The sequence below is a fragment of the Bacteroides sp. 1_1_30 genome, from assembly GCF_020982715.1.
In the GTDB taxonomy this organism is placed as follows: domain Bacteria; phylum Bacteroidota; class Bacteroidia; order Bacteroidales; family Bacteroidaceae; genus Bacteroides; species Bacteroides xylanisolvens.
Genome location: NZ_JAJKHN010000032.1, coordinates 1 through 57671, shown reverse-complemented (window position 1 = coordinate 57671; position 57671 = coordinate 1). Strand labels below are relative to the sequence as shown.

Annotated in this window: 44 protein-coding genes, 1 pseudogene and 1 riboswitch (1 of these 46 running past the window's edge); of the genes and pseudogenes, 15 read left to right on the top strand and 30 right to left on the bottom strand. The window is 42.9% G+C overall.

Translation table 11 applies throughout. The annotated features are described in order from the left end of the window. The 7 genes from LPH68_RS11520 to LPH68_RS11490 form a co-directional block, all read right to left on the bottom strand. A protein-coding gene (locus LPH68_RS11520; RefSeq protein ID WP_008025671.1) for a RagB/SusD family nutrient uptake outer membrane protein crosses the window boundary here: on the bottom strand, positions 1–1107 show its 5' portion. Its footprint begins 348 nt before the window's first position; 1107 of the gene's 1455 nt are visible here — the first part of the coding sequence; the start codon lies at positions 1105–1107; its stop codon lies off the left edge, out of view. Positions 1108–1126: 19 nt separating this feature from the next. Beyond that, positions 1127–4411 carry a TonB-dependent receptor gene (locus LPH68_RS11515; RefSeq protein ID WP_008025673.1) on the bottom strand — a complete coding sequence of 1095 codons (3285 nt, stop codon included), beginning with the start codon at positions 4409–4411 and terminating at the stop codon, positions 1127–1129. Between the two features lie 25 nt (positions 4412–4436). Continuing rightward, positions 4437–5669 carry an MFS transporter gene (locus tag LPH68_RS11510; RefSeq protein ID WP_134993080.1) on the bottom strand — a complete coding sequence of 411 codons (1233 nt, stop codon included), beginning with the start codon at positions 5667–5669 and terminating at the stop codon, positions 4437–4439. A 6-nt stretch (positions 5670–5675) separates the two neighbouring features. Continuing rightward, entirely contained in the window at positions 5676–7316 is a 1641-nt protein-coding gene (locus tag LPH68_RS11505) for a sialidase family protein (protein ID WP_151922903.1), read from the bottom strand. 116 nt (positions 7317–7432) lie between these two features. Then, the gene (locus LPH68_RS11500; RefSeq protein WP_008644728.1) at positions 7433–8344 is read right to left on the bottom strand and encodes a dihydrodipicolinate synthase family protein; all 912 of its coding nucleotides are present in this window, start codon (positions 8342–8344) and stop codon (positions 7433–7435) included. A gap of 36 nt (positions 8345–8380) precedes the next feature. Beyond that, positions 8381–9397, bottom strand: coding sequence for a hypothetical protein (locus LPH68_RS11495; RefSeq protein WP_151922902.1), 1017 nt, complete (start codon positions 9395–9397; stop codon positions 8381–8383). A 47-nt stretch (positions 9398–9444) separates the two neighbouring features. Beyond that, complete coding sequence (locus LPH68_RS11490; RefSeq protein ID WP_004314826.1) at positions 9445–10197, bottom strand: FadR/GntR family transcriptional regulator; 753 nt, start codon at positions 10195–10197, stop codon at positions 9445–9447. Between the two features lie 414 nt (positions 10198–10611). On the opposite strand from LPH68_RS11490, the gene LPH68_RS11485 reads away from it, so the two are divergent. The 3 genes from LPH68_RS11485 to LPH68_RS11475 all read left to right on the top strand — a co-directional run bounded on the left by LPH68_RS11485 (position 10612) and on the right by LPH68_RS11475 (position 13793). Further along, positions 10612–11238, top strand: coding sequence for a hypothetical protein (locus tag LPH68_RS11485; RefSeq protein ID WP_004314827.1), 627 nt, complete (start codon positions 10612–10614; stop codon positions 11236–11238). A 300-nt stretch (positions 11239–11538) separates the two neighbouring features. Next, a complete protein-coding gene (locus tag LPH68_RS11480; protein WP_008025686.1) occupies positions 11539–12564 on the top strand; it encodes an AI-2E family transporter in 1026 nt (341 codons plus the stop codon). Between the two features lie 56 nt (positions 12565–12620). Next, complete coding sequence (locus tag LPH68_RS11475) at positions 12621–13793, top strand: glycosyltransferase (protein ID WP_004314830.1); 1173 nt, start codon at positions 12621–12623, stop codon at positions 13791–13793. 2 nt (positions 13794–13795) lie between these two features. Here the strand turns inward: LPH68_RS11475 and rimI are convergent, their stop codons facing one another. From rimI to LPH68_RS11455, 4 genes are all read right to left on the bottom strand, one after another. Then, positions 13796–14254, bottom strand: a complete 459-nt coding sequence (rimI, locus tag LPH68_RS11470) for a ribosomal protein S18-alanine N-acetyltransferase (RefSeq protein WP_004314831.1) — start codon at positions 14252–14254, stop codon at positions 13796–13798. After that, positions 14254–15720 carry a RimK family protein gene (locus LPH68_RS11465; protein WP_004314832.1) on the bottom strand — a complete coding sequence of 489 codons (1467 nt, stop codon included), beginning with the start codon at positions 15718–15720 and terminating at the stop codon, positions 14254–14256. Before LPH68_RS11465 ends, rimI begins: the two co-directional genes overlap by 1 nt. A 130-nt stretch (positions 15721–15850) precedes the next feature. Beyond that, entirely contained in the window at positions 15851–17095 is a 1245-nt protein-coding gene (locus tag LPH68_RS11460; RefSeq protein WP_165861930.1) for an ABC transporter permease, read from the bottom strand. Positions 17096–17218: 123 nt separating this feature from the next. After that, a complete protein-coding gene (locus tag LPH68_RS11455; protein ID WP_007757808.1) occupies positions 17219–18418 on the bottom strand; it encodes a pyridoxal phosphate-dependent aminotransferase in 1200 nt (399 codons plus the stop codon). Between the two features lie 181 nt (positions 18419–18599). On the opposite strand from LPH68_RS11455, the gene LPH68_RS11450 reads away from it, so the two are divergent. Beyond that, the gene (locus tag LPH68_RS11450) at positions 18600–19835 is read left to right on the top strand and encodes a fucose isomerase (RefSeq protein ID WP_151922900.1); all 1236 of its coding nucleotides are present in this window, start codon (positions 18600–18602) and stop codon (positions 19833–19835) included. 99 nt (positions 19836–19934) lie between these two features. Here the strand turns inward: LPH68_RS11450 and LPH68_RS11445 are convergent, their stop codons facing one another. The 4 genes from LPH68_RS11445 to LPH68_RS11430 all read right to left on the bottom strand — a co-directional run bounded on the left by LPH68_RS11445 (position 19935) and on the right by LPH68_RS11430 (position 24795). Continuing rightward, complete coding sequence (locus LPH68_RS11445) at positions 19935–20774, bottom strand: histidinol-phosphatase (RefSeq protein ID WP_151922899.1); 840 nt, start codon at positions 20772–20774, stop codon at positions 19935–19937. A 79-nt stretch (positions 20775–20853) separates the two neighbouring features. After that, positions 20854–22722: an ABC-F family ATP-binding cassette domain-containing protein gene (locus tag LPH68_RS11440; protein ID WP_004314837.1), complete on the bottom strand. Its 1869-nt coding sequence runs from the start codon at positions 22720–22722 to the stop codon at positions 20854–20856. 20 nt (positions 22723–22742) lie between these two features. Then, positions 22743–23549, bottom strand: a complete 807-nt coding sequence (locus tag LPH68_RS11435) for a DUF3805 domain-containing protein (RefSeq protein WP_151922898.1) — start codon at positions 23547–23549, stop codon at positions 22743–22745. A gap of 52 nt (positions 23550–23601) precedes the next feature. Then, on the bottom strand, positions 23602–24795 hold the full coding sequence (locus tag LPH68_RS11430) for a hypothetical protein (protein ID WP_151922897.1): 1194 nt from the start codon (positions 24793–24795) through the stop codon (positions 23602–23604). A 241-nt stretch (positions 24796–25036) separates the two neighbouring features. Between LPH68_RS11430 and LPH68_RS11425 the strand changes: the two genes are divergently transcribed. Both LPH68_RS11425 and LPH68_RS11420 read left to right on the top strand, forming a co-directional pair. Further along, complete coding sequence (locus LPH68_RS11425; RefSeq protein ID WP_196043367.1) at positions 25037–25726, top strand: response regulator transcription factor; 690 nt, start codon at positions 25037–25039, stop codon at positions 25724–25726. A 27-nt stretch (positions 25727–25753) separates the two neighbouring features. After that, entirely contained in the window at positions 25754–27535 is a 1782-nt protein-coding gene (locus tag LPH68_RS11420; RefSeq protein WP_151922895.1) for a cell wall metabolism sensor histidine kinase WalK, read from the top strand. Positions 27536–27601: 66 nt separating this feature from the next. Here the strand turns inward: LPH68_RS11420 and LPH68_RS11415 are convergent. The 9 genes and pseudogenes from LPH68_RS11415 to LPH68_RS11375 all read right to left on the bottom strand — a co-directional run bounded on the left by LPH68_RS11415 (position 27602) and on the right by LPH68_RS11375 (position 37640). Then, positions 27602–27909 (bottom strand): annotated as a pseudogene (locus tag LPH68_RS11415) (nucleotidyltransferase family protein). 265 nt (positions 27910–28174) lie between these two features. Further along, positions 28175–28645: an HU family DNA-binding protein gene (locus LPH68_RS11410; RefSeq protein WP_008025706.1), complete on the bottom strand. Its 471-nt coding sequence runs from the start codon at positions 28643–28645 to the stop codon at positions 28175–28177. Between the two features lie 215 nt (positions 28646–28860). Continuing rightward, complete coding sequence (locus tag LPH68_RS11405) at positions 28861–29778, bottom strand: hypothetical protein (RefSeq protein ID WP_151922894.1); 918 nt, start codon at positions 29776–29778, stop codon at positions 28861–28863. Positions 29779–30015: 237 nt separating this feature from the next. Beyond that, on the bottom strand, positions 30016–30357 hold the full coding sequence (locus LPH68_RS11400) for a hypothetical protein (RefSeq protein ID WP_230296937.1): 342 nt from the start codon (positions 30355–30357) through the stop codon (positions 30016–30018). Between the two features lie 3 nt (positions 30358–30360). Beyond that, positions 30361–31743 carry a DUF6562 domain-containing protein gene (locus LPH68_RS11395; RefSeq protein ID WP_230296936.1) on the bottom strand — a complete coding sequence of 461 codons (1383 nt, stop codon included), beginning with the start codon at positions 31741–31743 and terminating at the stop codon, positions 30361–30363. A gap of 56 nt (positions 31744–31799) precedes the next feature. Beyond that, positions 31800–32846 (bottom strand): DUF6562 domain-containing protein, encoded by a 1047-nt coding sequence (locus tag LPH68_RS11390; protein WP_004314847.1) that lies wholly within the window; start codon positions 32844–32846, stop codon positions 31800–31802. Between the two features lie 6 nt (positions 32847–32852). Further along, positions 32853–34082, bottom strand: a complete 1230-nt coding sequence (locus LPH68_RS11385; protein WP_008016239.1) for a DUF3575 domain-containing protein — start codon at positions 34080–34082, stop codon at positions 32853–32855. 567 nt (positions 34083–34649) lie between these two features. Further along, a complete protein-coding gene (locus LPH68_RS11380; RefSeq protein ID WP_004314849.1) occupies positions 34650–35474 on the bottom strand; it encodes an Rpn family recombination-promoting nuclease/putative transposase in 825 nt (274 codons plus the stop codon). Positions 35475–35576: 102 nt separating this feature from the next. Further along, positions 35577–37640, bottom strand: a complete 2064-nt coding sequence (locus LPH68_RS11375; protein ID WP_008025711.1) for a tetratricopeptide repeat protein — start codon at positions 37638–37640, stop codon at positions 35577–35579. Positions 37641–37715: 75 nt separating this feature from the next. Here LPH68_RS11375 and LPH68_RS11370 point away from each other — a divergent pair, with 75 nt between their 5' ends. The 7 genes from LPH68_RS11370 (at position 37716) to LPH68_RS11340 (ending at position 46490) form a co-directional block, all read left to right on the top strand. Beyond that, entirely contained in the window at positions 37716–38660 is a 945-nt protein-coding gene (locus LPH68_RS11370; protein ID WP_230296935.1) for a DUF5106 domain-containing protein, read from the top strand. A 267-nt stretch (positions 38661–38927) separates the two neighbouring features. Beyond that, positions 38928–39128: riboswitch (cobalamin riboswitch) on the top strand. Positions 39129–39310: 182 nt separating this feature from the next. Then, on the top strand, positions 39311–41353 hold the full coding sequence (locus tag LPH68_RS11365) for a TonB-dependent siderophore receptor (RefSeq protein ID WP_004316214.1): 2043 nt from the start codon (positions 39311–39313) through the stop codon (positions 41351–41353). 23 nt (positions 41354–41376) lie between these two features. Then, positions 41377–43353 (top strand): YncE family protein, encoded by a 1977-nt coding sequence (locus LPH68_RS11360; RefSeq protein WP_008016879.1) that lies wholly within the window; start codon positions 41377–41379, stop codon positions 43351–43353. 36 nt (positions 43354–43389) lie between these two features. Further along, positions 43390–44175 carry a DUF4465 domain-containing protein gene (locus tag LPH68_RS11355; protein WP_004316212.1) on the top strand — a complete coding sequence of 262 codons (786 nt, stop codon included), beginning with the start codon at positions 43390–43392 and terminating at the stop codon, positions 44173–44175. Between the two features lie 236 nt (positions 44176–44411). Further along, positions 44412–45785 (top strand): tryptophanase, encoded by a 1374-nt coding sequence (locus tag LPH68_RS11350; RefSeq protein WP_004316211.1) that lies wholly within the window; start codon positions 44412–44414, stop codon positions 45783–45785. Between the two features lie 169 nt (positions 45786–45954). Next, positions 45955–46257, top strand: coding sequence for a GNAT family N-acetyltransferase (locus tag LPH68_RS11345; protein ID WP_004316210.1), 303 nt, complete (start codon positions 45955–45957; stop codon positions 46255–46257). Between the two features lie 8 nt (positions 46258–46265). Further along, on the top strand, positions 46266–46490 hold the full coding sequence (locus tag LPH68_RS11340) for a (4Fe-4S)-binding protein (protein ID WP_004316209.1): 225 nt from the start codon (positions 46266–46268) through the stop codon (positions 46488–46490). 178 nt (positions 46491–46668) lie between these two features. Here the strand turns inward: LPH68_RS11340 and LPH68_RS11335 are convergent, their stop codons facing one another. From LPH68_RS11335 to mutY, 4 genes are all read right to left on the bottom strand, one after another. Continuing rightward, a complete protein-coding gene (locus tag LPH68_RS11335; protein WP_004316208.1) occupies positions 46669–47301 on the bottom strand; it encodes a 4'-phosphopantetheinyl transferase superfamily protein in 633 nt (210 codons plus the stop codon). Between the two features lie 43 nt (positions 47302–47344). Continuing rightward, complete coding sequence (locus LPH68_RS11330; RefSeq protein ID WP_004316207.1) at positions 47345–48697, bottom strand: gliding motility-associated protein GldE; 1353 nt, start codon at positions 48695–48697, stop codon at positions 47345–47347. 77 nt (positions 48698–48774) lie between these two features. Continuing rightward, positions 48775–49254 carry a single-stranded DNA-binding protein gene (locus LPH68_RS11325; RefSeq protein ID WP_008025720.1) on the bottom strand — a complete coding sequence of 160 codons (480 nt, stop codon included), beginning with the start codon at positions 49252–49254 and terminating at the stop codon, positions 48775–48777. Between the two features lie 181 nt (positions 49255–49435). Beyond that, on the bottom strand, positions 49436–50476 hold the full coding sequence (mutY, locus tag LPH68_RS11320; RefSeq protein WP_004316205.1) for an A/G-specific adenine glycosylase: 1041 nt from the start codon (positions 50474–50476) through the stop codon (positions 49436–49438). A gap of 211 nt (positions 50477–50687) precedes the next feature. Here mutY and LPH68_RS11315 point away from each other — a divergent pair, with 211 nt between their 5' ends. Both LPH68_RS11315 and LPH68_RS11310 read left to right on the top strand, forming a co-directional pair. Further along, on the top strand, positions 50688–50963 hold the full coding sequence (locus LPH68_RS11315) for an HU family DNA-binding protein (protein ID WP_004300646.1): 276 nt from the start codon (positions 50688–50690) through the stop codon (positions 50961–50963). 283 nt (positions 50964–51246) lie between these two features. Continuing rightward, positions 51247–52821 carry an Rne/Rng family ribonuclease gene (locus LPH68_RS11310; protein ID WP_004316204.1) on the top strand — a complete coding sequence of 525 codons (1575 nt, stop codon included), beginning with the start codon at positions 51247–51249 and terminating at the stop codon, positions 52819–52821. Positions 52822–52866: 45 nt separating this feature from the next. On the opposite strand, the gene LPH68_RS11305 is transcribed toward LPH68_RS11310, so the two are convergent. Both LPH68_RS11305 and LPH68_RS11300 read right to left on the bottom strand, forming a co-directional pair. After that, positions 52867–54423, bottom strand: a complete 1557-nt coding sequence (locus LPH68_RS11305) for an ATP-binding protein (RefSeq protein WP_004316203.1) — start codon at positions 54421–54423, stop codon at positions 52867–52869. A 567-nt stretch (positions 54424–54990) separates the two neighbouring features. Next, a complete protein-coding gene (locus tag LPH68_RS11300; protein ID WP_151920813.1) occupies positions 54991–57642 on the bottom strand; it encodes a collagen-like protein in 2652 nt (883 codons plus the stop codon). Between the last annotated feature and the right edge of the window lie 29 nt (positions 57643–57671).

Below are 57671 nucleotides of genomic sequence, written 5' to 3'. Positions count from 1 at the left end.
AAATAAATACATCTCTGCAAGCCGATATATAACTATATCTGAGTCATAGGTACGATCTCCTTCTGTTTTTGTTCCCTTCATCTTATTATCAAAAGTCCCTATTTCATTTCCGTCCGCATCCTTTGCAGTGATATAAGAGTCTTTGGTTCTGATATCTGCCGGATTAGCATTAAAAAGACCTATCAAAAACGGACTTGGTGCATAAGTGCTGCGAGCTCCTCCTTTAGCATAAGGAATTTCATCCTTATTGACCGCCTTTTCTACAAAAACATCTCTTGGCTTCAGACTCTGACTATACTGAGCTTCCTTTTCATAAATTTCGAAATGGATAGTCCATATCACTTCTTTCCCATATTTAGTTCCATAAATATCTGCAAAGTTATCTTCCAGTGAAAGTCCTTTACTTGCCAAATCCGCATAAGTTATGACATCTTTCAAATCTTGTTCCGATCCATTCATCACTTTTGCTTTCCATAGCAAAATATCGGCTTTCAATGCATAGCATGCCGGCTTCGATGCCCTTCCTTTTCCATTTGCATAACTTTCTTCCGGAAAAAGATCAATTGCCGTATTTACATCACTTAGAGCACGTGCCAAAACTTCCTCCGCGGGTTCTCTTGCTAACTTAGGCTTATTTGAACTTTCTGTCGGTTCCAGTTCCAAAGGGGCATCCCCCCATATCCGGGCAATACAGAAATACATATACCCTCTGATACAATACGCCTCTGCCAATAATCTGTTTTTATCAGCCTCTACACCAAAATCTATTCCGGGAGTATACTTCAGTAACATATTACAATGTTGTATTACAGAGTAATAGCTCGACCAGCTATAACCATTTTGCGATGTGAGGTTTTGCGCCCATAAATTAGAAGGGCCACCTTCCAGCCCTGTTGTAAAGGCATCTCCTCTGTCTTCAAAATGAAGAGTAGAATTCGATGTATCGCGCAATTTGGTATAAATACCGATCATATAACTTTCTACATCGCCTTTTGTATTCCAGTATCCATCTCCGGTAATGCTTGAAACAGTATCTACATCCAGTAAGTTACACGAATGTAACAAGAATAAAGAAATGCCTAATAGTATTGATTTAAATTGTTTCATAATTATGAGTCTTATTTAATTAGAAATTAATTTTTACTCCCATGTTATATTGTCTGGGTCTCGGATAAATACCATAGTCAACACCAGTATATATTTCAGGGAACATGCCATCATATTTTTTTATATAACCAATATTATACGCTCCTGCAAAAACTTCCACAGCACTGAGTCTCATCTTTCTAATCCAAGATAATGGCAACATATAACTTAAAGACACTTCCCTGAATGCCAGGTAATCTCCCTTGCTAAAATACAAGCTATTATTAGTACTACCACTTGCAGAGCTTCCGATCTGATTATCCCATCTCATATGATTTCTATATTGATAATCATAGTCACTCTGAACAGTATATTTAGGATATTTGCTTCCATCATTCGCACTCTGCCAAGAATTGGTCATTGCCTCTTTGATGGCATTATTATTATTACGTGAGCTACCCATTATCTGTCCTTTGAAGCCATTGTCTATTACATGCCCCATAGCCCAGTCCATAACGATTCGCACGGTTAGTCCTTTGTATTTCAATGTATTAATAATTCCTCCGACTTTATCGGGACGAACATATCCCATGAAAATCATGTCTTTAGAGTCCAATTGTCCATCATTATTTACATCTTCAAATATTGCATCTCCCGCATGTTTCTTTCTTCCTTGTGCGTTCGGGTCATTAGGTGCCTTGGCCGCTTCTTCTTCAGTCTGATATGTTCCCAAGTAATGAAAAGCCCATCTTCCGCCAAATCTCTCACCTTCGGCAATACCACCCACTTTTTTTGTCCCTCCAGTTGCAGGATCATAAACAAAGTTTCCTCCTACACGATGCTTTTCTTCTCCATTATCCGGTAAGTCTACTACCACTCCTTTGTTATAAGCAAATGTCAACCCTAAATCCCATGAGAAATCTTTAGTTTGAATAGGAGTAGCATTCAACTCAATCTCTACTCCGGAGTTTCTAACAGATCCATAGTTACTCTTAATGGAACTAAATCCGGTAGAACTCCATAAAGGTTCATCATACAATCTGTCAAATGTCAGTTTGTTGTAATAGTCAATTAACAGTCCTAATCTATTATTGAAAAAGCCCAAATCAACCCCGATGTCATAGGATTCTGTTGTTTCCCAGCGCAACTGCGAATTTTTCAATGTTGTATTTAATATGCCGACAGAGCCCTGATAGTTGGTATCTGTAATCTTATATTCTCCTCTCGAATTAGCCACACTCAAATTGTTGTTACCTGTGCGCCCCCAACTAGCACGCCATTTCCAACGACTAACGATAGCTTCCAATGGTTTATAGAAGTTTTCCCGATGCATATTCCACCCAGCAGATACTCCCGGGAAAAATCCCCATTTATTATCTTCCGCAAATCGCGAAGAACCATCGGCACGCATACTGATGGAGAAAAGATATTTGCCATTATAATCATAATTTACACGTCCGAAATAACTCAAAGTGGCTTCCATTGTTTTAGTCGAACTTGCCCGCTGAGTACTATCTGCCGTTGCATTTAATGTCGGAATTAAATCTATGGAAGAACCACTGCCACTTGCAGAAAGCCTATAACTATAATCATGAGTATAGCTGGCACCTGCTACGACTCCAATATTATGATCTTTCACTTTCTTATCATACGAAAGCACTAAATCTCCCTGCAAATGCCTGTCAAAATTATGTTTGGCAGAAGCCGGACGAATTGTATTTCCGGTTGTTTCATTATCTGCCTGAAAATAATTTTCTATACCTTCCGTACCGAAATAATAGGCTGTAGGCTTTAATATCAAGCCAGGCAGAATATTCCAAATTGCACCTAATTGGAAAGTTGTCCTATATACATTGGTATCATCATAGTTAGTCTTATAATAAATTTCATGCAATCTGCTTCTGAAAGAAGAAATTCCTTCACCCGGAGCCGGAGTTCCATCTTCATAATACAAGCGGTAAGTTGGTGGAGTCAATATGCTTCGTGATATAGTATTAACTGTATTTCCACCTCCTACAGCATCTCTCACCTGCAAACTAGCTTTAGTAGACAGACTCCATGCTTCACTCAATTTATAGTTTCCATTAAACAAAACGCTGTAATTCTTATAATTCGTACCTCGAAGAATACCATCCTGATTCAAATATCTTAATCCTACATAATAGTTAATAGCTTCCGTCCCTCCACTAATGCTCAAATCTATTTCATGCTTCTGCCCAGTTGTAAAGGTGGCTTTCTGAAAGTCATTATCCTGAAAAATAAGTTGTTTACCTGTAACAGGATCTGCCATTGTCTGCCATCCTTCGTTTTCCAACAAGTTACTGACATAACCTTGACCATACTTTTGAAGATAAACATCCAAAAACTCAAGCGTATTCTTTGAGTTTCTAGGATTTCCGGTTGACATACCAAATGAACCGCTCAAAAATTTAGCCTGATCTTCTTTTCCATTATAAGTTAAGTCTGCCTGATTAAATTTGGCAATATTCGAACGAGATAATGTTATATAATCCCGTGCATTCAATAATGGGATTCGCTGAGGTTGTTGTTCCACTCCGTATGTGTATCGCAGACTCACAACAGGTTTCCCTTTCTGACCGGATTTAGTCTTGACAAGAATAATACCATTGGCTGCTCTGGAACCATAGATAGCAGTAGAAGCAGCATCTTTCAAGACCTCTATAGATTCTATATCTGCCGGATTCATATCTGATATATTTCTAAAACCTTGTGATATTATACCATCAATAATTATTAAAGGCGTATCACTTTCCGGCGAAGTTGAACTTCCTCCACGAATAAATAATTGAGGATCAGCTCCAGGCTGCCCACTAGAAATCTGTAAAGACAGACCAGGCACTTTTCCTTGTAACTGTAATAATGGATTCTGTCCGGGTGCCTTCTGGAATTCTTCCTTATTTATCTTAGAAATAGAATTGGTTATTAATGCCCTTGATTGTTTTCCATAGCCTATAGCTACAACTTCATCAAGCAATACAGAACTCTCTTTCAAAACAATAACAATATTTCTACGCCCTTTGACTGCAATTTCTTTTGTTTCCATTCCTACAAAAGAAACAATAAGAGTAGCGTCAGGAGAAACCATTATTGAGAATTCACCGGACGCATTGGTAATGGTACCTTTATCTATTCCTTTTACAGAAATTGAAACTCCGGGCAATTCTACCCCAGTTTGATCCTGTACTATACCAGAGACTTTAATTTCTTTAGAACTGATATCATCTGCTTGAATATTTAGGGAAATAAATAAAAAAGCAAATAACACCGATAATATTTTATTCGTATGCTTTATTGAGTTTTTCATAAAATATAAAATTAAAATTTGAAAATTAATCTTTCATATCAATTGTTTTAGGTCGCAGACAAGTGACCAGAATAACCAGCATAGCCAGTACCAATATAGCAAGCAGTGCAAAATCACGTCCCAGGTGTCCGGCATCCATTGATTCGCCTAAAAGGCTCGTAATAGCAGCTCCGGCAAATACACCACACATATTCATAATACCATAAGCGGTTGCCCTGTAACGTGCAGATACAAACTGACAAAGAATAGGCATATTATTTGCATCAAACATACCAAAACCTATTCCGAATAACACCGCTCCCATGACCAATGCAAAAATAGAATGACCATATCCGATAAACAGCAGGGAAGGTATGATAAGCCCCAAACCCAACGCACCAGTATAAACTCTTCCACGTACATTTTTTAATACCCATTGATCCGAGATGTATCCACCTGCCAATACTCCGAAGAGTGAAGATAAGGCTATAGAAATGGTAGACATAGGACCTGCTACTGAAATATCAATAGACAAGCTATCAGAAAAAAGAGTTGGTAACCAATTCTTTGCCGCCCATCCCGGAGTACCCGGCACACAGAAATAAAATAAGATAACCCAGAAGAAGACATTAGAGAATAACATTCCCAAGCTCTTCAATACCGGAATCTTTTTCATCTTCTGATTCTCCGAGACATTTCCTCTCTCTTTATCACGTAGGAAAAATGCCAGAATAATACCATAACCTACACCTATAATGCCAAACCAATGAAACGTGGTATGCCAGGAATAGATTGCTGCAAAAGTAGCTCCGAACCCACCGATAGCCTGTCCTACATATAATCCCGTCATATGTATTCCCACAGCCAGCGAACGAGTTTTATCTTTGTGAAAATCGGCAATCAGAGACAAAGCAGCAGGTAAATACAGTGCTTCACTAACTCCCATAATCCCACGCAACCAATAGAGTTGATTGAAAGTGGTGGCATAGCCCATCAGATAAGTAACTCCCGACCATACACACAGACTACCTACAATCAACCATTTACGGTTCACACGGTCACCGATGATACCCGACAAAGGACTCATCAGTCCGTATACCCACAGGAAGACAGCCATCAAACGACCAAAATTGGCAGCCGATTCCAATTCCCGGACATCCTCCATCATCGGAATTCGCATAGTGGAAAGCATTTGCCTGTCCATATAATTCAGCAAAGCAACACCCCACAATAGTCCGACTACTACCCAGGGATATATATTTGAAGTTTTATTATTCATGCCTGTTTACTTTAAAATCTCCGTTAAATCGATTTTTATAAAAGCTAAATCCGACTGACTGCTCTCATATAATATGCCTATTGAATTTTCATCTATGGACGTAATGCAGGAATATCCGGCACTGCGATATTGGTCGAAAAGAATCCAATGTTCCTTCGGCCAGGTCATTCCATCATCAAAACTCACTTTCAAAGTCAGTTTATCCCTTTTCCCATAATCATTCGGATTTACAAAGAGAAGCATGCTTTTCTTTTTTCCTTCTTCTATATATTCATGTCGGTGCAGGCTTGCCATACAGGTAGGTTCCACCAGTGCCTTTCTTGAAGTAGGATGTTCCTTCCAACTCGCTCCCAAATCGGTAGTCGTACAAATTCTCCGACCGTTCACCTCTTTATGTCCTCTGTTCCGGTTGTCGCGCATGTTCAACATCAGGGCACCATCATTCAATTGTACGACACTACATTCCGTTACATCCTGATATGCAGAGTTGCTGGTCACCCACGTCTTTCCGTGATCTTTACTATACGTAATATTTGAGAAAGGAAGTCCCTTTTCATCACGTCCTTGTGTGGGAAATACCAACGTACCATCCTTCAACGTAATCCCTTGTCCCGGTGCCGGTGCAAACAGCCACCATTCAGGATGCTTCGTCTTTGCGGTTATATTATCCGGAAAACTCCAGCTAAGACCGTCATCCGTACTTTTCGCTATCATAAACTGGCAGGTTTCTTTTAGTCCTGTTCCGGGTTGGGAGCCTTTTCCTTTCCACTGGTGTGTCCAGACCGTGCTACTTTCATTCAATCCTTCTATCCACTTGCCATCTTTATCCAGCAGGCCATGCATCCACAATCCGGCTACATAAATGTCACCTGTATTTTTATCGACTAGAATACAAGCATCGCTCACTCCATTGTATTTCTGCGGCAAGCCGCCCCATTCTCCCATATCTAATACAGTCTGAACAGGTTGCCAGGTCAATCCCTGATCTGTACTCCGATGAAGAGCAATGTCTATATTTCCTTGCAAATCACGAGAGTAGTCATAACGGGCATCAAAAATGGCTAACAAAGTTCCTTGATTGCTAGTAGCCAATCCCGGAATACGTGACGAAACACACCCATCCTGTCCTTTCTGCCGTACCGCTACTCCTACCCGCAAAGGTTTACTTCCTTTTTCCGAGATTTTCAGATTGCCTTTAGTCGTTTTAATCCGGTTACAGTTAAGCTGAATACAATGATCCAATGAAACCGTATCTTTCAACGTCACGGCTACCCAAAAAGACAAAGAATCCTGATTTACCTGTACTTTATCAGTAAATGATATTTTACGTGCAGCGGGAAGCGCTTTATATAGCAAACGGGATGTATCTATCAGTCCATTTTCTTGTGTACCATATATAGCAACAGAAACAACATCTGCCACATCTGTACTCCCTAATAAATCTAAATCTATTTGCTGAATGGCGTAAGGTTGATTGTCTGCCCTGATTAGAGTAACCTTTAATACAGGACTTGCCGATTTCTTCACCAACACAGGAATTACCGGTCGTTCCAGCACCCATTTTATTTCTTTACCCAAAGACGTGGCTGGCAATACCAATAATAAAATCATTGAAAATATGATTAATATTTCCCTTCTTACTTTCATAGTATTTTTATTTTAGGTAATTTTGAACGCATTTAACTAGATTTGAGGGGAATGACAGAAAGTAAAATAGCTAAACCCCAGCAATATACTTTTACTGTCATCTCCTCTTTTTATATCTAAAAATCGAAGAAATTTATTGCATCTAAATCACCTTTTAATTTGTCATACTCCTCAACTGAAAAAGGTTTTATCGGTAAACGACAACTGCCACAATCAATACCTATTAATTTCATGATAGCTTTACCTCCACGTACGCCTCCACCATATTTAATGATAACTTCCACTGTACGTATAGATTTCATTTGCCAGACACGTGCTGTTTCCACATCATTTTGCTTCATTGATTCAAAAATGGCATGGTAAACATTGGGAATATAATTATATGTACTTCCTACGCCTGCCACAGCTCCCATTGATAAACCTGCAATCAGAATCTCGTCAAAGCCATGCAGAACTTCAAACTTATGCTGCTCCAAATCGATGCAAGCCCCCATCTCCATCAGGTTATTATGAGTAAATTTAGTACCTACCAAGTTTGGTATTTTCTTCTTACCCTCTACCAAAAATCTATCTACCGGCAAATTAACCCCTGTGATCGACGGCATATTATAGTAATAGAAAGGCAGTCCACTGGCAGACCTGCAAACCGGAGCAAAAAAATCGATCAACTCATCTACCGTTCCCGGCTTGAAAAAAGACGGAGCTATTGAAGCAATGGCATCGGCTCCTGCTTTTTCCGCATGACATGCCAGTTCCATAGCACTCCGCTGACAGTTTGAACCTACATGGGCAATCACTTTGAACCGCTTACCAGCCGAAGCAACCCATTTTTCAAGAATTAATTTACGTTCATCAATCGTCAGCGAAGAGAATTCACCGGTCGTACCGCACACAAACACCCCTTTAATAGGAGTTGATGCGATCCAATCAGCATATTTTTCAATAACAGATAAATTTACATCCCCATTTTCATCCATTGGGGTGAAGGTGGCCGCAACCATCCCTTCCAGTCTTTCATAATTGTTCATAATGCATTTAATTAGATTTGATATTTCATTTTATTTCTAGAAACTTCCCTTCAGAATAAATGGCGTCCGTATTCCCGGCTGTACCTCACCACTTACGATGAATACCTGATTTCCGACAGAAACAACATTCGTAGTAACCGGAATGCGATAAGGACATTCGAGCGAATCTACCAGAGAATTCGTACTTGTACTGACTAATCGTAACTTACGGCTGAATCCCGGATGCTCGGAAGATGTAGGAAGAATCTCTTCCACTCCCCCAAATAGCAGAATCTTATCCTCCCCGTATGGTATACCAGTCCCCGCCATTACAGGAAAAGAACCGATCATTTTACTCCATTTTCCAACGCCTGGCTCAAATACGTACCCCTCCGTATGTTCTACCATCGCCTCATCCGGAGCATAACTTCTTCCGCTGAAAAGATAAAATCGTTCCCCTTGAGCCACACCTACTGCATAGGAAAGAGAAGGACCATTCCAATCCGGCATTTCTTGCCATCCTCTTTCTTTATGCATCAAATCAAGCATGTAAAAATGATGAGTCGACTGTTCATTTACCATAGTCTCTTGCCCCCCAGCAATATAAATACAGTTATCACCCATTGCTCCCGTTGCATTCGCCAACGGAACCGGCAAAGATGGATAACTGACAGAGTCTATCACAAATGAATCTTCTTCTTTCTTTATCAGGAAAACGTTATCACTACACTGCGTACGATCACACCCTCCAATACACAACAATCCTTCCGGCAGACTTATTGAAACTCCATAAGCAAGCGGGCGATCGAGAAAATCATCATAAACAGTCCATTTTCCCGTTTGTAAATCATAGCTATATAAAGTAGACCACCAAGTTTTCGTTCCTCCTTCCCAAGGATACTTGTCAGGAAAGTTAGCTCCGCCCAGCACAAGCAACTTTCCTTCCACTATCCCGGAATATGCACCTGCTAATCCGACGTTCTCCGGCATGCCGGCGCATCCTGGAAGCAGCAATGAGTTTTCCCATTGCACCTCTATCCTCTTTTCCTTTTTTCTCAAACAAGATGTATTCATAAACAATATTATTAAGGATAAACATAAAATGATGAAATGTAGTCTTTTCATATCCCTTCTACCTTTTCACTACTTTCTTTTTCTGCCATCAACTCCTGACTCCGATTGACCTTGAAAATCTTATAAACCTCAAAATGTCTTTCGATGGCATCCCGGTATCCTTTTTCATCCCCTTTTTTTATAAAATCCAGCAAATCAGCATGAGTAGCTATTTTACCACTTTTACTCATTTCTATATTTATAGGTTTCAAATAATCTTTGAATTTTTCTTTCACATAGACAAGTATAGGGTGAATGATTTCCTGAAATTCGGATATTATTTTATTTCCAGTGATTTTATATAGTTTCGTATGAAAAGCCGATTCACTGATTAATGCGTATTCATTATTCTCAAAAACAATTCCCATTTTCACTATCTCGCTTAATTCTTCGATGTCTTTAGGAGTTATCTTACGGAAAATATCGCTTGATATTCCTATTTCAAGTGCAATTCTGAAATCTAACAGATCTAAAATAGTTTCTTCACTCAAAACACGAGGATCTATCACTCTTTTCATCCCTCCTAAAATAGAAGGTTCGGTCAGAACCATTCCTTTGCGAGGACGTGCATGAATCAGCCCCATCATTTTCAAACGACTCAATGCTTCTCTGACAACACTCCTTGCAACTCCTAATTCTGCAGCCAGATTATTCTCATTGGGAATTGAATCTCCACGCCTTAAGTCATTCTTTTTAAAGTAAGTAAGCAGACTGTCTTCCACCTGATCGATTAATGTTGTTTGATTAATTTCTATCTTCATATTATTAGAATTTTATGATTTGTATTATTTGTCTGATAAATAATACAAATGCAATATTAAGGGATTTTTTTTAGAATACAATAATATTAGTATAGAAAAACACTCACTTATGCTGAAAAACATAATTTTCGGCACAGGACAAGAAACGTTCACTTGTTCAACACATTAGAAGATTATTCCCAAACATTGCATCAATTACTTGTCCGCCTCACATAAAACAAATACCTTTACTGCATAATTTTCATTATCCCCTTACAACAAAACAATTATTTTCTTATAGGAAAACAAATAGTTTTTTATAACAGGACAATAGACACCCTATAACAGGACGAGCAAAATTATACTAAGCAGTTTCATAAAAGCTACAGTAAAAAACAATAAAGAATACAGAGAATATATTTAATTATCAGAATAATGGCATATTACGACTTTAAGAAGAAACCGGCTCTCACTACAAAAGAGGGAGAAAAGGATGTGTTGTACCCCAGCATTGTATTTAACGGCACTATCAACACCAAACAACTATTGAAACAACTCGTTGCCCGCACCGGATACAAGCCGGGAGTGGTAGAAGGTACACTGATGGAACTTGTAGACCTCGTGGGAGAATACATAGGACAAGGCTACCGGGTAGAAGTAGGTGAGTTCGGTTATTTTTCCGGAAAGATAAAATCCCGACTAGTGAAAGATAAAAAAGACCTGCGTTCACCTTCCATTCAATTCAACGGAGTGAATTTCCTTGCTTCCAAAACATTCAAGAAGAAAGCAACGGGTAAACTGGAACGGGCTCAAAAACTATTTTTCCAAGCTTCAAGCCAACTGGATGACGAAGAACTGAAAAGAAGACTACTTGAACACGTCAACCGATATGGATTCATCACACGCACCACATATACCGAACTGACCGGACGACTGAAAAATAAAGCATTAGAGGATTTAAAGCGGTTTGCCAAAGAAGGCATAATCTGTAAAGTGGGACGTGGGAATCAAATGCTTTTTGTGAAAAACCAAGAGGATAGTCAAACAGAGCAGAATATATAACATAAAAAAAGGCTATCTATCCCAGACAGCCAATCTTTGTTAACCTTAAATCTAATACTATGAAAAACACACTACAAAGATACGAGCTTTTCGGTTATCTCCAAATTTTCAGGTCAAAGCAGTGTATCTTATAACATGGTTTAATAGAAACAACCAATCCGTTAACATTTAACATAAATCAATTGGATATTAACGAATATCCGCTCAATGAAACCAAACTGTTTTCATTTCGTTATCTCACCATAAAACAAACCTTTCCTATACCTTAATTGTTCATTATATAAACGAATTTCACATGATATGAGCACCAAAGAACAATACTGGAAATATTCCCTCATCGTCATCATCCTATTTATGGGGATCATCATCTTCCGACAAATCACTCCATTCCTGGGAGGATTATTGGGAGCACTCACTATTTATATTCTTGTACGCGGACAGATGAGATATCTGGTAGAAAAACGAAAGCTAAAACGTAGCCTAAGTGCTTTACTGATTACCGCAGAAACTATTTTTGTCTTCCTTATTCCTTTGGGACTGACCGTCTGGATGGTAGTAAATAAACTACAAGATATCAATCTGGACCCACAAACGTATATCGCACCGATCCAACAAGTAGCCGAATTTATCAAAGAGAAAACAGGATATGATGTATTAGGAAAAGATACATTGACATTCATTGTCTCCATACTTCCCCGTATCGGACAAATCATAATGGAGAGTATCAGCAGTCTCGCCATCAACCTGTTCGTCATGATCTTTGTACTTTATTTCATGTTGATCGGAGGGAAAAAAATGGAAGCATACGTCAACGATATTCTGCCATTTAACGAGACCAATACTCAAGAAGTGATCCACGAAATCAATATGATTGTTCGTTCCAATGCCATCGGTATTCCCTTGCTGGCTATCATTCAGGGAGGAGTAGCCATGATCGGTTATCTCCTTTTCGGAGCACCCAACATATTGATGCTGGGATTTCTGACCTGCTTTGCAACCATTATTCCGATGGTAGGCACCGCACTGGTATGGTTTCCCGTAGCCGCTTACCTTGCCATAAGCGGAGACTGGTTTAATGCCATCGGAATTGCTGCTTATGGAGCCATCGTCGTATCACAGTCAGATAACCTGATCCGGTTTATTCTCCAAAAGAAAATGGCAGATACACATCCGCTTATCACCATTTTCGGAGTAGTCATCGGTCTGCCGTTATTTGGGTTCATGGGAGTGATCTTCGGCCCGTTATTGCTTTCGCTATTCTTTCTTTTTGTAGATATGTTTAAAAAAGAATATCTGGACTTACGAAATAACCTCCCGTCGAGATGACGGAACTACCGAAAAATTGTGTACTTTTGCCGTTGTAAAAACGACACTAAAATTTGATGGAAACATTTACATTCAATACTGTCGAACTGATTCTTTTATCAGCGGCAGGTATTCTTTTTATCATTCAGCTCATCTATTATTTTGGCCTGTACAATCGGATACATGCCCATAATAAGGCTGTACGCAAAGAAGAGGTACATTTTTCACGAGAACTGCCTCCACTTTCCGTAATTCTCTGCGCACGCAATGAGGCTGAAAACCTGCGTAAAATCCTGCCAGCCATTCTGGAACAGGATTATCCGCAATTCGAGGTGATTGTCATCAACGATGCTTCCACAGATGAAACCGAGGATATACTGGGAATGATGGAAGAAAAATATCCTCATCTTTACCATAGTTTTACCCCTGAAAGCGCACGCTATATCAGTCATAAAAAACTGGCCCTGACATTAGGCATTAAAGCCAGTAAACATGATTGGCTGGTATTTACAGAAACAAACTGTATGCCGGCAAGTAACCAATGGTTAAAGTTAATGGCACGCAACTTTACTCCGCAGACTCAAATCGTATTGGGATATAGCGGCTATGACCGTACAAAAGGATGGTTGCACAAACGTACCGCATTTGATACCCTCTTCCAATCCTTGCGTTATCTGGGATTCGCTTTAGCCGGAAAACCATATATGGGTATCGGACGTAACTTAGCTTACCGGAAAGAGTTGTTTTTCCAACAGAAAGGATTCTCCAAATACCTGAACCTGCAACGTGGAGAGGATGACCTATTCATCAACCAGTTGGCAACTCCTTCAAATACCCGCGTCGAAACAGACATCAACGCCACCACACGGATAAATCCTGTGTACCGATACAAAGAATGGAAAGAGGAAAAAATAAGCTATATGGCGACCGCAAGATATTATCAGGGAATACAACGATACCTTTTGGGATTTGAGACTTTCTCCCGTCTGTTATTCTATGTTTCCTGTATAGCAGGCATCGCATCCGGCGTCCTCAATTCTCATTGGTTAGTCGCAGGCATCGCACTGTTAATCTGGTTACTACGCTTCATCATGCAAATTGTCGTTATTAACCAAACAGCCAAAGAAATGGGAGGAAACCGGAAATACTATTTCTCATTACCGCTATTCGACCTTCTCCAACCTATACAGTCGCTGAATTTCAAGATTTGCCGATTCTTTCGAGGAAAAGGAGATTTCATGAGAAGATGAATTCATGGAATCAACCGTTGCATATAAATAGCATCCGAACCATCATGATAATAGCATGGCTTTATTCCTGCCGGAATAAAGCCATTTTTCATATATAGCGCAATAGCGGCAGCGTTCGTCACCTTCACTTCCAAAGTAATTTTAGCAGCCTTACATTCGTTAGCTGTCCGAATCGTTTGGTCCATCAATGCTTGTCCCAATCCTTTCCCTCTGAAATCCGGATGGACAGCTATCGAATATATCCTTAAATAATGAGTTCCACCATGGAATAATAAGGAGACATAAGCGATTACCCTATCCCCTTCCATCATTACATAGAAAGTTCCTTTCGAGCGGCTTATCAGATAAGCAAACTGTTCTTTCGAAAAGCTATCTTCCCGAAAACATTCCCATTCTATTTCCAAAATAGCAGGAATATCACTTTGCTGTGCTTTACGAACAAATAAACCCGTCTCCATCATCAATAATGTTTCGCCTCCAAGGCCTGTTCAAAATGATTCAGTAACCGGTAATACATTTCATCACCGATAATGGCATCTTCCAGCCCATGGTCGATACTCGGATTATCATTGATCTCAATAACATAGGCTTTATCATCTACCATTTTCAGGTCGACTCCATACAATCCCTTTCCGATCAGATTCGCAGCTTTAACGGCTGTATCCAACACTACCCGAGGTACCTGATAAATAGGAATCGTATCTACCAGTCCGCAACGACTTCTGCCCGAATCATAGTGGCAGTAAATTTGCCAATGTCCTTTTGCCATATAATATTTGCAGGCATACAGCGGTACCCCATTCAACAGGCCGACACGCCAGTCAAACTCCGTAGGAGTAAATGCCTGCGCCAGTAAGATAGCCGACTTCTCAAAAAGCATCTTCAGACTTGCTTGCAGTTCTTCCTCATTCGAAACCTTTTTCATGCCAATGGAATAAGACCCATCCGGTATCTTCAGAATAAAAGGAGCCCCCACCTGTTCGCTGATCTGCTCAAACGAATGATCGTTTGACTGAAAAATCAGCGTTGACTTAGGAGCAGAAATTTTTTCCTTTTCAAAAAGTTCTTTCAGGTATACTTTGTTCGTACACCGGATGATGGAAAGCGGATCGTCAATAACGGCCATTCCGTTTTGTGCAGCCAATTGCGACAAATGGAATGTATAATGATTCAATGATGTTGTAGTACGAATGAACAAGGCATCAAATTCGAGCAAACGGATGGCGTCATCTTCCGTAATCATTTCCACATGAATATTCATCTTCTTGGCAACTTCTGCCAATTTATGCAAGGCACCTTTGTTGCTGGGCGGAAATTTTTCCTGTGGATCAACCAATACAGCTAAACTATAACGGGAAGCTTTCGCCGACTTAGGCGCACGCCATATTTTCTTATTAAAGTTATCCAATGTGTTGGCAAAGAAATCCTGCTCTTCATCATTGAGCCGATTCAGAGGAAGAAATTGAATACTTTCGATCTGATTTCTGGGATGAGTATTCAAAGCCACCCTCAATAATGGGCAAGGGTAATTCTCAAAAATAAATCGTGCAATCCGCTCCAGACCTTTCTCTCTACATTTGCCAAAGTAAATGTTCAGATACCAAATGTCGTCTTTGACATTGTTCTTCTGTATCCACTGGTAACAGAGGGCTTGCAGACTACGATCCATCCGAACACCCGTCCCGGTCTCCAACTTGTTGATTATATCAACATCCGGAATGACTTTCTGTCCTCTCGTTTGGGCTAACAATGAACAGTAATACCCTTCAGAGTTATAACTGTAATCATCGCTAAGATTAATAACTAACTTCCGGTCTTTTTCTACCGGCTTGTTTTTCAGATAGTCGGAAACAGTCAGGACACTACTTGTCTCGTAATACGGTTTCCAGTCATCCAGATTATCCAACAGGATTAACACATTATTCATAATGGTTAAAAATTAAACCTACAAGAGGATATTAAGTAAATTGGGCGCAAATATAGACATATTATTCACTCCACATCACGCAACAGACTAAATTATTTATGCAGTAGAAAACGGGTAGATAAAAAGAGGATTATTCGTATCTCATGGAGCTTGCCGGATTGATCTTGGTAATCAAAAATGAAGGACCAATCAACATCAATACAGAAGCAAACAAAGTACCCAAATTAATCAAGATAAAAAGTAAAACATTAAAAGATACCGGGACAGTATCTACGTAATAAGTCTCCGGATCAAGTTTGAAGAGTCCGAATTGAGATTGAAGAATACAGAATGCCAAACCAATAGCATTGCCCCATAGCATACCTTTGCCAATCAGAAAGACTGCAAACCAAAGAAAGGTTCTGCGAATCGTGAAATTATTGGCTCCTAATGCTTTTAAAATCCCAATCATATTGGTGCGTTCGATGATAATAATCAGTAAACCGGAAATCATGGTGAAGCCGGCAACTCCTATCATCAAAATCAGAATCACCCATACGTTCAAATCCAATAAATCAAGCCAGGCAAAGATTTGAGGATTCAGTTGTTCGATGTTACGCACATAATACACACCTCCCAGGTCATCTTGCCTGTTGTCAATATCAGTTGCGATCTCATAGGTTATATCTTCCAGTTTATCATAATCTTTCACCTGTAATTCCACACCGGTCACCTGTTCCGGTTGCCAACCGTTCAAGCGATTCACCAGATTAAGATCCGTCAGTAAAAAGAGGTTGTCGTATTCGGAGAAGTTCGTCTGATAAATTCCGGCAATCGTCAGGCGACGAGCGCGAATATCATCCTGTATATAATAGGTATATATCTTATCTCCCAGTTTCAACTTCATTTTAGTTGCCAACGCTTTCGAGATAAGCACTTGATTGGTAGATACAGAATCACTGAAAACAGGAATCTCCCCTTCTACCAAATACTCTTTTATAAAATGGGGGTCGAACTCCGGACCTACCCCTTTTAACACCATTCCCTGAAAAGCGTCATCGGTCTTAATCATACCCGGTTTGGTAGAGAAACGCTGCACATGGCTTATCTCCGGATAATCAGCAAGAGCAGTCATCATACTGTCTCCTACCACAATCGGATGAGTTTCGTAAGAACTGACGGCATCCAGATTAGTTATCTGAATATGTGACCCGAATCCTATGACTTTATTTCTCACCTCACTTTTAAACCCGATAACTACCGCCACCGCAATAATCATCACAGCCAAGCCAATAGCAATACCCGCCATGGCAATGAGGACCGCAGGACGTGACACCTGCTTTCCGCCATCGCTTTCACGATAGATACGTCGAGCTATGAAAAGTGATAGAGACATTGGGTTAAGTATTAAGTATAAAGTATTAAGTATTAGACATAAAGTATTAGGCAGTTATACACACGAGCAAACACACAAGAAGCTACGGTTAATACTTAATACCTAATACTTAATACTTAAATTTCATTCTGTTCTTCCCGGATATGCTTCCAAGGCCTTCTGCAAGACAAAAAGCGCACGGGTTAAATCTTCTTTCTTCAATACGTAAGCAATACGAACTTCATTAATGCCGGAACCCGGAGTGGTATAGAAACCGGAAGCCGGAGCCATGAATACCGTCTGACCTTCATATTCAAAATCAGAGAGGCACCATGCACAGAACTTGTCGGAATCATCTACCGGGAGTTTCGCTACTGTATAGAAAGCGCCCATCGGGATGGGTGAATAAACACCGGGAATACGGTTCAAACCGTCAATCAAGCATTTACGACGTTCTACATATTCATCATACGTTTCACGAGAATACTCTTCCGGAGCATCCAAAGAGGCCTCTGCAGCAATCTGTCCGATCAATGGAGGACTCAAACGAGCCTGGCAGAACTTCATGACAGCATCGCGTATCTCCTTGTTTTTGGTTATCAACGCACCAATACGAATACCACATTCTGAATAACGTTTGGATACGGAGTCAATTAATACCACATTATTCTCAATACCTTCCAAATGGCAGGCAGAGATATAAGGAGAACCGGTATATATAAATTCACGATATACTTCATCGGAGAAAAGGAACAAATCGTACTTCTTTACAAGGTCACGAATCTGATTCATTTCACGACGGGTATACAAATAACCGGTAGGATTGTTGGGATTACAAATAAGAATCGCTTTGGTACGCTCATTAATCAGTTCTTCAAACTTCTCTACTTTCGGAAGGGAAAAGCCCTCTTCAATGGTCGTAGCAATGGTGCGGATCTTTGCTCCGGCAGAGATTGCAAATGCCATATAGTTAGCATAAGCCGGTTCCGGAACGATTATTTCATCTCCCGGATTCAGGCAGGAAAGGAAGGAAAAAAGTACGGCTTCCGAACCTCCTGATGTAATGATTATATCGTCTGCTGTAAGGTTGATATTGAATTTCGCATAATATCCTACTAATTTCTCGCGATAGCTACGATAACCGGCACTTGGACTATACTCCAATACCTTCCGGTCAATATTGCGTATCGCGTCAATCGCGGCCTGAGGAGTGGGCAGATCAGGCTGTCCGATGTTCAGGTGAAACACATGGACTCCACGTTGCTTGGCAGCGTCTGCCAAAGGAGCCAGCTTTCTGATAGGAGATGCAGGCATCTCGTTTCCGCGAATGGATATGGTTGGCATAATTTTAACTACAAATTACTTAATTACTATTTACTTTTTCTACTTGGAGCTGCAAATGTACGCAATAATTTGAATACAGAGACATAAAAACTTTAAAAACCTTAGCAAGGTTAAAATCGTTATGGTAATTTGAAAAGAAAGCTATACATTTGTCATACGGAAAACTTAAAACAATATCATAATGACCATACACCTTATCTCATTTGCTTCAATCCTTCACAAACAAGTCTCGCTACGTAGCTCACACGAAGCTATTTTAAGCGAAATTGAAAAATATTATACCGTAAAGCTCGTTGATTATCAAGATATGGACAAGCTTAGTAGTGATGATTTCAAAATTATTTTTATCGCTACCGGTGGGGTGGAAAGACTGGTCATACAGCAATTCGAAAACCTCCCCCGCCCTGCCATTTTACTGGCAGACGGCATGCAGAACTCTCTTGCTGCCGCATTGGAAATATCCACATGGCTACGGGGACGTGGAATGAAGAGCGAAATACTACATGGCGAATTACCTGCTATCATCCTGCGTATTCATACACTTTATAATAATTTCCGTGCACAACGTTCCTTATTCGGCAAACGTATCGGAGTCATCGGAACTCCTTCTTCCTGGTTAGTTGCCAGTAACGTAGACTACCTGTTGGCAAAACGTCGTTGGGGAATTGAATATGTAGATATTCCATTGGAACGGATTTATGAACAATTTCAACAAATAACGGATGAGCAAGTCGGAGCATCATGTGCAGCTGTAGCATCGCAAGCTCTTGCCTGTCGCGAAGGAACTCCCGAAGATTTAATCAAATCCATGCGGCTGTACCGGGCGATAAAAAAGGTATGTCAGGAAGAAAATCTGGAAGCACTGACATTGAGCTGCTTTAAATTAATTGAACAAATCGACACTACCGGATGCGTGGCATTATCTTTATTGAATGATGACGGGATAATAGCAGGTTGCGAAGGCGATCTTCAATCTGTATTTACGCTATTAGCAGTGAAAGCGCTTACGGGCAAGGATGGATTTATGGCAAATCCTTCCATGATTAATTCCCGTACAAACGAACTGATATTGGCACACTGCACCGTAGGACTCAAACAAACGGAGAGATACATTATCCGCAATCATTTTGAAACAGAAAAAGGAATTGCCATACAAGGGTTACTTCCAACAGGAGACGTAACGATTATAAAATGCGGCGGTGAATGTCTGGACGAATATTACTTATCTACTGGAACATTGACTGAAAATACCAATTATATTAATATGTGCCGCACGCAAGTACGCATTCGCATGAATACTCCAACCGAGTATTTTCTGAAGAATCCTTTGGGAAATCATCATATTATGCTTCATGGTAACTATGAAGATACATTGAACGAGTTTTTCCAGGCGAATGCTTGCAAAAGAACTGAATAACATCTCAAAACATCCTTAAAGAAAGCGCCTCCTTAATAAACAAAATAAATTATCAGTTTATTAAGGAGGCACTTTGGAGATTGACTAAATTCTATTTCTTTATTCAATTTTTCTTTCTTCCCATTTTCCGTTATGCCACTCTGCAACTGAAGTAAAGCCTGCCTTCTTCAAAGCAGCCAATGCCTCGGCACGTCCATTATTAATCCGTTCCGGATAATGCGCATCACTGTTCACCTGTACTCTGATACCTAACTCTTTCAGGAAAGAGAAATATCGTTTATTGGGATAGAATGTTCCTAAATCGTGATAAGATTTAGTGTTTATTTCAACGATATAGCCATATTCGGCAATAGCGGTGAAATATTTGCGAACCAATGCATCATACCACGGTTCATCCAATAATCCCGGACGATAACAGGAAGCATTATAATGCATCTTGTCAGCATGACCGACAATATCAAATCCTCCCAATTCTACCATACGAAGCAGGTTCTTATAGTAAAGGTGGACAACAGAATCCAAGTCACCATCGAAGTGCTTGTCTACCAATTGACGGAAAAGATCTGCCGGAGTATCAATATCTACGATTTTTCCTTCCGGAGAGTACAACATATGTACGGAACCTATCCGGTAGTCAAGTGGTAGTTTTTGAAAACAGGGTAAAGAAGGGTTGCTTTCTTCGTTCAGGTAATCTATTTCAAGACCAATGGCAAGCTCTATTTTATCTGCATATTTCTTCTTCAGACGGGAAAATTCGGAAAGGTAATCATCCATTCTATCCCACTCCATCGTCCATGCAGTAGAAAACGGCAGTGGAGCATGGGAAGAAATGCCATAGGAAGTAAATCCTTCACTGATAGCAAAACGAATAAAATCTTCCATATTGGCGCGTCCGTCACAATACAGACAGTGGCTATGATAATTGGTTAGGTTTGTCATACAAGGTTATATGTTGTCCGGGATATATTATCAAAGTTATTATCATTATCAGACTATTCTAGTGATACAATGGCACAAATCAGCCTTCTATTTCACTAAGTTCCAGCCATCGCATTGTTTTCTCATCAATCAGGTCATTGACTTCAGGCAAACGTTTCGATTTCTCTGTCAATTCGTCAACAGAAAGGGTACCGCTACATAAGAGTTCTTCAATCTGCACTTTTTCTGTTTCTAATTCTGCTATCTCCTTTTCCAATTGCTCGAACTCTCGTTTTTCCTTGAAACTCATCTTCCGTTTGTCGTTCAAACGAACACGGGCAGTCTTTTCTTCCTGCGGCTTTTCAGCTTCTTTCTCCTTTTGAGCTTTCGCGTCTTTCCAGTCACGATAGTCGCTATAGTTTCCGGGGAAGTCGCGAATATCTCCCTGCCCATTGAATACCATCAAATGGTCTACTACCTTATCCATAAAGTAGCGGTCGTGAGAAACAACAATCACACAACCTTTGAAATTTTGAAGATATTCTTCAAGCACGTTCAGAGTGATAATATCGAGGTCGTTGGTAGGTTCGTCAAGCACTAGGAAATTTGGATTACGCATCAGGATGGTACACAGGTAAAGACGACGACGTTCGCCCCCACTCAACTTATAGACATAGCTATGTTGCGTTTCGGGAGTAAACAGAAAATGCTGTAAGAATTGCGAAGCAGTCAGTTTCTTTCCATTACCCAGTTCAATCACTTCGGCAATATCCTGCACTACATCAATAACCTTCATTTGTTCATCAAACTGAAGGCCATCCTGCGAGTAATAGCCGAAACGAACAGTTTCACCAACATCCACCGTTCCACTGTCAGGCGCAACCTGCCCCATTAATATCTTGATAAAGGTAGATTTACCCGTCCCGTTATTTCCCACAATTCCCATCTTTTCATAGCGGGCAAAGATATAAGAAAAATCATCCAGTATCTTCAAGTCACCGAAGCTCTTAAACAAGTGATCGGCCTCGAATATCTTACTACCGATATAGGATGCTTTCACCTCCAGCTTCACATTATCATTGTTGAAACGTTGCTTTGCCACCTTTTCCAATTCATAAAAAGCATCTTCCCGGTAACGGGCTTTATGCCCGCGTGCCTGCGGCATCCGGCGCATCCAATCGAGTTCCGTACGGTAAAGGTTGTTGGCACGTTCTATTTCTACACTTTTAGCTTCGATACGTTCCTGACGTTTCTCGAGATAATAACTGTAGTTACCTTTATATTGGTAGATTTGTTGATTGTCTATTTCGATAATCTCCGAACAAACACGATCAAGGAAATAACGGTCGTGCGTTACCATCAGCAAACTAAGATTGGTACGACGCAGGTAATCTTCCAGCCATTCGGTCATATCCAAGTCCAGGTGATTGGTAGGCTCATCAAGGATAAGCAGATCCGGCTCGGTAATCAACGCATTGGCTAAAGCAACGCGCTTCAACTGTCCACCGGACAGTTGCTTCACTTTTTGGTCGAAGTTGCGAATTTTGAGTTGCGAAAGAATTTGTTTGGCTTTCTGTTCATATTCCCAAGCTTTCTCCTGATCCATACGCGCCAGAAGATTTTCCAATCCCGGATGACCTTCAGTCTCCATGCAACGTTCATACTCCTTTATCAGTTCCACGGTACTGTTACCGTGATGGAAACAGGCTTCAAGCACGGTCAACTCTTCGGGATACTGTGGATCTTGTTCCAGATAATCCACCCGAAGGTCACGACGGAAAACAATGTTACCGCTATCATAACCTTCTTTTCCGGCGATTATATTCAATAAAGTAGTTTTTCCGCTGCCGTTCTTCGCTATCAATCCTACACGCTGGCCTTCAGCAATGCCAAAAGATATATTTTCAAAAAGAACCAAGTCACCGAAGGACTTGGTCAGGTTATCTATCTGTAAATAAGGTACAGCCACGTAATTTAGTAATTAGTTGGTTAGTGATTAATAATCACGGATTTATACTCTTCAATAATGTCGCAAGGTTCTCCTGCCTTCACTTTACTCCATGCCAGTTTCAGCGGGTCGATGATACGGTCTTTATATTGTAATACAGGAGCTTCCCGGTTACCGTCAATCAACGTTTTCCATTCCATACCTTCCACTTCATTCGTCAGAATTATACAGACTGTGATGCCGATTGCCAACCATTCCTCTTTCTTTTTCGAGCCAATCTTACCGCTATTAATCACCTGCTGAAGTTTCTCCAGGTCTTCTTCTATTCCCTGAAAATCTTTTTTCAATTCCTGCTTCACGGTAGATACCACCCATTCGTACGCTTCATTAATCAAATAGATTTCAGAAAGACGGGCCGGGATTAGTTCAGCAGGATACTTCTGCCCTTCTTTGCGTACCTCCAAAGTAGCGATTACATCTTCCGCCTCCTTCACAACTCCGCCTTTAGGTACAGTAAAAGAACATTCGAAAGCAATATCGTCAACTCCTGTAATCCACAAATGGGAAGTATAATACGTCCCCTCTTCCTGAAACATTTCTTTGCTATACGCACATTCCCACATTCCGACTTTCACCAACGAAGCCGAATCATTCTCTTTCAGTTCCTGCCGGATGACATCTTTACCATAACCGGCCTTTCCTTTAAATGCGGATATACGAAAATTTCCCGTCCATACATCGGGATTATAGAAAAGAAAAGAGCCTTCGCCATCTTCAAACTCATTCCAGTCTGATGGATAGTTCATAGAAAACCATGCTCCGGGAGAGATAAATTTCTTGCCTTGCATCCTTTTATATTAAAATGATTACTTGGGCAAAAATACGAATTAAAAACGAATATCATTTACCTATCGGCTGTATTTTCCTCCGCACTTCTTTAGAAATCTCCAAAAACATATAATTCAACTTTCCGGAATGGATTCCTTCTTCGTTTTCCTTATACTTCTTATTAGCATACTGCTTCGATTTCTCGAAAGTCAGTAACGACATCTCATTCTGCGATTTGCCTACCATTGTAGAATCCAGTTGTTCATCCGGGAAAAAATCATCCAGATCGACATCACCAATCATCGTTGTCTCCAGAAAGTTTTTATTCGTGTGCGAATTATCCGTATAGTATCCTACAAACATGTGCCCCGGTGTACGTACCAAGATAGGATCAATATTAATGGCGCGAAGCAACGACGCAAACAACACACTCCCATCCACACAATTAATCTGTGAAGATTCCAGTGCATCATCAAACGTACGGACACGCTGCGAGAAAACAACATTGCTCGAAAGGCTGGTATTGGAAACAGAACTATAACGGAATTTACGTTTCTGCAATATATTCCAAAGGGCATATACCTGCTTGTCTACTGCCCCTTTAGCCTTACTTTGATAACCGAGAAAGCGATTAACAATCCGAGTATTCAATGCCTCGCGAAGCAACTGATCGATCATCGGATTCTCTTCATTGACATAAGCCGCAAAGAAAATACTGGTATCATGGAATTTAATTCCGTTGGCCACATACCCCAACAGACACTCATTGATGCTACGCACTGAAAAAGTACGCACCCGTTGTCCCAAATCTTTTCCGTTCATCTCCACTGTGATGGCTACGCTTACCGGCTCTGCCTGCACCTCATTTTTCAGTGCCTCATAATTCCAGATAATATCAGGATAAATCGTATATTCCGTCCTGGGCTTGTTTAATACAAATTCCGACACCGAGCGGGAGAAAAAAGGCGTTTCGGCCACTTCAATCCGCACACGACTATAAGCTGTCTTCGATTTCAACCGAACGGCAATACACGACTTCGGATTTCCCAAAGACGTCGAATCCGACGGAACAATCACTTGTGCATCAGTGGTGGCAACAGACAGAATCGCCGAAGGAAATATATTCCCTCCCAAATCGTCTACAATCTCAAAACCGGAATTGAATGAAGTATATTTAAACACAGACATACCGCCAAGGAGAACTAACAGTACCACAACAGATCCTATTATTTCCTTCCGATGTCGTTTTAAGTCAATTTTTATCATTATTTGTAGTTTCTATAGTCAAACATTTCTATTGTATCTCGCTAACAAAGATAACAAATAGCGAGCGTTTTTTCCTCTTACAATCAACAAAAACTTCCATATTCCGTATCAATTCCCGGAATTCACAGGATGTAACACGATTGTAACGTCTGTTTCATCTGCCCGTAACAAAGTCTCCTCATCTTTGCAAAGGATAAAATAAAAACGTAACTTTGTCATATCACATTAATACATATATCTTATGAACGATTACCGTATTCTAGTTGTCGACGATGAAGAAGACCTCTGTGAGATTCTGAAATTCAATCTTGAAAACGAAGGTTATGAGGTTGATACAGCAAACTCTGCCGAAGAGGCAATGAAGATGGACATCAGCAGCTATCACTTAATTCTCCTCGATGTGATGATGGGAGAAATCTCCGGTTTCAAAATGGCTAACATCTTGAAGAAAGACAAAAAAACAGCAAAAGTGCCTATCATTTTTATCACAGCAAAAGATACCGAAAACGATACTGTGACCGGATTCAACCTGGGAGCAGACGATTATATTTCAAAACCTTTCTCGCTGCGTGAAGTCATCGCCCGTGTGAAAGCCGTATTAAGACGCACAGTGACAACGGAAACGGAAAGAGTCCCCGAACGTCTTACTTATCAGTCGCTCGTTATTGACATCACAAAGAAAAAAGTAAGTATCGACGATGAAGAAGTGCCATTGACTAAAAAAGAATTTGAAATATTGCTTCTACTGGTACAGAATAAGGGACGTGTATTCTCACGCGAAGACATTCTGGCCCGTATCTGGAGTGACGAAGTGTATGTGCTCGACCGTACCATCGACGTAAACATCACCCGTTTACGTAAAAAGATAGGTATATACGGCAAACGTATTGTCACCCGTCTCGGATACGGATACTGTTTTGAAGCTGAATAAGTAATAATACCGAATTAAGCAATTATTATGAACCTGCCTGTAACTCAAAAACATTTTCTTTCTTTCAGCCGGAAGCTGTTCCTTTCGGTTATTTCACTCTTTCTGGTATTTGCCATTTGTTTTATTGCGTACCAGTATCAACGTGAACGGGAATATAAAATAGAACTGCTGAATACAAAACTGCAAGATTACAACAGCAGACTCTACGAACAATTGGAAGAGCAACCTCTTGATAGCGAAATAATCAGCGGTTATATCAACAAACATATTCTGGAAGACTTGCGTGTGACCCTTATTGACGCAGAAGGAAATGTTGTTTACGACAGTTATCCAAGTCATAATAACCAAATAGAAAACCATCTGAATCGTCCGGAAGTACAGAAAGCAATAAAGCATGGCAACGGATATGACGTACGCCGTACTTCGGAAACAACCGGAGTTCCCTATTTTTATTCGGCCACTCGTTATAAAGATTATATTGTCCGTTCGGCTTTGCCTTATAACGTCAGCCTCATCAACAACCTGCAAGCAGATCCGCACTATCTATGGTTTACCATCATCGTGACCTTATTATTAATGATTATCTTCTATAAATTCACCAACAAACTGGGCACTTCCATCAGCCAGCTCCGTGAATTTGCCATGCGTGCCGACCGCAACGAGCCTATCGAAATGGCCATGCAATCTGCTTTTCCACATAATGAACTGGGAGAAATCTCGCAACATATTATTCAAATCTACAAACGGTTGCACGAAACGAAAGAGGCCCTCTACATCGAACGTGAAAAGCTGATTACCCACCTCCAGATTTCACACGAAGGACTGGGTATATTCACAAAAGACAAGAAAGAAATTCTAGTCAACAATCTTTTCACTCAATACAGTAACCTGATTTCTGATTCCAACCTGGAAACAACGGAAGAAGTCTTTGCCATCAACGAACTAAAAGAGATTATTCATTTTATCAATAAGAATCAGCAGGAACGCTCGAGAGGAAAAGGCGAAAAACGAATGTCAGTTACCATCAACAAGAACGGGCGGACATTTATCGTTGAATGTATCATCTTCCAGGATGCCAGCTTTGAAATTTCCATCAACGACGTCACCCAGGAAGAAGAACAAGTAAGACTCAAACGCCAACTGACCCAAAATATCGCCCATGAATTGAAAACTCCTGTCAGCAGTATCCAAGGATATCTGGAAACCATTGTCAGTAACGAGAATATTCCACGTGAGAAAATAAACGTATTCCTCGAACGTTGTTATGCACAAAGCAATCGTTTGAGCCGGTTGCTACGCGACATCTCCGTACTCACCCGCATGGACGAAGCCGCCAGCATGATTGATATGGAACGAGTGGATATTAGTGTACTGGTCGGAAATATTATCAATGAAGTATCTCTGGAACTCGACGAAAAGCATATCACAGTAATCAACTCTCTGAAAAAGAGTATACAAGTCAAAGGTAATTATTCATTGCTATATTCCATCTTCCGCAACCTGATGGACAATGCCATCGCATACGCCGGAAGCAATATTCAGATAAATATCAACTGTTTCCGTGAAGATGAGAATTTCTACTATTTCAGCTTCGCCGACACTGGTATAGGTGTATCACCCGAACATCTGAACCGTCTCTTCGAACGCTTCTACCGGGTAGACAAAGGCCGCTCACGCAAACTAGGCGGAACAGGATTGGGACTGGCTATTGTGAAGAACGCCGTTATTATCCACGGCGGCAACATCTCCGCCAAGAACAATCAAGGAGGCGGACTTGAGTTTGTATTTACGCTGGCAAAGGAGAAATAGAGGGGTAGCTACATTTTAAAACATTTCCCGAATCATTACTTCGGCTTCCTTCATCCAAGATTTCTCTCATAACACGACACCTTCATTGGTGACGTTAATATAAAAAGGGGGGGGGTAAATGGGCGGCTCTCCCAAAGTTTTTTGAGCGTGACTATCGGGCTGATAGAGACTCCGGTTTTCAGTTCCAGTTCGTAAAGTGGCAGTGTGATAGATTCTTCGTCCTTCAATGTCATTTTCTCGCCGTCGAGCAGGATAAGCAGGTCAATATCACTGTCGCTACGCGCTTCGTTCCTTGCTTGCGAACCATATAAAATAGTTTTTGCCGTAGGAGCCACGCGACGTATAATCTCTCTTATTTGTTTCGTTTCATAAATTTTCCATTTATTATAATCAATGCTACGGGCAAAGATAACAATTCCGGTGCAGATTGTTCTGTCAAGAACCGATTATTTCCCCCGGCACACAAAGAAAGATTCGTTTCTCTCATCCGGCAGCAGGCTACAGCAGCGGCGAGTGAAAACGAATCTTTCATCTTAAAGGGTCGTGCGGCAATGCCGAAAGGAGCCTTTGGCAATACAGAAAAGTCCTTTTGCGGTGCAGGAACCCGTCCTTTTTATAGCACCGGAAAAGCATCCGGCTTTATGCTGCCGGATCGGGAGCCTCTCCTCCCCCTTCACCACCACCGCCACCTTCGCTGGGAGTAGTGGATTTTCCGCCCCATTCTTCCCAGAAGATATTGGAATCGACGAGGGAACGGGTGGTAACCTGGTTGTTGGATGAACGGCTCGTTTCAGGGATGAAGCGGACACGGACGCCGGTGATTTGCTTGGCAGTCACTTTGTCGGGGGAGTCCACTCCATTGCCCGAAGCAACGGCTGTGTAGTAGAATGTGCCCACGCCGTCGAGTTTGACGGTGCGGCCGTCTGCCATGTAGCTACCTAATACGCTGCCAAGGGACTTGAGCACGGCAAAGGTGTCGGCAGGGCTTACGGTGGATTCAATGGCAAGACGTTTTGCCACTTCGTCCGTCGTGACAGGTTTGCCAACGGTGATGGATTGCGGATACCACATTCCATTGATTTTCTGTTTTACTTTCTTGAAGAATCCCATAAGTTGATGTTTTTTACCTCTTCCCTGCCGCATCCCGATAGGACTAATACTCGGTGACGGACTTTGCTTATCTCGGTGACGACCTTTGCCTACCTCGGTGTCGGACTTAGCCTACCTCAGTGACGACCTTTGTCTGTCCGTGTCTGCAAGCATTTCCTGATGGGGTGCTGCAAGAAGGAAGCGTGATTAATAAATGTTGCGAATTATCTCAATTATCATATTTGCCGTTCCCCTCCGTATTCCGCCAGCGCGCAAAGCAGTTCGCCCAGTGCAAGGCCGCCGTTGAAGGCTGACACGTAGTTCTGCGTGTCGGTCACGTCCTCGTTGAAATGGTTGAGACGGTCGGTGATGGGGGAAAGAAAGAGGATAGGTTCGCCTGAGGTGCTGATTTTTACCACGCCGTGGGTGGTTTCGATGGAGTTTGCCGTATACCCTTCGGGGGCTGCAGCGGCAAATTCTTTAAGGGCTTGGGCGTCTATCGTGTCGTATGAACCGTAGTCGGTGACGTTGACGGAGCCTACTGCCGTGAAGGTGGACGCTCCTTCACACACGAGTTGCGGTGCGGGGAAGTTGGGCGGCGGGACAAGTTTGCATGCGCCGCCGGGGTAACAGTGCAGGCGGGCGTTGACGGTTTCGGCCAGACTGAACACGGCAGGGGCTACGTTGGAAGCGATAAAGGTGCCTACGCGGTCGTCGATAAGATTGTGTTCCGGATCGGCATGGTTGTCGGGGTTTCCGTCGTGGATAAAGAAGTTGCCGCCGAGGACAACGGTTCCGTTATGGGTCACTGCCGGGTCGGGATAGTTGGCGGTGCTGACGCTGATGATGAGGTCGGCGGCATCGGCAGCAATGGCTTGCGGGAGCACTTTGTATTTTTCGAGGGAACTCGAAGTGTTGACTCCCGTTGCCATAAGGTCTTCGATGCAGCGGACTACGACTTGCAACGGTTCTTCTCCTTCTCGGGGAAGGGAGAAGACAGCACGGGGTTGGCTCATGCGGTTGTCTCCGTCGCACGGAGTGTTTATCACTTCAGGGAATGGTAAGGCGGCGGGACGCAGTTTGGGGTTGGTCAGGGCGTTGAGCACGGGTTCCGTTTCCCAGTTTTTGTTGATGATGACGAGTATCTTTTTCATAAGTGTGATGTTTTTTATGGTTGTTACCTTGATCAGTTGCGTCGCTTCCGGCAATTGCTCCTATCGAGGAAGGTATCCTATAAAGAGAAGTGATGTTCGCTTCTCAAGTCGGCGACAAGGGAAAAAGGACAAGGTTCATGATATTGCCGCCGACTGCATCCCCCAGCGGCTTGGGACGTATATGATGTAGGGGGACGGGATGGAGTGACCTGGATACCCCGTCCCCGTGTGTCATTCTTAAAAAGCGAGGATGGGGCGCACGGCGGAATCGGAGTTGTACCTGACATTATGCCAGCATTGCACAACGTTCGCCTGCTTACCCACAAACCACGTCCATATACCCGAATCGGAGTACGTCGAGGAAGAGAAGAATTTCTGATAGCTCCCATTCGGGATTGCGTCATAGTTCCCAGTGCCCAACGGTTCGAAATAGGCATTTATCTTACTTACGAGTTCTGTCTGATTACTCCATCTATACAGGTTGGGGGTTAGGTCGTTGCCTTCGTTTATGGCGTCATCCCAGCTTGGGAGACCGCCCAGATTGGCGGTAAAGTCATACCATTGACCTATGGAGGGCAAGTACTACCCCGTCGTCTTTTCGGGAGCCTGTACAACATAATCCTTCACGGCCTTGAAAGCGGGATAAAAATTTTCGAGTTCTTTGTTGTTTGCGGCCGCATAGTCGATTACCGTGGTGTAATTAAGTAGTCCGTTGATGTCTGCGTTGCAGGCAACTTTATCCGTGCATTTCGTCAGCTCGGAGAAATCGTGATCTTCCCCCCAACTCATAAGGCTTTTGGTTACGGTCTTCAATGACATGACCAGACCATGCGGCGTGGCAACGCCTTTTGCTGCCAACACCTGTTTTTCTTTGTCGCCGATGCGCGAGGGGTCGGTCTGGAAAACGATGCCGATGCAGGTCTTGTTCGCATCGAGGGCGGTAGACCATGTGCCGTCTGCATAATAGAAGTCACCCACCTTAACGATATCCGAAATATCCGTTACATCCTGACTTACCCAGTCAGTGGTCATATCTACAGACAAAGTTACCGCCGGATCGTTTCCGACTGTAATCAGGTTTCCGGCAGCCCGTACCCAGTTGTTGCGTTTCAGGGGGATGTTGGCAGGAATGTCTCTATCGTTCATCGTTATGCTACCTGTCCCGGTAAACGTAAGTTTTATTCCGCCCAACGTGGCGTCGGCAGTGGTAAAGACATAATCGGAGAAGAGGATTTTGCAGTTGTTTCCATTGATAGTAATATCCGTGCCGTCCATTGAGGTTGTGATGTAGGTGGCATCGTAGGTAGCTGTCGGGCTTACCTCCTCGCTAAAAGCATTGAATTCTGACGGAACGGTGTATGTTGCCGTCATGTCTTTACATTTGCCTATCATCTCGGTGTTCTTTTCCGCAATCGTCACTTTCGTAAGCGGACGGACAAGCGTGGCGGTAAGGTCGTTCTTAGCCGTAGCGCCTTTGGTGAACGGTACTACTGCCGCAAATGCCTCACGTAGTTGGTCGGCGTATGTATAAGCAGCGGTGATGATAGTCACTTTCTTCAAGCCATCGGCATTATCAGTCTTGTAATACTTATCGGGATAGTGGTCGCCTGACGCCGTTGCACCCGAAACGATGTAATCCGCCCAAAGCACGGCTTTGTAGTCACCTTGGTCTGCCAATTCAAAACTAAATGTAATGTTAGCGGCACCAGCCGTTACCAACTGCTCCTGGCGTACTCTTCGTGTAGAGCCATCTTTCGTCCACACTTCGAGGATGCAGCGCAGCGTATGGCCGGCGGGAAACGTAGCGGGGGCGGAAGCCCGTGTTTTTACAAAATCGGCAGGCATTCCGATGCTCATGCTTACTTGGTTGCTGTCCGCAGTCGGGGAAGCGTCGGTGTCGTCCTGACTGCACGAGGTGAATAGCCCTGCCAGAGCCATTAACCCGAAGAAAAGGTTCTTTTTCATACTTCTGTTCATCGTTTACTGTGATTAAATTTGTTTTATTATATTGACCTGTCATTTCAGAAAGAATCGAGGTCGATGTCTATCTCGTCGTCATATCCGGTGTCGATGTTGATGCCTCCCTGCATTTCGTTGGTGAGGAAGTTGCCTCGCAGGGTGGTGAGGTGTCCCCGCCGGTAGGGCACTTCCAGTCCCCGGGTACGCGACACTACCTTTCCGTTGGCGTCCGCCAATTCAATATTCAGGGGCACAAAGGATTCCGTGCCGTTCACGAAGATAAAGTCCGAACCTAGCGGACATTTCTCCGTGCCGTCGTCGGGGATGGTGAGAGGGGTGGAGAACGTCACGCCCTGCACGGAGTTCATCGGCTTGCCCGTGGCGGTGTTGAATCCTAACGGGAAATAGAACCCGTAGGAAAAGGTGACGGTGTAGGTGTTGTTGCCGCCTTCGGCATCGCGTTGCCGCTGTGTTTTTGCCAGAAACTCCTGCACGTCGGTGGCGATAATACGGTATTTTGCCAACGGGCGCACCATGTCGACTTTGGCTTGTACGCGGACGTTCCATTCGTCCCGGTAGGGGCGCAGGTCAAGGGTGGTGCTGCCGTAGAGGCAATCGCGGTAGCCAGTGCTTCCGGTGTAGGGCGTGGTGCAAGTTACTTGCTGCAAGTTCTCCGTATTATAATAGAGGTCGGTGGTCGTGCCTGCCACAACGTAGTCCGTCCATACGGCGAGGGTGTATTCTACGGCGTACAGCTTCAAATGGACAGGGAGCGTGATTTTCCCGTTGCCGGCTTCGTCGGCATTGTCCATGACGGTCACTTGCCGGGCTGCCGGTTTGCCGTCGCGCCATGCTTCGATGATGAAGCGGCGGCGGTAATCCGTTTGTTCTCCGGCACGGGCTTTTGTGATTCCGCGGTGTGCCTTGTTGGTGATGATTTCCAGTGGTAGGAGTTCGAGGTCGAGGGTCACTTCGGTACTGACCTCTACAAGCGTGGGGTCGATGCCTTCCTCACCGTCCGGTGTCATCGCGGGATAGTCGTGTACACAAGCGGCAAGGACGGTTGCCAACATGAAGGTGATAAATCCTATAGCATATTTCTGTTTCATAAGCCGTTACTTTTTAAGGTTGAAGCGATAGACGATAGAAAGCCCCATGCGGGTGATGCCCCAGTAGTTCTTCGTCCGTGTGTCTATCCGTGCGCCGTTGTCTATATTATAATAGGTGTCGTACTTCATGTTGGCATAGCCTGCACCGAGGGTAAATTCTCCCGCCCAATGTCCGCCGAGCGGCAACAGATAACCATAGCTGACGCCCGCGCCCAGCAACGGACGGTCGGCGTCTTGATAACGGTCGCGATTCCACTTCACATTGAACCAGCCTACGTGGGCATGAAGACCGAAGAAATGTCCCGAGCCGGGCTTCGAGAGCCAGTAACGGGCTTCGGGTTGCAGGGTGAAGGTCTTCACGGCATGTTTGCCGCTGATGTGCCACGGACACCACAATATCGGCAACTCTACGGAAAGATGCTTGCCGACCTGCACTTCCGCCGCCACGTTCATAATCGTGCCCGCCCAAGCGGCAAGGTTGGTTTTCACGCCAAGGTAACGACCGTTGGCGGGAAGTGAAGGCGAGGTAGCTGTAGAGGTGGAAGCGGTGGAAGAAGAAGGAGTAACTGAAGCAGAAGAAGCAACCGAAGTAGAAAGAGCAGTAGCTGCATCGGGTGCAACAGGTGCAGTAGCTGCATCCGGCACAACAGCCGTGGCAGCCACGGCGGAAGAGTCAACAGGCTCTTTGTCTCCCTGCAAGGCAACCGGAAGGGCTTCCTGTTGTTCCTGTCGCCTCGCCGCACTTGCAGGCTCTTGCCGGTTTTGCGGAATCTCGCTTTGGCAATCTTGGAAACCTCGGCAACCTACCACGACGACTTCTCCCCACAAGGGATGAGCCAACGGGTGGTTGAGTGTCCGGAAATGCCGCTCGCGCAGTCCGTAGTGGTCGATAAGATAGCCTTTCAGATTGTTGGCACGCCAGTAGGCGGCGCGCAGATTCGACTTTTCATCGTCCCAACTGCCGGAATAGCTCTGCACGTAGAGGGTGTCCTGACGTTTACGAAAGGTGCGCAGCCGTTTCTTCAACTTCCGCAACGACAGTCGGTTGTCCGCATATTCCGTCTTGAACATCCGGATACGTGAAGGATAGCTGAAAATAATCAGGCTGTCTGCCGAAGGTGAGGAAAGGACGGCAGCATCCGGCTGACCGCGCAAGGGAACAACCGATAGACATAGCAAAAATGCCAGTACGAAGTAACGGAATGTACTCCACGCTACGTTTTGTTTGTTTTTCATTCTCATACCTGTAACATAAGATTACAAAAATTTATATACAAGAAAGGCGTAAGTGTCCGTATGCTTATCCGTCAATCGGGGCCTTCGCACTGCCCATACCGTAGATAAGCAACAGAACACTCACGCCATTGGCGTATATAAAGCTTGTGTATCGTCCCCCTCCCCTCTCCGGACGGAGGGGGAAGCGGGGGCGCAAACAGGCATCCATATAAACAATGGAACGTGAGCATTTGTTGCATTCATCTTCACGGTGACAAGTCAAAGGTGCGAAGTTTGATTGACGAAGATGATATTCTTCAAACGCTTTCCGTTATCTAAAAATCACGCCCTCTCTCACAAGGGCAGTGACAAAGATAAAGAAAAGCCGAAAAACAGCAAACAATATAGGCTAAACTTTTATTCGCCGGGGCAAAAATAATTATTTCAGCCCGACGAAGGACAAAATGGGAATGGACAGATTCATGGACAAAATAGAGAAGAGGCTGTCAGGAAAAGGCTTGGCGCATACAAACAGTAAGGGCGACCCGTTTTTTAACGAGCCGCCCTTACTGTTTGTTATCTATCTTTTCACAATGCCTCAATTTCTTCAGCAGTGAGTCCCGTACATTCTGAAATTAAATCGATAGCCAAACCTTTGGATTTCATCATACGGGCGGACGATTCTTTTCCTCTCAACATACCTTTCTGTTCGGCAAAGTCCAACGTATTGAAATAATCGTTATAAACTTTCCATTCCTTCTCATATTGAGCTCTTTCCTCCGGAGTCATATTCGCTTTGGAGGCCATCTTCTCAAGTCGTTCAAAAACGGCTTTACGTGCCTTGAAAGGCATTCTATCAAGTGTATCCATATGCTTTAATACATAAATCCATCGTTCAAAATCGTTACTACACTCATCCTCTTCTTTGTCAAAGTTAGGCAGTTCGATAAAAATCTGCCGAAACTTGTTATTGAAAAGCTGTCCTGTATCCCGGTCGGAAAGGATTACATCAGTCCTTATCTTCGCAGGCATGTCCTTGTCAATCACAAAGTTCATAAAAAACACTCCGTATACAGCATCCAACCGGAAGTCCCAAGGACCGCTTTTAGCTTGTTGCGTAATCGCACGAGAGAGGTAGAAGAGAGCACGATCTTTAAAGTAAGGTTGCTCACGATTCTGCATTTCTACGATTATCCGTTCACCTGTGTCAGTCATACAGTAGATATCGTAGATAATCCCCCGTTCTGTTTTTACTTCCGGCTGCTGTTCGTTGTTAAGGAACTGGATGTCGGTAATCACGTGCTCTCCAGAGAGCAAATCGTTCAAGAAGTCGATTAATAACTCCTTTTCTACCTCTCTGCCGAATAAAAACTTAAAGCCATAGTCGGTAAAGGGATTAATAAATCTTCCCATTATTAATGTAATGGTTGTGTATATTGACAACAAAGATAGACATTTTTTGTTTAATGATGAAAGTTCCGGGTTAATATTGCTGAATGACTGGAAGAACCGATTCTATAAATCTTCCCCTGCCATAATGTGACGGATTTCCGCATCAGTGTCCGAACCTTCGGGCAGACCAAGCTTCACACGGATGCGGTATCGGGTTTTGGACACACTTGCCACGCTGATGCCGAGCGTCCGCGCCAGTTCTTCGTTGGATTGTTTGAGCAGAACCAACATACAAAACAGTTCCTCGCTACGTGTCACCGCCGGACAGGCTTCACGAAGATGCAGCAGCGCCGACGGATAGACGGACAAAAAGGCGTTACGGAAATCCTCTTCTTCCTTACGGGTGAGCAAGTGGGATTGAAGGCTTTCCATCACGCTGTCAAGTTCGCACGTGTTGCGGTGGCGCGCCTGGATATCAGAAAGCTGGCGGATAAGGGAGCGGTTGCGTTCGTACAAGTCCTGACGGGCGGCTATCAGTTCGTGAAGCCTGCTTTCCTGGTCACGTAACCGTTCGTCAGCCCGCTCATGTTCCTGCGCCTCGAGCTGCCACCGGAGCCGCAGATTGCGGTGGCGCATCACCATCCAGCCGGCTATAAAAAAGACGAGTAGCAATGTACACACTCCGGCTATGAAATACACATGCAACAGGGTATCCTGAAGACGGACTTCGGCAGTCAGCAGAAGATTCTCCTGTTCTTTCTTCTGTGTTTCGAAACGGATATTTGCCGATGCCAACTGGCGTATCTTGTCTTTGCGGGTCACCGAATCTCTCATCACCCGGTATTCGGGAAAGACGGTGAGTATATCCGCTGCCCGCCCCGTGTGGCGATAGCCTTCCATTAACAATTCCGCCGCTTCCGAAGCAGGGTGAAGCTCGGATATATCTTTCAACTCGCCAATAGATTTCCGAAGCAGGGGGATTGCCTCCAACCATTTACCGACGCGGGCAAGAGTGGCACCGTAATAATAGTCATAATATGGCAGGCGATGACGGGGAACTTTACCTTCAAGTGCGGCAAAGCCTCTCAAAGCCACATTCACAGAGTCGGGAAAGGCGGCAAGGTAATACATCCGGTCTATCTGCACCATCAAATGATAGTAGTCGTTCTTCGTCCGGTCAAAGCAACTGTCGGCCTGCGCAAGAACCAGGAGTGCGGAGTCGGGGCGATTCAGATTGTTGTGTATCTCCGCCTTCGCAATGAAGAAACGACCTATCAAGTTATTGTCAACTTCGGCACGTGCCGGCTCGCCCGTTCCTACGGCACAATAGCGAAACGCTTCATCATAGAGCCCGAGCAGGCGGTAGGCTTCCGTCAGAATCTCCGCCACCACTAGCTTGCCGTGATAGCTGCCCGACTTCTCACATAGACGGATAGCTTCACGACAGAGGGAGATACTTTCTTCATACTTCCCCTGCTGAAGGTATATATCGGCAAGCCGCCCGATAGCTTGTGGATAAAGCCAATAGTTGCTTAGGCCCGAGCGTTCTGCCACTCGGCAGGCTCTACGGAAAGCGGACTCGGCACGAGTGCTGATAGTGTCGACACCCATATAAGTGATGCCTGCCGTAGCTGTACAAAATATCTCGCTCAACGGGTCGTTGTTCTCATCTTTCAGTGCCATCGCCCGGTTGAGATAGTCCACCGCCTCCGCATGGCGGTCGAGCGCCATAAGCATCTGCGCCTTTGCCACCCACAGTTCCCTGCGGCAATATCGGGAGACAACGGGGTGTTTCGCCCGCTCCAACGAATCAAAATACTGATAGCCGGACTCAAAGTTCATCATCAGATTGAAGTATATCATTAACCGGCGGAGAGATTCGGAAGATAAACGGCGCAATTCTTCGGTAGTGAGCACATCGTCCACCGGAAGCCGGAACACGGAATCAAGCGGCGGGAAAGCCAGACTTTCCTTCTCCTCCTTAATCAAGCGGATACCACGCCCCAATGTACGAAGACTGTCGGCATAGAATGTGGGAGAAACGGCAGGATGTTCCCGCTGCATGTCAGAAGGTCGGTTGCAACTCCACACAGCCGTCAGCATAAAAAAAACGAAGAATATGTAGGTGGATTTAATCATAGATATGCATTGTATGTTTGTTTGCCGACACAAATATAGCATTTTCATTAAAACAGTGCATTTTCACACATAGTTTTTTTATCTTTGCTCACCAATAGTAAATTGAAAACAATTCAGCAAGTTATGAGAACAAATATAAATCTTATCCCAGTCCTCTGTATTCTACTGCTTTGCGCTTGCAAAAGCGGGAATGCATCCAGCCAAAACTCCAAAGAAGCTCCCAAAGATACCATCACCTCCTTTACGCTACCTGCCATCCCGCCAATGCTGACAGCACCCGAGCTACGGGCAGATTTCCTAGTAAAGCACTATTGGGATAACGTAAACTTTGCCGATACCAATTATATCCATCATCCCGAAGTGACCGAACAAGCTTGGGCGGACTATTGTGATATACTGAATCATGTCCCTTTGGAAACTGCACAGCAAGCTATACAGAAAACAATTGAACGGACAAATGTGAATAAGAAAGTATTCACTTACATCACTGATTTGGCAGACAAATATCTGTACGACCCTAACTCCCCGATGCGTAACGAAGAGTTTTATATCCCTGTACTGGATGCCATGTTGGCTTCTCCCGTACTGGAAGAAATAGAAAAGGTACGTCCCAAAGCCCGTCGCGAACTGGCTCAGAAAAACCGTATCGGAACCAAAGCACTGAATTTTAACTATACATTAGCTTCCGGCGCACAGGGTTCTCTTTATCAACAAAAATCGGACTATACCTTATTATTTATCAATAACCCGGGATGCCATGCCTGCACGGAGACAATCGAAGCATTAAAAAATGCCCCTATCATCAATCAACTTCTGGAACAAAAGAGACTAACAGTCCTCTCCATTTATCCCGACGAAGAGTTGGACGAATGGCGAAAACACCTAAATGAATTCCCAAAAGAATGGGTTAACGGATATGATAAGACCTTCGCTATCAAGGAACAACAACTGTATGACCTGAAAGCCATCCCTACCCTCTACCTTCTAAACAAGGATAAGACAGTACTTCTGAAAGATGCTCCCGCGCAAACCATCGAAGAATACCTGCTAATGAAAGGCGAACAATAAGCCCCCACGCCGCCCACACACGTGCCCATGCCACACCGCCCACGCCGCATGGTCTCCCGGCCTCGTTTTTTCAGCGTCAAGCGCAGGTGTTTTCTTCGGCGTCAAAAAGGGCAGACTGTTTGAGCGTAGCGAGTTTCTGCCCTTTAGCCGAAGGAAGCACCGGAGTAGCTGAAAAAACGCAGCCTTGATCCTTTCTTTTTGGTTCTTTCTCTTTCGTATCAAGACGAAAGAAAAAGAACATCCCTTTGGAAAAAACAAATAAACTCCCTATCTTTGTCGCGCATTGGTTTGCGACTCCCATGCGGGGGAAGCAATTAAAAGGGAATCAGGTGCAAGTCCTGAACAGTCCCGCTGCTGTAAGTTCCATACAAGTTACAAGCAATTCACTCATTGCCACTGGAGACCAATCCGGGAAGGCGTTTGTAACAGGAATAAGTCAGAAGACCTACCATGCAAATAAGTTTCACTGCTTTCGAGGAAAAAGCGTTGAGTCTAATGAACCGGACAAGTCGTCTATCATTTCATTCATCACTCTGATTCAGAGAAAGTGTGTTAAAACAGATAAACTCTGCCAAGTTTATTTATGCGTGTCCGGTCGAAGGGATTTCGCCCGGACACTTTTAAACAACAACAGACTGAAAAAGGAATAAATGAAGAAAAGAACATTTAATAAAGTGATCTTTGTAGCATTCAGCTGCCAATTCTTATCCATACCACTTTTTGCACAACAGCAAAAGGTAGATACGACACATACATATTCTATTCCCGAAATAACAGTATCAGATATCTACCAGACCCGCGAAGTACGCTCAACCGCTCCCCTGCAAGTCTTCTCCAAAGACGCCCTGAAAAACCTGCACGCCCTGCAAGTCTCCGACGCGGTGAAACACTTTGCCGGAGTGACCGTAAAAGATTACGGAGGTATCGGCGGACTGAAAACAGTATCCATACGAAGCCTGGGAGCCCAACATACTGCTGTCGGTTATGACGGAATCACCCTGACCGACTGCCAAACCGGACAAATAGATATCGGGCGTTTCTCGCTCGACAACGTAGACCGCCTTTCTCTAAACAACGGACAAAGCGATAACATCTTCCAACCTGCCCGCTTCTTCGCGTCAGCAGGCATATTGAATATACAGACACTCACGCCGCTATTCACCAAAGGCAAAAAGACCAATATAGCCGGAGCTTTCAAAACCGGCTCCTGGGGATTAATCAATCCCTCCCTGCTACTGGAACAACAATTCAATAAGACATGGAGCATGTCAGCCAATGGCGAATGGATGTCCTCCGACGGACATTATCCGTACACACTACATTATGGAAATGCGGCAGAAGACCTGTCCTCACGTGAAAAACGAAAGAATACAGACGTACAGACATTCCGTGCCGAAGCCGGACTTTACGGCAACTTCTCCGATAAAGAACAATGGCGGTTGAAAGCCTACTACTTTCAGTCCTCCCGGGGACTACCCAAAGCTACAACCTTCTATAACGACCATTCCACACAACACTTGTGGGATAAAAACACATTCATACAAAGTCAATACAAGAAAGAATTCAGCCGGCAATGGGTGTTCCAAACCTCTGCCAAGTGGAATTGGAGCTATCAACGTTATCTGGACCCCGATACCAAGAACTCTTTAAAGAAAACAGAAAACAGCTATTACCAGCAGGAATATTACCTTTCCGCTTCTGTACTATACAGACTGTTGAGCAACCTCTCTTTCTCACTTTCCACAGATGGAAGCATCAACACCATGAACGCCGATCTAGCCAACTTTGTACACCCCACACGTTACGCATGGCTGACAGCATTCGCCGGAAAATACGTAAATAACTGGTTAACAATCTCCGCATCCGCATTGGCAACCGTTATCAATGAAGATGTGAAAAAAGGCGGTAGTGCCGGCAATCACCGTAAGCTAACCCCTTATGTAAGTGCCGCTTTCAAACCTTTCCAGCATGAAGAATTCCGCATCCGCTTCTTCTATAAAGACATTTTCCGTCTGGCAAGTTTCAACGACTTATATTACGAAGAAGTAGGCAACACCCAACTAAAGCCGGAAAAGGCCAAACAATACAACATCGGACTGACATACAATAAAAATGTATGCCCGTTCCTACCCTATCTGTCAGTAACCGTTGACGCCTATTATAACAAAGTGACAGATAAAATTATCGCCTACCCTACCAAAAACCTTGCCGTATGGAGCATGAAGAATCTGGGTGAAGTTGACATCAAAGGCATTGATGCCACAGGAAGCCTGTCCCTCCAACCTTGGGATAAAATACGCATCAACCTCTCGGGTAACTACACATACCAACGAGCTTTAGATGTCACCCCGCCCGATCCGAACACGTATGAATCGACATACAAACATCAAATAGCCTACACTCCCCGCGTCTCCGCTTCGGGACAGGCAGGCGTCGAAACACCGTGGATCAATCTGTCTTATTCATTCCTTTTTTCCGGAAAACGCTATGCATTAGGACAAAACATTGCCGAAAACCGATTGGATAGTTATAGCGACCACAGCATTTCTGCAAACCGTGACTTTCAGATCAGAAAAATCACTACCTCTTTCAGCGTGGAAGTATTGAACCTGATGGATAAGAATTACGAGATTGTGAAATATTTCCCAATGCCCGGACGATCCGTAAGGGCGACAATAAGAATAAGATATTAACTATTATAAAGTAAGATATTGACGTGAAAAGGAAACTAATATATATATTCTCGTGCTGGCTGTCATCCATAATCTTATTCGTGGCATGTGATGATATGGAGGACAAACCATTCACATCAGGCATTATAGGCGATCCGACAGAAACGGGTACCGCCGAATTATATGTATTATGCGAAGGACTGTTCAATCAGAACAATAGCTCGCTGGCACGTTTTTCTTTCGGCAACCAGCAAATGGTTCGTGACTATTTCAAAGCAGTCAACCGCCGGGGATTAGGAGACACAGCCAATGACATGGCCATCTACGGAAGCAAGATATATGTGATAGTCAATATCTCCAGTACGGTAGAAGTGATAGACTTTCGTACGGGAAGCTCATTGAAACAGATTCAGATGTTGGCAGAAAACGGAAGTTCCCGTCAACCACGCTACATCGCTTTTCACAAAGAAAAGGCATACGTATGTTCATACGATGGAACCGTTGCACGTATAGACACAACCTCCCTATCCATAGAAGCTATCACATCAGTGGGACGCAACCCCGACGGTATTTGTGTACAAAACGAAAAGTTGTATATTTCCAATTCCGGCGGGTTGGACTATTCATCAGGACTGGTGGGGGTAGACAACACGGTATCTGTTGTCGATATTGCCACATTTAAAGAAAGTAGCAAACTAACAGTAGGCCCGAATCCCGGTAAAATAGTAGCAGGGCCGGACGAAACCGTTTATGTAGCCACCCGTGGCGAAGATGTAGAAGCCGGCGATTATAACTTCGTCAAGATAGACTGCCGGACAAACAAAGTCACTCAATCTAACGAGAAAGTACAAAACTTTGCCATCGATGGAGAGATTGCCTATCTATACAATTACAATTATAACACGCAGACCTCTTCTATCAAGATGTTCAATCTGAAAACAGAAGAGACAATCCGTGAGAATTTCATAACTGACGGAACAGTGATAAAAACGCCATACGGCATCAACATCAATCCTTACAGCAACAATGTATATATCACCGAAGCCCGTGATTACACCACCTATGGAGACTTACTTTGTTTCAACCAACAAGGACAACTCATGTTCCGTCTGAACAACATCGGACTTAACCCGAATACAATTGCATTCAGTGACAAAGCCTCACAAAGCGATATTGATGACAACGATGATGATAAGGAAAATCCTCTGGCCTTCGCCAATAAAGTATGGGAATATCGCCCTGCTCCCGGACAGTTTATCAACACTACCACTTCAGCATATAAGAAAGGCTTTACTTATGATGATATACTAGAAGAAGCAACCCGCAGAATCCAGCAGAAATCACTCCTTACATTGGGAGGATTCGGCGGTTACATTGTTTTAGGATTCCCACAATCCATTCCGAATGTAACAGGAGAATATGACTTCAAGATAAAAGGCAATGCTTACTATAACTCCAAAACCGGAACAGGAGCATTGGGCGGAAGTGCAGAACCGGGAATCGTATTTGTATCTAAAGATGTAAATGGCAATGGAAAGCCTGACGACGAGTGGTATGAATTGAAAGGAAGCGAATACGGGAAAGACACTGAAACACGCGGATACGAGATAACCTATCACCGTCCGAATCCAGCCAACCTAAAAGTTTTTTGGAAAGACAATCAAGGCAACGAAGGATATATCTTCCGCAACAGCTTCCATAACCAGGAATCATATTATCCACTTTGGATAGAAAGTGATGAAATCACATTCCAGGGAACACGTCTAAAAGATAATGCCGTTTTAGAGAACGGATTATGGGTAGGATATTGCTATCCGTGGGGATATGCAGACAACCATCCTAACAGCAAGGAAGGAAGTAATTTCAAGATAGATTGGGCTGTGGATAGTAATGGCAGTCCGGTAGACTTGGATCAAATCGACTTCGTGAAGATTATGACCGCAGTCAATCAGGATGCAGGACAAATGGGTGAAATATCAACCGAAGTTACCACCATTGAGAACTTACATTTCAAGAAATAATCAATAATTAATTAATAACTAAAATCAGAAAAGAACATGAAGAAATTATCTTTATTATTACTGTTATCAGTATTTGTATTTTGTGGCTGTAGCGATGATGACGATACAAAAACATACGTGCTTAGCCTGCCCAATTACGAAACTCATACACTTGATATGGGCGATCAAGAAAATCCGGATGATTCATGGTCTGTTAGTAGCGACTGGGGGACAACTAACTACAAATATAATCTATTAACTGACGCTAGTGGTATCTTTGAATTTGACTGTGTATCTTCAACATACGGTTTCTATTCAGATAGTTTTGCATTTACAAATTGTACAGAAAAAGATTGCCCAGACTTCGCAACTTATGATTATCGCGCTATCACTAAAAAAGGAGTAATCAATAATACATACGTTATCGTGGGAGCTGCCGGATATAAAATTGGAAAGAATTCTGATAAAGAAGCTGCAATCCGTTTCAGAGACCACGACAATTCAAACAAATTGGAATCCTATAGAGTAAAAGGACTATATTTAACAAACTGTGTCTATGCTTACAATAGTATGAAGGAAGGTAGTTCTATATTCGAAGGAAAAGATAAATTTGGAAATACAGATTCTTTCAAAATCATCATCTATAATATGGATAAAACTCAAAGTGTAGAGTGCACTTTAGGTGAAGGAACCCAATTTGTAACTACATGGAAATGGGTAGACCTAACTTCATTAGGCGAAACAGAGGGATTGAAATTCAATATCAAGACCACCAAAGAAGACCAATGGGGTGCAATGACCCCAACCTATTTCTGTCTTGACGGTATCACTATTGAAGACTAAATAACCAACTTGTTTGATTGGTTGAGATTAAACATCAATCGACCGCATAATTTTAAAGGGCCGGATATTCTTTTAAGAAATCCGGCTCTCTTTCTATCTACTCACTACATTTTGATATATTACCAGCCCATAGAGAAGTAAATCCAATAACCCTCACTAACAAAAAGACACTATATATTTGTTAATCACACAAATTTTAGCTACATTCGTTGTTCAAAACTATTAAATCTACGACAATGGAATTACCTTTTGCTGAATCATGGAAAATAAAGATGGTAGAACCCATCCGGAAAAGCACACGCGAAGAACGCGAGCAATGGATTAAAGAAGCACATTATAATGTCTTTCAACTCAAATCAGAACAAGTTTATATCGATCTCATCACCGATTCCGGAACCGGAGCGATGAGCGACCGTCAATGGGCGGGAATGATGCTAGGCGATGAAAGTTACGCCGGAGCAACCTCTTTCTTTAAGTTGAAAGAGATGATTACGAAACTGACAGGATTTGAATATATCATACCTACCCATCAAGGACGTGCCGCAGAAAATGTGCTTTTCTCTTATCTCGTGCATGAAGGAGACATTGTACCCGGCAACTCACATTTTGACACCACCAAAGGACACATCGAAGGACGCCATGCCACCGCATTAGACTGCACTATCGATGCAGCAAAACATACCCAACTGGAAATCCCGTTCAAAGGAAATGTAGACCCTGATAAATTGCAGAAAGCCCTGACAGAATATGCAGAACGAATTCCTTTTATCATCGTAACCATCACCAACAATACAGCCGGAGGACAACCCGTATCCATGCAAAACCTGCATGAAGTACGTGCCATTGCTGACAAATACGGTAAACCCGTACTTTTCGACTCTGCACGCTTTGCCGAAAACGCCTATTTCATCAAGATGCGCGAAGAAGGTTATCAAGACAAAACCATCAAAGAAATCACACGGGAAATGTTCTCTCTAGCCGATGGCATGACAATGAGTGCCAAGAAAGACGGAATCGTCAATATGGGTGGATTTATCGCCACACGACGTGCAGACTGGTATGAAGGTGCAAAAGGTTTCTGCGTACAATACGAAGGCTATCTCACCTATGGAGGAATGAACGGACGGGATATGAACGCTCTTGCCATCGGCTTGGATGAAAACACCGAATTCGACAATCTCGAAACACGTATCAAGCAAGTGGAATACCTGGCAAAGAAACTGGATGAATACGGAATTCCTTACCAACGACCGGCCGGAGGCCACGCCATCTTCATTGATGCACCTAAAGTGCTGACGCACGTTCCCAAAGAAGAATTCCCGGCACAGACGCTGACCATAGAACTTTATTTGGAAGCCGGTATCCGCGGATGTGAGATCGGTTATATCCTCGCCGACCGTGATCCGGTGACTCATGAAAATCGTTTTAACGGTCTTGATTTACTCCGCCTCGCCATTCCCCGCAGAGTATATACAGACAATCATATGAATGTAATAGCCGCCGCTCTCAAAAATGTATATGAACGTAGAGAAAGCATCACTCACGGAGTGCGTATCGCCTGGGAAGCGCCTTTAATGAGACATTTCACAGTTCAATTGGAAAGATTATAAACTTAGAAAAAATAACAAATATCAGTTGAAGAAGTAATAGAAAGGGATCGAAAAGACCAGTGCCAGTATGAACGGGCAATACTTTCTCCATTAACAAGAATAATTGTTTGCATAAAACAAAAGTGTTTCCCAAGTGTTTATATTATAATCGAACTTAATACGTAAAATTATGGCAGAAGATTATAAATTAATAGACAACGAAGAAAAACATCGATATGAATTTCAGATCGATGGCAAAATAGCCGAAATAGACTATATCAAATCAAATAATGGAGAAATATACCTTGTGCATACAGAAGTACCCGCCTCATTAGGCGGCAAGGGAGTAGGATCACAACTTGCAGAAAAAGCACTGACAGACATTGAACGACAAGGTTTACGCCTGGTACCGCTTTGCCCGTTTGTAGCCGGATATATTCACAAACATCCGGAATGGAAGCGCATTGTAATGCGTGGTATTCATATTAAATAAATACAGATATGGAAAAGAAAATAGAATACACCAATGGTGAACTGACCATTATATGGAAACCGGAATTATGCCAGCATGCCGGAATATGTGTAAAGATGCTACCCAATGTCTATCATCCTAAAGAAAGACCCTGGGTGCAAATAGAAAATGCGACAACGGAAGAATTAATTGCACAAATCAGTAAATGTCCGTCAGGAGCATTGAGCTACCGACTTAACAAAAAAGAGAAGTAAACCAACCATAAAAGAACCTGTCTGAAAAGCCGTGAGTTCATAAAATCATGAGGGCGTCCGAATATAAAGTGAACCCCGAAAGTCATACAAAAACTTTCGGGGTTTATTTATTATGTCAAGACATCACACATTACAAAGAAAAGAGAAACAGGTAGAGGCACTTCATTTCCTCCCCCATTCAACTCAATGTCCATGTCAGTACAAAGTCCGGGCAGATACGATAACCGACAGAGTAAAGTTCCTGCTGCTCCGTCGCCAACTCCTGAACCTGAAACGTTCCTTGCTCTTGAGGAATAAAATGCGTCAAACGGAGTTTACGAAGGTCAGCGTCAGCGTTTTCCATCCGCTTAAAAACAGCTTCTTTTGCCGACCAATGCAATAACAGTCCCCAAGTCATATCTCCCTGATAAGGTTCCGTTTGTTCGTCAGAACGGATATACCTATCGGATACCTTGTGAACGCGTTGAGCATATTGCTCAATATCAATGCCTGCCGGAGTGAAAGAAGCAAGCATCACAGCTACATAACCTTTCGTATGAGAAATACTGATGAAAAAAGAATGATCCGTCAGATACGGTTTTCCTTCGGGAGAATAACCGATTTCCTTATCCTCCTGCAACATAGCATACAACAAAACACGAACGGACAACCATTCCATCTTACGGCGTTCGGAGACAAAACGATTCAATTCCTGTTCACAGAAAACTCTGCGCGCATCCGGCAAAAGAGCCAACAGAACCTCCAAAGACTCTTCCATCTTCCAGACAGCCCACTGTATATCATCCGTCTTATGTTGCAGAAATAACGCCATCTTACGTTTGCTTGATTATGCTTTCAAAATTATGATTCCAAGATTATTCCTTCTCTTCCGAGCCTTCCATATCCTTCGGCAGAATTGTAAACTTCACTTTCAGGATACGACGACTATCCATTTCGAGCACTTCAAACTCATAATGGTGATAAGTCACTTTCTCATGCAATGCCGGGAATTCACCTTTAATTTCGAGCAGCATACCCGCCAATGTATCCGCATCTCCCACCACCTTTTCAAACTCGTCTTCGTCTACTTTCGCAATCTTATAGAAATCCGTCAACTGCGTCTTCGCTTCAAATATCCAGGTATGGTCATTCAAGACCACGTATGTACGTTCTTCATCATCATATTCATCATGAATCTCACCCACAATCTCTTCAATAATGTCTTCCATCGTCACCAGTCCGGAAGTTCCTCCAAACTCATCCACAACAATGGCAATATGAATCTTATTCGCCTGGAAGTCACGCAACAGATCATCAATCATCTTTGTTTCCGGCACAAAATAAGCCGGACGGATCAATGACTGCCAACGGAAATTATCCCCCTTGTTGACATGAGGCAGCAAGTCTTTAATATACAATACCCCCTTGATATTATCCCGCGAACCGGAATAGATAGGAATACGCGAATAAGCATTTTCAATGATACATTGCATCACCTCCTTGAAAGAGGTACGGATATCCAGATCGACCATATCCAGACGTGATGTCATCACCTCCTTCACAGTTTCACCGCCGAAACGGATAATACCCTCCAAGATATTATTCTCTTCAGAGAGTTCCGCTTTATCTGTCAGCTCCAATGCGTGCGACAATTCATCGACAGAAATATTGTGGCTCTTCTTTACAAAATGTTTATTCAGAAAAGTGGTTGAACGTACAAGCACAGTAGCTATCGGACGGAACAGTTTTTCCAGGAAGTAAATCCCCGGTGCCGAAAAACGGCAAAAAGCCAAAGTCTTCTGTGCTGAATAGATTTTCGGCATGATTTCACCGAACAACAACAATAGGAAAGTCAGGATGACGGTCAGTATCAAGAACTCTGCCAATGGAGAATGAAAAACAAATACATTCATAAAGAAGAAGTTGCAGAGCATGATAATGGTTACATTCACAAAGTTGTTCGTAATCAATATCGTTGCCAGGAGGCGTTCTGAATCCCCCAACAGGGCACTTATTTTTTCGTCGGAAGGATGATTCTGTTCATCAATATCATTCCGGTCGGAAGGAGTAAGTGAGAAAAAAGCTATTTCGGAAGCCGAAGCAAAGCCGGAAGCAAGCAGGAGTACACCTGCCAATACTATGGCAATAATAGCAGAGATAGAAGGAGTGTTTACGGTAATACCGTTGAAAATGTCAGCCAATTGGCTTAAATAACCATCTGAGTCCAAAGAGTCTATATTTTAATTAAACAAAAGATAATGTGCCAAGAAGCTCGCGAAAACCTATTGGCACACTATCACATTATCTAGAACGGCAAATCATCTGTCGGATTATCTTGTGCGGGTTGTGCCTGCGACTGCTGCGCTTGTTGCGACTGGCCGGCAACCGGTTGTTGCTGTTGCCCCGTAGCCGGTTGTCCAGTAGCAGAAGCTCCCGCACCCGGATTGGCTCCTTTCGGAGACAGCATTTCCATATTATCCACATAAATTTCGGTGATATAGCGCATAGCACCCGACTGGTCGCTATAAGAACGTGTTCTTATCTTTCCTTCCAGATACAGTTTGTCACCTTTGTGCACATACTTATCCACAATCTCCGCCAAACGGTTGGATGCAACGATATTATGCCACTCTGTTCTTTCGGGAATCTGGGTTCCATTAGCCAACGTATATCCACGATCCGTTGTAGCCAACGGGAAAGTTGCTACTGCCGAACCTGTATCGAAGTATTTTACCCGAGGATCTTGTCCTACGTTTCCTATCAATATCACTCTATTTACTGACATATCTGTATCAAGTTTATGATTCTTAAAATTAAATCTGCTGCCAAAATTAAACAGAATAACAATAGGATGCAAGATTTTAAGTATAAAATCAAGTATTAAGTTTTAAGTATTAAGTATTAGGCTGCGCCATAAACTGCATGGGTAATACTCAATACTTATTACTTAATACTTATTCTAATGCTTATTCTAATGCTTGTAGCAAGTCTTGTACTAATTTAGAAACAGCGTATTGCTCCAGTTCGTCCACCCTTATTTTCAGGAAATCACTGAAAGAAGTCAAATTTTCAGACAAGGTCACTTCATATAGATTAGCATAGATAACCCGGTGAGACAATACATGCTTCACCTCCCTGCAAATCGAACGTACCACCGGTACTTCCCCCGGCACAAAGAGTGCACGAAATTCCGGTAAAGTCAAAAAATCTTCTTCCGAAAGAGCCGTCGGAGTTTCTATCAATGGCAGTTCAAACAGATTTTTCCAAATATCATTGCCCGTCCGTTTATTTATAAAGGTATACGCGCCCGCACGTACATAAATATAATTAAAGTAACGGTTCGTTGTCTTTGTTTTGTGTTGCTTCACCGGAAGTTTTGTCACCCAGCCTTTCGAAAGTGCCGAGCAACTGCCTGCCAACGGACAGAACAAACAATCAGGCGACTGCGGAGTGCACTGAATCGCCCCGAAATCCATTATTCCCTGATTATAAACAGCCGGATGCTTCTTATCCAGCATCTCATCCGCCAATGCTGCAAAGAGCTTCTTTCCTTCCGTCGAATCAATCGGAGTATCGATGCCAAAATAGCGCGAAAGTACCCGGTACACATTACCGTCCACTACCGCATAAGGCATACCGTAAGCAAACGAACAGATCGCTGCCGCTGTATACTCCCCCACTCCTTTCAGAGCCAGCACTTCCGGATACGTTTCCGGGAAAACCCCATTCATGCTTTTGGCGGCGGCATGAAGATTGCGGGCACGTGAGTAATATCCCAGTCCTTGCCAGTATTTCATCACTTCATCCTCCTCCGCAGCGGCTAAAGTCCGCACATCGGGAAAACGTTTGATAAAACGAAGAAAATAATCATACCCCTGCGCCACCCGCGTCTGTTGAAGAATGATCTCCGAAATCCAGATCAGATACGGATCGGCAGACTCCCTCCAGGGCAGTTCACGTTTATTCTCTTTATACCACTCTACAATCGTTTTAGTAAACTCGTTCATATCCTCGTTCCTAGTGTATTATCTAACATTTATCTTGCCTATCCTATCCAAAAGGCACACAAAAGTAACTCTTTTGGTTCTAAGAAAACCCTATGCCACTATTTTTTTAGAAAAATGTGCAGAATATATTTTTTTAGGAGCTTAAAAAGCTATATATTTGCAGTCCAAAAAATTAGCAATAACATAGTAATAATATTTTTTTTAAGGAAAAATGACTAAAGCAGATATTGTAAACGAGATTACAAAGAAAACTGGAATTGATAAGCAGACAGTTCTTACAACAGTTGAGGCATTTATGGATGCAGTAAAGGATTCATTGTCTAACGATGAGAACGTATACTTGCGTGGGTTTGGTAGTTTCGTAGTAAAGAAAAGAGCACAAAAGACTGCTCGTAACATTTCTAAAAATACTACGATCATTATTCCGGAGCACAACATTCCGGCTTTCAAACCGGCTAAGACATTTACAATTTCAGTAAAGAAATAATAAACAAGAGTATTAACCCATAAAATGTGAAGCTATGCCAAGCGGAAAAAAGAAAAAAAGACATAAAATGTCTACGCACAAGCGTAAAAAAAGACTAAGAAAGAACAGACATAAAAGCAAAAAATAATTTTTAAGTCTGGATCACACAGAAATAAAGAACAAACTTGCGAAGCTAATGTCTTTCAAGTTTGTTCTTTGTTTAAGTAGCTAACCCAAAATGAACAATTTGTCAAAAAAGTTGTTCATATAAATGAGATTCAATCAATAATAAGGAAACAAAACAGTGACAAGTGAACTAGTAGTTGACGTACAGCCCAAAGAGGTCTCCATCGCCCTTCTCGAAGATAAGAGCCTGGTGGAACTTCAAAGCGAAGGAAGAAATATTTCTTTCTCTGTGGGCAATATGTATTTGGGACGTATCAAGAAATTGATGCCCGGACTGAATGCATGCTTTGTAGACGTCGGTTACGAGAAAGACGCTTTCCTTCATTATCTAGATTTGGGTCCTCAATTTAACTCACTCGAAAAGTTTGTAAAGCAGACTTTAAGCGACAAAAAGAAGCTGACCTCCATCAGCAAAGCAACCCTGCTTCCCGATCTTGACAAGGATGGAACAGTATCCAACACCCTCAAGGTAGGACAAGAAGTAGTGGTGCAAATCGTTAAGGAACCGATCTCCACTAAGGGACCGCGACTGACGTCCGAAATTTCGTTTGCCGGACGCTATCTCGTACTGATCCCTTTTAATGACAAGGTTTCTGTTTCACAAAAAATTAAATCGAGCGAAGAACGCGCCCGCCTGAAACAATTGCTGATGAGCATCAAGCCGAAAAACTTCGGTGTCATCGTCCGCACGGTAGCCGAAGGCAAACGCGTAGCCGAACTCGACGGAGAGCTTAAAGTCCTGGTTAAGCATTGGGAAGATGCGATGGTAAAAGTACAAAAAGCCACCAAGTATCCGACGTTGATTTATGAAGAAACCAGCCGCGCCGTAGGTTTGTTGCGCGACCTCTTCAACCCTTCTTTTGAGAATATTCACGTCAACGACGAGGCTGTGTACAATGAAATTAAAGACTATGTATCACTGATTGCGCCCGACCGGGCTAATATCGTGAAACTGTACAAAGGTCAACTTCCCATTTACGACAATTTCGGTATCACCAAGCAGATTAAATCATCGTTTGGTAAAACAATCTCTTACAAGAGTGGTGCCTATCTGATTATTGAGCACACTGAGGCGCTTCACGTAGTAGACGTGAACAGCGGTAACCGCACCAAGAATGCCAACGGGCAGGAAGGTAACGCACTCGAAGTAAACCTGGGAGCCGCCGACGAGCTGGCCCGCCAATTGCGATTAAGAGATATGGGTGGTATCATTGTCGTGGACTTCATCGATATGAATGAAGCCGAAAACCGTCAGAAGCTTTATGAACGAATGTGTGCCAATATGCAGAAAGACAGGGCACGGCATAATATTCTGCCGCTTAGCAAATTCGGGCTAATGCAGATTACACGCCAACGTGTGCGTCCGGCAATGGACGTCAACACGACCGAAACCTGCCCCACTTGCTTCGGCAAAGGCACTATCAAGTCGTCCATTCTTTTTACGGACACTTTGGAGAGTAAAATTGATTACCTAGTCAATAAACTGAAGGTTAAGAAATTCTCGTTACACGTCCATCCGTATGTTGCCGCTTATATCAATCAGGGACTCGTTTCCCTGAAACGGAAGTGGCAAATGAAATACGGATTCGGTATCAAGATTATTCCAAGTCAAAAACTCGCATTTCTGCAATATGTGTTCTATGATACACATGGAGAGGAAATCGATATGAAGGAAGAAATCGAAATCAAATAAACAGAAAAGGCGGCCCGGTCAAAACGAGCCGCCTTTTTGTTTTATCTATTTTTCTTCAACTATCCATTTTTCAATATTACGGGTTTCCGCACTGAAATTTACTCCTATTTTAAAGAGTTTCCGTTCATCCATCTCGAAAGGAAGAGCGTAATGCTTGTCATTTATCTGCTGCAATGCTTCTTCTGCCGTACCGTTCAGTTTAAATTCCATGATATAGATGAATTTGTCTGTCTGCAAGACAAGGTCGATGCGTCCTTCGCTTGTATGATATTCCACTTTGGCATAGAAGCCGACCAGTTTAAAAACGATGAAAAGCACGTTCTCGTAATGCAATTCCTGATCGCGAATCACTTCGTAGGTGGTATCTGCAAAGAAGCTTTGCAAGCGACGGAAGAAAGAACTGTAATCGCCGGAACGTACTTCACGAACAAATTTCTGAATTTCAAACGGAGATTCTACCTTATTTACATTCGCATAATAAGGAAGCAGGAAACGGACAAATCCTTCTTCTACTTCACGATTCGGGAAACCTAACCGATACATTCCAAATTCTTCATCATACCCTTTAATGGTGAGGTAGCCACTCTGATAAATCACCGGAATGGGATTAGTAGATTCAGAGTCTATGCTATTCAATACTTGGGCGTCGGTTTCTTCATGCGTCATCCGCTCCAAGTCATAATGATGTTTTTGCAGCAATTTCACCAGATAGGTCGGTGTGCCCGTTTCAAACCAATAGCTGCCGAAATCCTTACGTTTGAAAGCATTAAGCAAACTGAACGGATTGTACATACCAATAGAATTGTGCGTAAAATGGTAACCGTCATAGCACTCTCTCAACTCTTCACAAAGTTTATCATACGTTATTCCGCGCGCAGCAGCAAATTCATGAAGCTCTGTTTCCAAATTGTTGTGGATTTCACGCTCGCTAATGCCACAGATTTCGACATACTCATTCCACATGGATATATCATCCAAGTTGTTCAAGTCACTAAACACACTGACTTTGCCAAACTTTGTCACACCGGTAAGGAATGCAAACTTGATGCAACCGTCCATTGTTTTAAGCGCTCCATAAAAAGGCTTTAATGTATTCCGAAATTGCTTTTGCAATTCTTCATTACCGATGGCTTGCAACATGGGTTTGTCATATTCATCGACAAGAATAACCACACGTTGCCCCGCCAACTTACAAGCGCGCTCTATGATACCGGCAAAACGCAAGGAAAACGAACGTTCGGACGGCTCGGCACCATATAGTTTTTCCCATGCTGTCAGCGATTTATCAAGTATATTATCCAGACTTTCGGATGTATCATATTTCTCGATATTAAGATCCAGATGCAGTATAGGATATTTGATCCAGTCCTTTTCCAGTTTTTCCACAGCCAGCCCTTCAAACAGTTCTTTCTTTCCTTGAAAATAGGCCTCTAAGGTGGAGACGAGCAGACTCTTTCCGAAACGGCGCGGACGACTCAAGAAGTAATAACTTCCGGTCTTTACCATTTGATACATCAGTGCTGTCTTATCAATATAGAAATAACCGTCATTACGAATTTTTTCGAAATTCTGAATACCGATCGGATAAATTTTATGGCTCATATTCTCTTCTTTTATTAATCAATGCCTTTCTTGCAAAGATATATATTTTTAATAGAAATCTTTGTCATGGCAGGTTAAAAGATTCTTTTCAATCATTCATTCTGCACATTTCCCCGGAAACTTAGGGACGATAAAATAAGGGGATAATGACTGCACAAAATTACGAAAAGCCCGGACTTTCGCAAGCTCGGGCTTTCTGTATCTTGAGGACGTCTCCTTTACCTATAGGGAAATGGGCGACTAGCAATTGATTCTAGTACAACAAAAAAAGACGTCCCAAGAGTAAAGATAAAAGGGATGCCAGTAGGAAATGTGGGGAGGCATCCCTTTTCTAATAGAAGAACAAAGATGGAAGGATGGACTTTCACAAGCTGTGTCTCTTCGCTTTGTCACTTCTCAACATATAATCTTCACACTTCGGTGAAGAAGGGTTTCATATTTATGGAGAGAACGCACTTCAACAAGCACGGGCTCTCCTATTATGTTATATCATTCTAGAGATAGCTCCCACCTCTGCCAGAGGCAAATATAGAGGAGCTATCTAATAGAACATTAAAGGATTTCAAATTAATCCGCAAAGAGAGCAGTAGGGAATGTTACTGTCTTCACCACAGGTGCAGGAGATGTTGCGCTCCAGCTGATTGAAGGAGTAATAGTAACTGTCACTACCAAATCTTTCACAAGACCCTTCAAGGCCTTACCAGCATCTGTTAATATCAATTTCTGTCCAGTAGAATCAAACTTGAAGTTAGTTTTGTCACTTCGTTCTACCTTAATAGAATATCCATAAAGAGCAAGAACAGCGTCAGCGGTAGTCAAAGTACCAGTGTCATAAGTGTTATTATCTGCAGTCGGCCACATTGCCTTGCCTTTTCTGTCTTTCCATACAATGTCACCTAATACATCAATCTCTGAATCTATGGTTTCAGCTGTATACGCTGTTGTGATACCTTTTTTAGCGTCCGTTGCACCAAATTCCGATTTAAGCAATTCTGATAATGAGATGAATTGAATCTTTTGGTTAGCAATTGAAGCAGGTTCAGTAGCATCGTTAGGCTGACAATTTACATCTACAGAGAATGCCATATTGTCTTTAGCGTGAGCCATGTCTACTGTGAACTTATCGTTAGCTACACTTCCTACATGATCGTCACCATTCTTGTCAACATCATACGTAATGCTGTTGTATATACCTGAAGTAACTCCGCCAGTAATAGCGTTCCATGTAGTAAAGATTGAGCCCATTTCTCTTTCGAGACTGATGCTCTGAATCTTATCAGCATTCTTAGTTTCATTAATCAGAAGAGACACCTTGCCATCTTCAGTCCACATACCTGAAGTTTTTGTAAATACAGGCGTCTTATAATCAACAGTTACCGGTAATTTGAATACAATTTGCTTCGTTGCGTCAACGTCAACTGTCAATACGGCTTCCATAGTACCCTTGTATGCAGCGGTTACTGTCAGTTTCAGGTTATCATATTTAGTATCACCAGAAGCAATACCACTAAACTTCACTTTATCTCCATCGTTAGCCGTGGCAGTTGAGCTAGCAAGTTTAGCAGTAGTAATAGCGTCTTTGATTGCCTTAATATTAGCTGCTGACACAGCAATGTCGGATTTTTCTGATTTATTCCAAACTACCGTCTGTGCTGCCAAAGATTTTGTTTCTATTTGCTTGAAGGTGACAGTCAGTTTAGCCGGAGCAGAGGAGCCACCGACGCTAGAATAATCAATGCCCTCATGAGTTTCTCCATCAAAAGGAATACCATTTGTAGTTATATAGCAGACTTCAACCTTTGCTTCTTGCCCTTTGGTAGAAGTGATGGTTTGTTTGCCGGCTTCGTTCGTCCCCAATGTTACACCTTCAGGAGCATCGGCTGCCAACTTATAATAATATGCATAGACTGTACTCAAATCCATAGGAGTGGTGGTAGCTGCAGCTGCCAAGTCATCCAAAACCTGTACCTCACCAACTTTTGCGGACACTGCTGCATCTACCAGTTTAGTAGCACTTGTAACTGCTTCCGGTTTGATTTTAACATCATAAGCAGAGATTATTTCATTGTTCCATGCGTCTTTTGTACAGAATGCGTATGCTTCATCTGCAGGAAGGGCAGTTTCCAAATTCAAGCCATCTTTTAGTGTAACAGTAAGGTCGTAAACACCACGATTCACTTTGGCTTCGGTAGCACGTGTCAATGGTTTTGCAGTTTTATTTTGTTCAATCTTAGAGATAACAAAATTAGCTTCATTTTGAGAATTCATCAAATAGATTTGATATTTGCTATCAGTAAAGTCAGGACCTACTGGATTAATCAACGCATTCAACACGCCGGAATTAGTTATTAACAGGTCATTTTTCTTAAATTCTTTTTTCTCATCCTCCATACCAAAAGTGAAATCAGCTTTGCATTGAGCATAACTTAATTTAAGTTCCTTTGTTCCGCCTGCAGTGATTTTACCATTCTCAATAGTCACTCCTTCAAGGCTACTAATCAAAGCTGCAGTAGGCAGAATAGTTGTTAATTCTGTTCCAGTAGTTTTATCTTTTACATGTAGAGTAAAGCTAGGTAATCCCTCATTCTGTACAGCATAAACAGTGGCTGACGAATAATCACCTTTCACCCATTTATCTGTAGCGTCATCATAGAAATACCAATAATCTTTTTCAAATTCACCTGTTCCATCACCAATAAAAGGAGATTTTCCGGCAGGACCAGCAGGACCTTCGGGACCAACAGGACCGATAGGACCTTCGGGGCCAACAGGACCGACAGGACCTTCGGGACCAACAGGACCAACAGAACCTTCGGGGCCAACAGGACCAACAGGACCTTCGGGGCCAACAGGACCGACAGGACCAGTAGCACCGGTCTCACCCTTTTCACCTCGTGCCGGTTTCCCAGTATCAACACCGTCTATAAACCAGTTTCCATTTTCTCCAATTTCAACGACAGATCCATCTTTACCATTCACAATAGAATATTTATTTCCATTGTTGAAAGTAATTTCAAATCCACCAGTGATACTTTTAATGTCTGTTACCCAATTACCTGCATTCACTTTTGCTTGCAGTTCAGCAAGACCTGCCGCATTGGCATCAATCTGCGTTTGCAGATTGTCGATGTCATCATCATAGTCTTTACAGCCTACATAAGTGACAGTAGCAAGCGTCAATGCCCCGAAAAGCATTACCCTAACAAAATTTTTCTTCATAACTACTTAAAAATTACATTAATAATATA

Coding starts and splice junctions, on each gene's coding strand:
- LPH68_RS11515 (WP_008025673.1), bottom strand. CDS start 4,411: ATGAAAAACTCAATAAAGCATACGAATAAAATATTATCGGTGTTATTT.
- LPH68_RS11510 (WP_134993080.1), bottom strand. CDS start 5,669: ATGAATAATAAAACTTCAAATATATATCCCTGGGTAGTAGTCGGACTA.
- LPH68_RS11505 (WP_151922903.1), bottom strand. CDS start 7,316: ATGAAAGTAAGAAGGGAAATATTAATCATATTTTCAATGATTTTATTA.
- LPH68_RS11500 (WP_008644728.1), bottom strand. CDS start 8,344: ATGAACAATTATGAAAGACTGGAAGGGATGGTTGCGGCCACCTTCACC.
- LPH68_RS11495 (WP_151922902.1), bottom strand. CDS start 9,397: ATGAATACATCTTGTTTGAGAAAAAAGGAAAAGAGGATAGAGGTGCAA.
- LPH68_RS11490 (WP_004314826.1), bottom strand. CDS start 10,197: ATGAAGATAGAAATTAATCAAACAACATTAATCGATCAGGTGGAAGAC.
- LPH68_RS11485 (WP_004314827.1), top strand. CDS start 10,612: ATGGCATATTACGACTTTAAGAAGAAACCGGCTCTCACTACAAAAGAG.
- LPH68_RS11480 (WP_008025686.1), top strand. CDS start 11,539: ATGAGCACCAAAGAACAATACTGGAAATATTCCCTCATCGTCATCATC.
- LPH68_RS11475 (WP_004314830.1), top strand. CDS start 12,621: ATGGAAACATTTACATTCAATACTGTCGAACTGATTCTTTTATCAGCG.
- rimI (WP_004314831.1), bottom strand. CDS start 14,254: ATGATGGAGACGGGTTTATTTGTTCGTAAAGCACAGCAAAGTGATATT.
- LPH68_RS11465 (WP_004314832.1), bottom strand. CDS start 15,720: ATGAATAATGTGTTAATCCTGTTGGATAATCTGGATGACTGGAAACCG.
- LPH68_RS11460 (WP_165861930.1), bottom strand. CDS start 17,095: ATGTCTCTATCACTTTTCATAGCTCGACGTATCTATCGTGAAAGCGAT.
- LPH68_RS11455 (WP_007757808.1), bottom strand. CDS start 18,418: ATGCCAACCATATCCATTCGCGGAAACGAGATGCCTGCATCTCCTATC.
- LPH68_RS11450 (WP_151922900.1), top strand. CDS start 18,600: ATGACCATACACCTTATCTCATTTGCTTCAATCCTTCACAAACAAGTC.
- LPH68_RS11445 (WP_151922899.1), bottom strand. CDS start 20,774: ATGACAAACCTAACCAATTATCATAGCCACTGTCTGTATTGTGACGGA.
- LPH68_RS11435 (WP_151922898.1), bottom strand. CDS start 23,549: ATGCAAGGCAAGAAATTTATCTCTCCCGGAGCATGGTTTTCTATGAAC.
- LPH68_RS11430 (WP_151922897.1), bottom strand. CDS start 24,795: ATGATAAAAATTGACTTAAAACGACATCGGAAGGAAATAATAGGATCT.
- LPH68_RS11425 (WP_196043367.1), top strand. CDS start 25,037: ATGAACGATTACCGTATTCTAGTTGTCGACGATGAAGAAGACCTCTGT.
- LPH68_RS11420 (WP_151922895.1), top strand. CDS start 25,754: ATGAACCTGCCTGTAACTCAAAAACATTTTCTTTCTTTCAGCCGGAAG.
- LPH68_RS11410 (WP_008025706.1), bottom strand. CDS start 28,645: ATGGGATTCTTCAAGAAAGTAAAACAGAAAATCAATGGAATGTGGTAT.
- LPH68_RS11405 (WP_151922894.1), bottom strand. CDS start 29,778: ATGAAAAAGATACTCGTCATCATCAACAAAAACTGGGAAACGGAACCC.
- LPH68_RS11395 (WP_230296936.1), bottom strand. CDS start 31,743: ATGAAAAAGAACCTTTTCTTCGGGTTAATGGCTCTGGCAGGGCTATTC.
- LPH68_RS11390 (WP_004314847.1), bottom strand. CDS start 32,846: ATGAAACAGAAATATGCTATAGGATTTATCACCTTCATGTTGGCAACC.
- LPH68_RS11385 (WP_008016239.1), bottom strand. CDS start 34,082: ATGAAAAACAAACAAAACGTAGCGTGGAGTACATTCCGTTACTTCGTA.
- LPH68_RS11380 (WP_004314849.1), bottom strand. CDS start 35,474: ATGGGAAGATTTATTAATCCCTTTACCGACTATGGCTTTAAGTTTTTA.
- LPH68_RS11375 (WP_008025711.1), bottom strand. CDS start 37,640: ATGAAAATGCTATATTTGTGTCGGCAAACAAACATACAATGCATATCT.
- LPH68_RS11370 (WP_230296935.1), top strand. CDS start 37,716: ATGAGAACAAATATAAATCTTATCCCAGTCCTCTGTATTCTACTGCTT.
- LPH68_RS11365 (WP_004316214.1), top strand. CDS start 39,311: ATGAAGAAAAGAACATTTAATAAAGTGATCTTTGTAGCATTCAGCTGC.
- LPH68_RS11355 (WP_004316212.1), top strand. CDS start 43,390: ATGAAGAAATTATCTTTATTATTACTGTTATCAGTATTTGTATTTTGT.
- LPH68_RS11350 (WP_004316211.1), top strand. CDS start 44,412: ATGGAATTACCTTTTGCTGAATCATGGAAAATAAAGATGGTAGAACCC.
- LPH68_RS11345 (WP_004316210.1), top strand. CDS start 45,955: ATGGCAGAAGATTATAAATTAATAGACAACGAAGAAAAACATCGATAT.
- LPH68_RS11340 (WP_004316209.1), top strand. CDS start 46,266: ATGGAAAAGAAAATAGAATACACCAATGGTGAACTGACCATTATATGG.
- LPH68_RS11335 (WP_004316208.1), bottom strand. CDS start 47,301: ATGGCGTTATTTCTGCAACATAAGACGGATGATATACAGTGGGCTGTC.
- LPH68_RS11325 (WP_008025720.1), bottom strand. CDS start 49,254: ATGTCAGTAAATAGAGTGATATTGATAGGAAACGTAGGACAAGATCCT.
- mutY (WP_004316205.1), bottom strand. CDS start 50,476: ATGAACGAGTTTACTAAAACGATTGTAGAGTGGTATAAAGAGAATAAA.
- LPH68_RS11315 (WP_004300646.1), top strand. CDS start 50,688: ATGACTAAAGCAGATATTGTAAACGAGATTACAAAGAAAACTGGAATT.
- LPH68_RS11305 (WP_004316203.1), bottom strand. CDS start 54,423: ATGAGCCATAAAATTTATCCGATCGGTATTCAGAATTTCGAAAAAATT.
- LPH68_RS11300 (WP_151920813.1), bottom strand. CDS start 57,642: ATGAAGAAAAATTTTGTTAGGGTAATGCTTTTCGGGGCATTGACGCTT.